Consider the following 57,314-nt stretch of genomic DNA (forward strand, 5'->3'; position numbering starts at 1 on the left):
AACGGCATCTACGACCTCACACTCCTCAACAAGGTCCTCAAAGCAGCCGGCAAGCCCGAGGTCTCCGACGCCGGCCTCGGCGTCAAGTAACCCGCCCAGTCAGCAGACAAGAACCCCCAGGAGGTGACGACCATGGCCACCACACTTGCCAAGGCTGCCGAGGGCACCGCGGCGGAGCACGGGCACGCCGCCCGCATCGAGCACGTTTCGAAGTCCTTCCCCGGCCCGGCCGGATCGCAGCTCGTCCTGGACGACATCAGTCTCGATGTCGCTCCCGGAGAGTTCGTCACCATCCTGGGGGCGTCGGGGTGTGGGAAGTCCACCCTGCTCAACCTCGTCGCCGGTCTCGACAAGCCCAGCGTCGGCACCATCGAGACCTCCGGTCGCCCGGCCCTGATGTTCCAGGAGCACGCCCTCTTCCCGTGGTTGACCGCGGGCAAGAACATCGAACTCGCCCTGCGCCTGCGCGGGGTGGCCAAGGCGGACCGCCGCCCGGAGGCCGAGCGGCTGCTGGAACTGGTGCGGCTCGGCGGCGCGTACGGCAAGCGCGTGCACGAGCTGTCGGGCGGCATGCGCCAGCGCGTGGCGCTCGCCCGGGCCCTGGCGCAGGACAGTGAACTCCTGCTGATGGACGAGCCGTTCGCGGCCCTGGACGCCATCACTCGGGACGTCCTGCACGGCGAGCTCACCCGCATCTGGGAGGAGACCAACGTCTCCGTCCTGTTCGTCACGCACAACGTGCGCGAGGCCGTGCGCCTCGCGCAGCGCGTGGTCCTGCTCTCCTCGCGTCCCGGTCGGATCGCGAAGGAATGGACCGTGGGCATCCCGCAGCCGCGCCGCATCGAGGACGCGGACGTCGCGGAGTTGTCCGTCGAGATCACTGAACACCTGCGTGGGGAGATCCGCCGCCATGGCCAGCACTGACACCAAGCTCAAGGGCACGGCCAAGGGCACGGACGATCTGGCGGGCCTGGAGGCCGGTCTGGACGCGCTCGACGCGGTCCAGACCCACCGCACCCCGATCGGCGAGGTCCTGGTCAAGAAGGTCCTGCCGCCGATCATCGCCGTCGGTCTGGTCCTCGTCGTCTGGCAGGTCCTCGTCGCGACGAAGGTCACCGACGAGACGAAGCTCCCGTCCCTGTCCGCGGTCTGGGACAGCCTGTCCGACATGTGGCTTCAGGGCACGCTGTTGGAGGTCGTCTGGACCAGCGTCTCCCGCGGTCTGCTCGGCTTCCTGCTGGCCCTGGCCATCGGCACCCCGCTCGGCCTGCTCGTCGCCCGGGTGAAGTTCGTCCGCGCCGCGATAGGCCCGATCCTCCAGGGCCTCCAGTCCCTGCCCTCGGTCGCCTGGGTGCCCCCGGCCGTGCTCTGGTTCGGCCTCAACGACGCCATGATGTACACCGTCATCCTGCTCGGCGCGGTCCCCTCCATCGCCAACGGACTCGTCTCCGGCATCGACCAGGTCCCGCCGCTGTACCTGCGGGCCGGTCGCACCCTGGGGGCCACCGGTCTGCGCGGGGCCCGGCACATCGTCATGCCGGCGGCGCTGCCCGGTTACCTGGCCGGTCTCAAGCAGGGCTGGGCCTTCTCCTGGCGCTCCCTGATGGCCGCCGAGATCATCGCCAGCTCGCCCGACCTGGGCCTCGGGCTCGGCCAACTGTTGGAGAACGGCCGCAACAACATCGACCTGCCGGGCGTGTTCCTCGCGATCATCCTGATCCTGGTCGTCGGCATCGCGATCGACCTGCTGATCTTCAGCCCGATCGAGCGCTGGGTGCTGCGCAGCCGCGGCCTGCTGGTCAAGAGCTGAGTCCCGTGCACGCCGCCCCCGCCCTCCTCGTCATCGCCCACGGCAGCCGCGATCCGCGGCACGCGGCGACCGTGCACGCCCTCACCCGGCGTGCGCGGTCGCTGCGGCCCGGACTGCGGGTGGAGACGGCCTACCTGGACTTCAACGCCCCCCGGGTGGACCAGGTGCTGTCCCGCCTGTACGCGTCCGGGGTCCGGGACGTGGTGGCCCTGCCGCTGCTGCTGACCCGCGCCTTCCACGCCAAGACCGACGTCCCGGCCGTGTTGTCGGAGGCCTGCGTGCGCCTGCCGGGCCTCGCGGTCCGGGTCGCGGACGTCCTCGGGCCGTCTCCCCTGCTGACGGCGGCCCTGGAGCGCCGGCTCCTCGAAGCCGGCCTCACCCCGGCGGACCGCGCCGACACCGCCGTGGTGCTCGCGTCCGCCGGTTCCTCTGACCCGGAGGCGATCGCGGTGATCGCTGAAATCGCGCGGGAGTGGCGGCACACCGGTTGGTGCGCCGTGCGGCCCGCGTTCGCCTCCGCGGCACTGCCCCGTACGGAGGACGCCGTACGGGCGCTGCGCGCCGAGGGCGTGCGGCGGGTGGCCGTGGCCCCGTACGTCATCGCCCCCGGCCGGCTCCCGGACCGGATCGCGGCGGGCGCCGAGGCCGCGGGAGCGGATGTGCTGGCCGACGTGCTGGGCGCGGCCGCCGAGGTGGCCCGCCTGCTGCTGCGCCGCTACGACGCGGCCGCCCCGGCCACGGCCCGCCTCTCGGCGCTGTCCGCCTGAGCGGCCGGTCGCGCCCCCTCAGGCGCGGGCCGCCGCCTCGTCGGCGAGGGCCGTCAGGTCCGCGATGGACATGACGCCCGGCGGGAGGCCCTCCCGGGCGAAGATGTTCGCCGCGTGCCGCAGGGTGTCGTTCACCGGGGTGGCCACGCCGTGCGACCGGCCCAGCAGGGAGATCTCCCCGTTGAGGTAGTCCGCCTCGACCGATCCCGTCCCGCGCGCCAGGCTCTGCCAGGACGACCCGCCCCGGACCCCCGGCGGCTGGTCCACCTTGCCCGCGCGCGCCGCCGTCTGTTCGGCGTCGGACGCGTACGCGATCCCGGCGGCCTCGAAGGCGGCCTTCGCCTCGCGGATCGCCCGGAGCTGCAACGCCGCCTTCGCGGGATCCGGTTCGGGGCCCGTCGTCGCCTGGATCGCGTTGCCGAGGTTGCCGAGCAGCTTCGCGTACTTCCACCGCGTCACGTCCTCGACGACGGGCGCCTCGAACCCGGACTCCTCCAGGTCGGCCGCGACGGCCCGGATCCGGGCGTCGCTCCCGCCGGCCGCCCGGCCCATGTGCAGGATCCCGGTCAGCGGGGCGCAGAGCGCGGAGACCACGCCGGGCTCCAGGAAGGTCGCGGGCAGCCAGACGCACACCCCGTACACCCGCGCGAAGCGGCGCAGCGCCAGCCGTTCGCCCTCCACGCCGTTCTGCAGGCACAGCACGGGCAGCCGCTGCGCCGCGGTACCGCCGCCCGCGACTTCCGCGTCGCCCCACGCGTCGAGCGCCGCGATGGCGTCCTGCGTCTTCACGGACAACAGCAGGACGTCGTCCGGGCGCAGCTCGCCGAGTTCCGCCGGGCCGGTGACGACCGGCAGCCGGTGCACCGCTTCGCCGTCGGTGGTCGTGAGTCGCAGTCCGTCGGCCCGCAGCGCCTCGGCGTGCGCGCCGCGGGCGGACAGGACGACCTCCCGGCCCGTCCGCGCGAGCCTGCCGCCGATGGTCGCGCCGATCGCGCCGGCGCCGATGATGATGTAACGCATCCGCAGAGCCTGGCACATCCGCGCCGTCGGGTTACCGTCGGGCCATGACGGACACGATGTTCAGACTCGGTGGGGACCTGCCCGTGCGCCGCCTCGGGCTCGGTACGGGTGGTCTGGTCGGCCCCGGCTACTGGGGTCCGCGCGGGAAGCCGGCCGAGGTGTCGGCCCTGCTGCGCACGGCGGTGGAGCTCGGGGTGACCCTGATCGACACGGCCGACAACTACGGGCCCGACCTGGCGGAGGAGCTGATCGCCGAAGCCCTGTACCCGTACGCCGAGGGGCTCGTGATCGCCACCAAGGGTGGGGTGGTGCGCACCGGCCCGGACCGGTGGCACGTGGCGGGCCGTCCGGAGCGGTTGCGGGAGCAGTGCGAGGCGAGCCTGCGCCGGCTGCGGGTGGAGCGGATCGACCTGTACCAGTTGCACCGCTTCGATCCGGCCCTGCCCGCGGTGGAACAGCTCGGTCTGCTGGCCCAGTTGCAGGCCGAGGGGAAGATCCGGCACGTCGGCCTGGACACGGTGACGGCCGCGCAGTTGGCCTCGGCCTTGGAGCTGATGCCGATCGCGTCGGTGCAGAACCCGTACAACCTGCTGGACCGCTCCTCGGCCGATGTGCTGGCGCTGTGCGAGGCGCAGGGGATCGCCTTCCTGCCCTACTACCCCCTGGGCGGCGGCGCGCTCACCCGCGAGAGCGCGGCCGCGGTCAGCGCGGTCGCCGCCGAGCACGGGGCGGGCCCGGGTCAGATCGCCCTGGCCTGGCTGTTGCACCACTCCCCGGTCCTGTGCCCGACGCCGGGTACGGGCTCGTCCGCGCATCTCGCGGAGAACCTGGCCGCGGCGGCGATCCGGCTCGCGCCGCGGGAACTCGCCCTGTTGGACGCCCTGGTGGTGTAGCTCGCGGCGACGGGCGGCCGTGCGGGGCGTCCGCGCCGGCTCAGTCCTCGGTGAGTTCGACGAGCTTGACGACCGTGTTCCAGTTCCGGGTGGTCACGTCGAGGCCCTTCACGACGGCGGGCCTGGCCAGGACCTCGGCCAGTTTCGAGCGGCCGAGGCCGTCCGGGGTGTGGAGGTAGAGGACCCGGTCGCCGATCCGGAACTCGTCGGGGAGGAAGGCGGGCGCGTCGATGGCGGCGAACCGCTCCTCGCCGGGTTGCCCGGAACAGAAGGTGGCGTGCAGTTGTCTGCCCTCCAACTCGGCGGCCGGGAAGGGGCAGGCGGCGACGACGGCCCGCAGGTGGTCGCCGTCCACCACCAGACAGGCCACCGTGAAGCCGAAGTGGGCCTCGATGGCCGCCTCCAGCGCGCGGGCCAGTTTCGTGGTGTCCTGTTCCGCGCTGCTGAAGACGGCGTTGCCGCTCTGCAGGTACGTGCGCACCTCGCCGTGGCCGAGGTCCTCCAGGATCCGGCGCAGTTCGGCCATCGGGACCTTCTTGGTCCCGCCGACGTTGATGCCGCGCAGCAGTGCGGCGTACTTGCGAGGAGTCATGCCCGAACGATAGGGCGGGGCACCGACAGTTCCGCCTCGATGAGGTCGGCGGCCCGGCGCGTGCCGCCCTCCGCGGCCATCGCGGCCCGGACGGCCTCGGCCCGGGCGGCGACCTCGGGGTCGGCGACGAGTGCGAGGACCGCCCCGCGCAGGGTCGTGGCGTCGGCCTCCTCCATCGGGACGTGTCGGGCGATGCCGAGCGCCTGGAGCACGTCGGCGTTGCCGAACTGGTCGACGGCCTGGGGGACGGCGACCATCGGGGTGGCGGTGGCCATGCCCTCCTGGCTGCCGCCGGCGCCCGCGTGCGTGATGAAGGCGTCGGCCTGGCGCAGGACGTCGAGTTGGGGTACCCAGCGGTGCACCTCGACGTTGGCGGGGATCGCGCCGAGCGCGGCGGTGTCGGTGTTCTTGCCGATCTGGAGGACGACGTGCCAGTCGGGCAGGTCCCCGAAGGCCTCGACGCACGCCCGGTAGAAGGCGGGCCGGTCGGTGAAGGCGGAGCCGAGCGAGACCAGGAGCACCTTCTTGCCGGCCGCTTCGGCGGGGCGGCTCCAGCTGCCCTGGTCGGCGGCCCGGTCGCCCTGGCAGGCGCCGACGAAGGTGTACACGGACTCGTCGACCCGGTCGGCGTGGGGTTGCAGGGCCTTGGGGATCAGGACGATGCTGCGCCGGGGTCGGCCGATCACGCGGTCGCAGTCCTCGGGGATGCCGTTCTCGTCGAGCCAGGCGCGGAAGCGGGCGTAGTACGCCCTGCCGCGTTCGGAGGTCCGCAGCCGCGCGGTCATCGGTGCGGCGACCTCTTCCTCGTAGCCGGTCCAGGCGACCAGGTTCGGGGAGAGGGAGACGTCGGGGACGCCCCAGCGGCGGGCCAGGACGATCGCCGGGTAGGAGGTGATGTCGTGGATGACGAGGTCGGGCTCGTCCCCTTCGAAGGCGGCGGCGAGCCGGGGCAGGGCCTGGATGGCGTCGTCGAGGAAGGGCTCGATGTTGTCGATGAGTTCGGTGCCCCAGGCCTCGGGGTTGTCCTCGGTGGGGAGGATCGAGTCCCAGATGACCGGGGTGGCGCCGGTCGCGGCGACCTTTTCGGCGAAGGAGGCGGGGATGGCGTAGCTGACGCGGTGGCCTCGGGCGACGAGTTCCCGGATCACCTCGATGCTCGGGTTCACGTGCCCGTGGGCGGCGATGGAGAACATGGCGATGTGCGCGGGCTTGACTGAGGTCATGCCCCGACCCTAACGAGACGATACGTCTCGTGCAACGAGTTTCCCGCCGGTGGCCGGCGGGGCGACCGCGGACCATCGCCCCGGCGCGCCCCCGAAGTGGCGGCGGCGCGTGGAGGGCCCGGGCGCCGGGATGACAGACTTGGCGGATTCACCACGATCCGAGAGACGGCGGACAGCAGGCATGGACGAGGCGCAGGCCAGGGACGTACTGACGGCGGCGGGTCTCACCGGTGGGGCCGAACTGCTGACCTTCGGCGAGAACGCCGTCTTCGCGGTGGGCGACCTGGTGGCCAAGGTGGGCCGCGAGGCGGCCCTGTTGGAGCGCGCCGAGCGCGAGTTGGCCGTGGCGGGCTGGCTCGCCGGGGCCGGGGTTCCCGCCGTGCGCGCCGCCGAGCCGTCGGCCCGGCTGGTGGCCGGACACCCGGTGACCCTGTGGCACCGACTGCCGGCGGCGGTCCGGCCGGCGGGAGCCGAGGACCTCGCGGCGCTGTTGCGGCTGATCCACGCCTTGCCCGCCCCGCCGTTCACCCTGCCCGCACGGGACCTGCTGGGCGGGGTGGAGCGCTGGCTGCGGTTCGCCGGCGAGGCCGTCGATCCGGCGGACGCCGCGTACCTGCGGGCCCGGCGCGACGCGTACGCGGGCGAGGTGGCCGCGCTGACCCCGCGCCTCGCGCTCGGCCCGATCCACGGCGACGCGCTGCCGCGCAACGTCCACGTGGGGCCGGACGGCCCGGTGCTGGTGGACCTGGAGACCGTGTCGAGCGACCTGCGCGAACACGACCTGGTGGTGATGGCACTGTCCCGCGACCGCTACGGGCTGCCCGCCGCGTCGTACGAGGCCTTCGTGACGGCGTACGGCTGGGACGTGCGCGAGTGGGAGGGCTGCGCGGTCCTGCGCGGCGCCCGGGAGACGGCGAGTTGCGCCTGGGTCTCCCAGCACGCGCCGAACAACCCGAAGGCGCTGGCGGAGTTCCGCCGCCGGGTGGCCTCACTGCGCGACGGCGACACCGAGACGCGCTGGCACCCCTTCTGACGGCCCCGCGGCCGGCGGGCTCAGGCGCGGGCCGCCAACAGGCCGCGCAGCGGCCACGCCGTGTCGATCACCGCGTCCGGGGCGCCCTGGCCCCGCAGGTACGACTGGAAGTCCCGGGCCCAGCGCGCGTGCCAGGTGCCCTGGCGGTCGTGCAGGGCGGCGGGGGTGAGTTCGGCCACCTGCGGGTGGCGGGCGGCTATCGCCCGGGCCACCTGGACCGCGGCCAGCGCGTCGGCGCCCGCGTCGTGCGCGTCGTCGAGGGTCACCCCGTACACCCCGCAGACCGCCTCCAGGGTGCGCTTGCCCCGCCGGTAGCGGTCCACCGCCCGGTCGATGGTGAGCGGGTCCACCACCGGGCCGGTCGCGGCGCCGCCGAGCCGGTCGGCCAGCGAGGGCAGCCCGTACCTCGTCAGCTCCGCCGACAACAGGGTCAGGTCGAAGGCCGCGTTGTACGCGACGACCACCGCGCCCCGCCGCCAGTGCTCCACCAGGAGGGCGGCCACCTCGTCCGCGACCTCCGGCACCGGGCGGCCCTCCGCGACGGCCCGCTCGGTGCTGATCCCGTGGATGGCCGAGGCCCCCTCCGGGATCGGTATGCCCGGGTCCGCGAGCCAGCCGCGCCGCTCGCGCACCTCGCCGTCGCACACCTCGACCACCGCGGCCGTCACGATCCGGGACTCCCCCGGTTCCGTGCCGGTCGTCTCCAGGTCGAACCCGACCAACGTTCCCCCGTGCCACGCCACCATGACGGCGCCCCTCCCCCGTACAAACTTCCGGTCAACGACTTTCAGCCTGCCACGGGGTACTGACAGCCCGGCCGCCGGGTCGGTTCCCGTCGGGCGGCGCGGGGGTCACGACACCGGCCGGGAGTCCTCCCACACCGACTCGAATTCCTCCCGGTACGTCGTGAACAGCCCGTGGTCGGCGTCCTTGGGCACGCCCCGACCGCCCCCGCGCAGCACGAGCACCGGGGCCTCCATGCCCCGGGCCCGGCGCAGGTACGACTGGACCACGGCGATCCCCGAGGACTCGCCCTCCACCAGGTACGCGGTGAAGCGCGGCGTCTCGTCGAAGACGTGGATGTCGAAGCGCGAGGGGTCCCGCAGGCCGGCCCGGACCCGCCGCACGTGCAGGATGTTCATCTCGACCGACCGGCTGAGCTCTCCCTTGCGCAGCCCCAGTTCCCGTTCGCGCCGTTTGACGGCGCTGCTGGCCGGGTTCAGGAAGAGCAGGCGGACCCGGCAGCCCGCCTCGGTGAGCCGCACGAGTCTTCGCCCGGAGAAGTTCTGGACCAGCAGGTTGAGGCCTATGCCGATGGCGTCGAGCCGGCGCGCCCCGCCGAACAGGTCCTCCGCCGGCAGTTGCCGCTGGAGCCGCACCCGGTCCGGGTGGACCGAGATGACGTCCGCGTACCGGTCCCCGACCAGGTCCTCGACGGCGTCGATCGGCAGCCGGTCGGCCGACGGGGAACCCGAGCCGCCGCCGAGCACCTCCAGCAGTCGCGCCGAGGCCCGCTCGGCCTGCTCCAGCACCGCCCGTGACAGGGCCCGGTTGCGGGAGACCACGTTCCGGGTGACCTCCAGCTCGTCCAGGGCCAGCTCGATCTCCCGCCGGTCGTCGAAGTACGGCTCGAAGCAGGGCCAGTGCTGGACCATCAGCTCCCGCAGCTGCGGCAGCGTCAGGAAGCTGAGGACGTTGTCGTCGGCCGGGTCCAGCAGGTAGCCCTTGCGCCGGCTGACCTCGCGCACGGCCACCGCCCGCTGCACCCACTCCTGCCCGGCGGGCCCGGCGGCGGCGACCACCCAGTCGTCGCCGCCGTGCGCCGGCTCGTAGACCGGCCGCAGCACGGCCCCGACCACCGACCGCAGCCGCTGTTCGATGAGGTTCAGCCAGATGTACGCGCGCCCCGCCCGCTGCGTGCGGACGCGGACCTCGCTCCAGGCCTCCGCGCTCCAGTCCAGTTCGGCTCCGGCCCGAGTGCCCGCGGCCTCCGGCGGGGCCAGTGAGACCGCTCCGGCCGGCGCTCCCGCGGGCCCGCCCCCCGCGGTGTCCGCCGGGCCACCCTCGTGACCGCCGTCACCAGGGGGCAGCTCCAGACCTCCCGAGCTCACCCGTGCACCGCCTTCTGCGTCTGGACGCCCGTCTCCAGTGATCACGGAAGGGTACTCCGCGCGCGCGGCCGGTTGCAGCCCGATGGCCCGTACACCGGCTGCCCGTTGACCCATTATCCGATGCCCACACAGTCCACTGACCCGCATATCAGCTCTCCGGGTCACCCGGTAGGACCATCCCAAGTCCCCGCTTGGCGGCGCCCTTTCGGGGAAGATCTGGCAGTGACGTGGTGTACGCCGGATCACCAGGGGCATCCACCGACATCGAGGGAAGAGTCGTTATCCATGCAGATCTGGCCGGGACAGGCGTATCCGCTGGGTGCCACGTACGACGGCGCCGGCACCAATTTCGCGGTCTACTCCGAGGCCGCCCGACGGATCGAGCTGTGTCTGCTGCACGACGACGGCTCGGAGACCGCCGTCGAACTGCGCGAGACGGACGCCTTCGTCCGGCACGCCTACCTGCCCGGCATCATGCCGGGCCAGCGCTACGGATTCCGGGTCCACGGCCCGTACGAACCCGAGCACGGCCTGCGCTGCAACGCGGCGAAGCTGCTGCTCGACCCGTACGCGCGGGCCATCAGCGGCAGCATCGACTGGGGCGAACAGGTGTACGGCTACCACTTCGGTCGGCCGGACTCCCGCAACGACCTGGACTCCGCCCCGCACACGATGAGTTCGGTCGTGGTGAACCCGTACTTCGACTGGGCCAACGACCGGCCGCCGCGCCACGAGTACCACCACACGGTGCTGTACGAGGCGCACGTCAAGGGTCTGACGATGCGCCATCCGGACCTCCCCGAGGAACTGCGCGGCACCTACGGCGCCCTCGCGCACCCGGCGGTCATCGGGCACCTGACCAAGCTCGGGGTGACCGCGCTGGAGCTGATGCCGGTGCACCAGTACGTCAACGACCACCGGCTGGTGGACGACGGGCTCAGCAACTACTGGGGCTACAACACCATCGGCTTCTTCGCCCCGCACAACGGCTACGCCTCGGGTGACCGCGGCCAGCAGGTGCTGGAGTTCAAGTCCGCGGTGCGGGCCCTGCACGAGGCCGGGATCGAGGTGATCCTGGACGTGGTCTACAACCACACCGCCGAGGGCAACCACCTGGGGCCGACGCTGTCCTTCCGGGGCCTGGACAACGCGTCCTACTACCGGCTGACGGAGGACCCCCGGCACTACATGGACACCACCGGCACCGGGAACTCCCTGCTGATGCGGTCCCCCCACGTACTCCAGTTGATCATGGACTCGTTGCGCTACTGGGTGACGGAGATGCACGTGGACGGCTTCCGCTTCGACCTCGCGGCCACCCTGGCCCGGCAGTTCCACGAGGTGGACCGGCTGTCGTCGTTCTTCGACCTGGTCCAGCAGGATCCGGTGGTCAGCCAGGTGAAGCTGATCGCCGAGCCCTGGGACCTGGGCGAGGGCGGCTACCAGGTGGGCAACTTCCCGCCCCTGTGGACCGAGTGGAACGGCAAGTACCGCGACACCGTGCGGGACATGTGGCGCGGGCAGCCGCGCACGCTGGCGGAGTTCGCGGGACGGCTCACGGGCTCCTCGGACCTCTACCAGGACGACGGGCGGCGCCCGCTGGCGTCCATCAACTTCACCACCTGCCACGACGGTTTCACCCTGAACGACCTGGTCTCCTACAACGAGAAGCACAACGAGGCCAACCGGGAGGGCAACCGGGACGGGGAGACGCACAACCGGTCCTGGAACTGTGGGGTGGAGGGTCCCACGGAGGACCCGGAGGTGCTGGAACTGCGCGAGCGTCAGATGCGCAACTTCACGGCCACGTTGATGCTGTCGCAGGGCGTGCCGATGCTCAGCCACGGCGACGAGTTCGCCCGCACCCAGGGCGGCAACAACAACGCCTACTGCCAGGACAACGCGCTGTCCTGGGTGGATTGGCCGGAGCCGGGCAAACCGGCACCCGGACTGCTGGAGTTCACCCGACAGATGGTGTGGCTGCGCCGCGACCACCCGGTGTTCCGCCGGCGCCGGTTCTTCCACGGCCGGCCGGTGGAGGGCACCCACGACGAGCTCTCGGACATCGCGTGGTTCACCCCGCACGGCGAGGAGATGCGGGCCCGCGACTGGCAGGCACAGCACGCCCGCGCGCTGACGGTGTTCCTCAACGGCGAGGCGATCTCCGAGCCGGGCACCCGGGGCGAGCGGATCACCGACGACTCGTTCCTGCTGATGTTCAACGCGGGCGCGGAGGGCCAGGACTTCACCGTCCCGGCCGGGCACGGCGCCCAGTGGCGCCTGATCGTGGACACGGCCCGGTCGGACGTGCTGCCACCCGGCACCGGGCCGCAGTTCGCGGCCGGTGACCGGGTGGCGTTGGCGGGGCGGTGCATGGTGGTGCTTCAGCGGCCGGCGTAGGAGGTCCGCCCGGTGGCGGCCGCGCCCTCCTCGGCGGCCGCCCCGATCCTCGGCGCCGTCGCCTGCGCGGGGATGGCGACCCCGGGGTGCGGGCGCGCCGCCGGCACCCGGGTGGACAGGGCCAGGACCAGGCACAGCGCGGCCGCGCCCACGGCCAGCGCGAAGGGGCCCGCGGGCCCGTGCCACTCGGCCAGTTGGCCGCTGATCCCCAACGCGAGGGCCTGGCCGGCGACGAGCGAGCTGGCGGCGAAGGCCATCGCCTCGGCGAGCCGGGCGGGCTCCACGTGCCGCTCGGTCAGCGCGAACGCGGTGATCAGGTGCGGGGCGCAGGCGGCGCCGAGCACGGTGACGACCGCGTACAGCGGGAGCAGGCTGTCGGTGAACACCAGCGGTACCGACAGGGCCAGTCCCGCGGCGGTGGCGAGCCTCCAGCGCAGCCGCAGCCCGAAGCGGGCCGGCAGCGCCCCCATGGCCAGGCCCACGACGGCGCTGACCACGCCCATGGAGGCGTAGACGATGCCCGCCTGTCCCGGGACGCCCAGGCGCAGGGTCAGCGCCGCGATCCCGGCCTGGCAGGCGCCGAACACGGCTCCCTGCAGGGCGAGGGAGGCCCGTACGGAGTACACGACGCCCGGCGGCCGGGGCCGGCCGCCCCCGGGGCGGAGCGGGGCGGGTGCGCCCGCGGTGACGGCGGCCGTCGGATGGAGCGCGTAGACACTGCCGAAGACGGCGACGAGTCCGGCGGCGCCGGCGAGGGCCGCGGCCGGGTGCGCGATGAGCGTGGCCGTGCCGACGAGGGCCGGACCGATGACGAACGACACCTCGTCCAGGGTGCCTTCGAGCGAGTGGATGGCCCCCACCACGCTCTCGTCGGCGTCGGCCCGGCGGGCCAGGGCCACCGAGCGGCTGCGGGCGAGGGGCCCGATCAGGGGGATGGAGGCGCCGGCGACCACCGCGATCGCGGCGAGGGGGAACGTGTCGAGGTGCCCGAGGGCGCCGGCGACCAGGGCGCCGGTGGCGACCGCGTTGACGGCGACGGCGCCCAGCACGACGGGGCGCTGCCCGCGGCGGTCGGCGAGCCGGCCCAGGACGGGCCCTAAGGCCACCTGTCCGGCGGAGAGGGCGAAACCGACGATCCCGGCGGTGGCGAGCGAGCCGGTGGTCTCCGCGATCAGCAGCACGCTGCCGAACTGGCACATCGCGACGGGAAGTCGGGCAAGGAAGGAGACGAGCGGCAGAAGGGGCCCGGTCAGGGCGATGACTTTGCGATAGGTGTCGACGGTTCCAAACACTTGAGGAACGTTAACCCGGCGCAGTCACCCGGATGCATTGGGTCATGGCACGGAATCCCGCAGGCTGGGTACGTACGTTCTCATGACCCAGGAGTACTTGAGCAGCCAAGCGGAGACCGATGTTCCGACATCCGTCGCTCCGGCGTCCACCTACCGTCTCCAGCTGTGCCCCGAGTTCCCGTTCGCGGCGGCGCGGGCGGTGGTTCCCTACCTCGCCTCGCTCGGCGTGTCGCACCTGCACCTGTCGCCGGTGCTGGAGGCCGTGCCCGGCTCCACGCACGGGTACGACGTCACCGACCACACCCGGGTGCGGGCCGAGCTCGGCGGGGAGCGGGGGCTGCGGGCGCTCGCCGCGACCGCCCGGGAACACGGGCTGGGCATCGTGCTCGACATCGTGCCGAACCACATGGCGGTGCCGTCGCCGCTGCGGCTGAACCGGCCGCTGTGGGAGGTGCTGCGGGAGGGGCCGACGTCGCCGTACGCGGCCTGGTTCGACATCGACTGGGCGGCGGGCGACGGGCAGGCGCTGCTGCCGGTGCTCGCCGAACCGCTCGACCCGGCCGAGGTGAAGGTCGTCGGCGGGGTGCTGCGCGTCGGAGAGCACGAGTTCCCGCTGCGGGAGGGAACGGCCGCACTGGCGACCACGGAGCTCCTGGCCGCGCAGTGGTACCGACCGGCGTGCTGGCGTGAGGCCCGGACCGCCCTGAACTACCGCCGCTTCTTCACCATCTCGGATCTCATCGGCGTGCGGGTGGAGGACCCGGAGGTCTTCGCGGCCACGCACGCCAAGGTGCTGGAGCTGGTCCGCGACGGGGTGGTGTCGGGGCTGCGGATCGACCACGTGGACGGGCTGGCGGATCCCGGGGAGTACCTGCGGCGGCTGCGCGCGGCCGTGGGCGAGGGCTGCTGGATCGTGGTGGAGAAGATCCTCGCCCCCCAGGAGCGGCTGCCCCCCGGCTGGCCGGTCGCCGGCACCACGGGGTACGACGCGCTGCACCGGGTGGACGGCGTGTTCACCGATCCCGTCGGCGTCGGCGAACTGGCCCGCCTGTACCGGGAGTCCACCGGGGCGCCCTCCTGGGAGGAGACCGCGGCGGCGTCCACCCGGGAGGTGCTGACCGGCGATCTGGCGGCCGAGCTGGCGACGCTCCAGCGGCTGGCCGGCGCCGATCTGGCGGCTGCGGTACGGGAGTTGCTGATCGCCTACCCGGTGTACCGGCCGTACCCGGGCGAGCCGGACATGCCGCCGCGGGCTCTGGAGCAGGCCGCCGCCCGGGCGGGGGCCCACGCGGTGGCCGGGGTGCGGGACCTGGTGGCGCGGGACCCCGCCTTCGCCGCCCGCTTCGCCCAGACCTCGGCCGCGCTGCGCGCGAAGTCGCTGGAGGACCGGGCCTTCTACCGCTGGGCCCCGCTGCTGTCGGCCACGGAGGTCGGCGGGGAGCCGGGCCGACCGGCGGTGTCCGTGGCCGGGTTCCACGCGTACTGCGCCGAACTGGAACGGGACTGGCCCGCCTCGGGAACGGTGCTGTCCACCCACGACACCAAGCGGAGCGCGGACGTCCGGGCGCGGATCTCGACCCTCTCGCAGGCCCCGGAGTACATGGCCGGACCGGGCGACGGCGGCCCGGACCCCCGGGCCGCGTGGGTGGCACGGCAGAGCGCCCTGGGCCTCGGGGAGGTCCCCGAGCGCGGGCCCCGACTGTCGGCGGCCCTGCTGAAGGCGGCCCGCGAGGCCGGGCTGCACACCAGTTGGACGGAACCGGACGAGCGGTACGAGGCGGGGATCACCGAGTCCGCGGCCCGCCCGGGCGCGCTCCCCGCGGACCTCCCGCCGCACCTGCGGGAGGCCGCCCGGGCCAACCTCCTCGGGATGACCCTGCTGCACCTGGCCATGCCCGGGGTCCCGGAGGTGTACCAGGGCGAGGAGAGCGAGTACCGGGCCCTGGTCGACCCCGACAACCGGCGTCCGGCCGTCCATCCGCGCGAGGCCGCGGCCCTGCTGGACGCGGGCGGCACCCCGCGGGGCGCGGCTCAGGAGAAGCTGGCCCTGACCACCGCGCTGCTGCGGCTGCGGCGCTCGCGGCCCGAGCTGTTCACCGGGTACGCGCCGCTGGTCGCGAGGGGCCCGGCCGCGGACCACTGCGTGGCCTTCGTCCGCTCGGCCGGCCTGATCGCGGTCGCCACCCGGCTCTCGCACCGGCTCGCGGGCGCGGGCGGGTGGCGCGACACCGTGCTGCCCCTGCCGGCGGGGCGCTGGACGTCCCTGCCGTACGGGGACGCGTACGAGGGCGAGGTCGCCTTGTCGGAGCTGCTGGCGGCGCGTCCGGCGGTGGTGCTGCTCCGCGCGGACCCGGCGGAGTAGCACCGACCCTCCCCCGCCCCGACCGGGCCCGCCCCGGTCCCGGGGCGGGGGCAGGCGCGGCCACGACCCGATGGGGTCAACGGACGTACGTTCGGGCGCACTTCACGCGGAATACCTGCGTCACCGCACGCGGGGCGGGCAGAATTTCCCGGGTTCGTCAGACAGCGTCCGCACCACCACCACTCTGGGAGCAGCCGGTGTCGCCTCAGGAGATCCCCCTCACGATCACCCCGCAGCAGGCCGCCCACGGCGTGATCCTCACCGTGGCCCTGGCATCGGGGCCCGCCCGCCTGCGGATTCCCTCCTGCACGGACGGCCAACTCATCCGGGCCAGGGTCGGGGACACCGATGTACTGCTGCGCATCCGGGTTGGCCCGGTCGCCGGCACGGTCCCGGGGCAGCCCGCGGCTTCGGGCACGTCGGGCACGTCCGGCACGTCCGGCACGTCCGGTTCGAAGAAGGGGTGTCTGGTGGCGGTCGGGCTGCTCGCCGCCGCGGTCGCCGGCGTGGTCCTGCTGAACAGCGGGGACGACGACAAGGGCGTGGCCTCCTCGACGCCCACCGCCACGCCCACGGTCAGCTCCTGGTCCCCCGCGCCGGCCCCGCCCCCCGTGGCCCTCCCCACGGAGACCACGTCGACCACGTCGACCGACGCTTCCCCGCCCGATCCCACGCCGTCCCCCTCCGAGGCCGCCCCGAGCCCGTTCGACCGGGGCACCTGCCTCAACGGGACGCTGCCGGACTCCACGACCGCCCAACGGGTCACCGGGGTGCGGGAGGTGCCCTGCTCGGCGTCCGACGCGCACTACCGCGTGATCGAGAGCATCCCGATGACCTCGGACCTGGACCGCTGCAACGACAATCCGAAGACGGAGTACGCCTTCTCGTACAGCTACACCCGCAACGGGATCCCCCTCAACGAGTACGTCTACTGCCTGGTCGGCATGGACTGACCGGCGCGGGGTGTCGAGGGGCGAGGCGTTGGCCAGGGGTTTTCCTCGGGTTTCGGTGAAGTGCGGGGCGCGCGGAGCAGTAGGGGGCGTGCGCGGCGGGCATGGCATGACGTGTGACCCTCCTACGAGACATGTGCTACCCCACTCCGCACGAACTCGCCCTGTCCGCCCGCGCCCTGGCGGAGGAACACCCCGCTCTGGTGCGGCTCCGTCAGGTCGGCACCTCGCGGGCCGGCCGGCCGCTGTGGCTGCTCTCCGTCGGCGGGGCGCGCGACGGGGCGGGCACGCCGGGCCGCAACGTGCTCGTCGTGGCCGGCGCGCACGCCAACGAACCCGTCGGCGGCCCCACGGCCCTCTCCCTGGCCCGGCGCGTCATCCGCGACCAGGGCGCCCGGGCCGAGTGCGGCTGGCACTTCCTGCTCTGCGCCGACCCCGACGGGGCGGCCCTGCACCTGACGCCCCGCCCGCACTCCCTCCTGGACTACCACCGGAACTTCTTCCGGCCCCCCGGACCCGAACAGCCCGAATGGGCACCGTCCTTACTGCCCCCGGACCGGCTGCCGCCCGAGACCCGGGCCCTGACCGCCCTCATCGACGAACTGCGCCCCGTACTCCAGATCTCCCTGCACGGCACCGACCTGGGCGGCTCCTGGGTCCAGCTCACCCAAGACATACCGGGGCTCTCCGAGCCCTTCACCAAATCGGCGGCCGAGCTGCGGATCCCGGTGGAGACGGGAGCCTCCGACGCCACCGGGTGGCCCTCCCCCGGGCCCGGGATCTTCGTGATGCCCGAGCCGGGCACCGAGGCCGCGGGGGCCTTCCACCCGGAGGACACCCGGCTGAGCACCTGGTACCACGCCCACCGGTACGCGGGCACCACCGCGATCGTGGAAGTGCCCATGTGGGCCTCCGACCTGGTGGACGACCCGGCCCCGCACCCGGATCCGCGGCGCGCGCTGCGCATGCTGGCCGGGCGACTCACCGGGGACGCCGACCGGGTGGCGGCCGTGCGCGAGGGGGTGCACGTGGTGGACCCGGACGCCGCGCCGCTGCTGCGGGCGGTGGACTGGACGCTCGCCCTGATCCCCCGGATCACCGTCGAGTGGACCGGCCCCGGCGCCCCCACCGAGGCCACCACGGCGCACATCGGCAGCATCGACGCGTTCGGGCGGCGGCTCTCGCTGCGCGCCGCCGCGATGCTGCTGCGCGTACTGCGGGCGCAGGGGCATCCGGCGGCGCCCGGGCTGGACCGCCTGGTCACTGGGTGGTGCGAGGAGTTCGCGGCCCGATTCCAGGCGCGCTGGATCCCGGTGGCCACCCAGGTGGAGCACCAGGCCCGCACGGTGTTGGCCACCTACGAACGGCTCACGGCGGTCAACCGGTAGCGGGCCCCACCGGCGGCCTCACCGGCGGGGGCACCGGCGGGGCGACCGGGAGGGCGTACCGGCGCTTGGGCATCCCGGTCGCGCCGATCCGGTCGTAGAAGCGGATCGCGCCCTCGTTCCAGTCCGGGGTCTGCCACTCGACGTGGTCCAGGCCCAGGCTCCGGGCGAGGGCGGCCACGGCCTCCATCAGCGCGGCGCCGAGGCCGTGACCGCGCGCGTCCTCGGCGAGGTAGAGGCAGTCCATGTGGAGGTGGTGCCGGGCGTCCCAGAACGCGTACTCCGTCGAGCAGGCGGCGTACCCCGCGACCTCGCCCGCCGGGGTCTCGGCCAGCAGGACCCACAGCCGTGCGTCCTCGGCGAACAACTGCGGGCCGAGGCGGTCGGCCAGACCGGGCGGGCGGGGCGCGGACTTCTCGTAGGCGATGTGCTCGTGTACCAGTTCGACGAGCCGCGGCAGATCCTCGGGGCGCGCGGGGCGCACCACAGACGTGTGTTCCATGCCCACATCCTCCGCCCCGTTCCGGGCGCGGGCGAAGACCCGCCGGGCGGCGCCCCTCGGCCCGGTGGAGACCGAGTCGGGGGAGTGGCCGAACGTCAGGTCGTGGAGCGCGGGAAGGACGGCCCGCAACCGCTCCAGCTCGGGATCGGTGACCTCCCAGATGTGGCCGCCCGGGTGGCCGAGGAACTGGCAGCACCCGTCGCCGGTCGCACCGGGGGTGTCATCACCGGCGGGGCAGTCCGGCAACCACATCAGTTCGTCGAGCGGACCCTGGCCCGTCCAGCGCGCCCAGAGGGCCGATCCCTCCGCGTTCTCGCAGAGCATGTCGGCATGGGGGCCTTCATGCGTCTCCAATGTGCAGCGCAGCCCGCCGTTGTTCGACGACGCCACGTCTCGGACGGTGCCGTCATCGGCGCCGAGCCGGAGCAGGAGCATCAGGAGTGCCGGAACGCTCACGTGGATGCGCGCGTCGCACACGTACCGCTCGGGCGTCACGCGCCCCACCCCTGAGCGACGATGGACGCCACCGCGGCGATCCACGCGACCGCCCCGAGGGTGACGGCGAGCGCGCTCCTCTTGTTCCTTCTCGCCCGGTCCTGGTGCTCGTCGTCCTCGGTCACCGGACGTGCTCCCCCCGCGCGCTCCTTCATCGACGCGGTGGCCAGTGCGAGCGCTGCCGGGCAGCGATGCATCAGGGGCAGGTCACCCCAGTCCGGCCGGGCCTCATCGCGTGCCATTGCGGCGGCCGGCTCCGCCAACGCGTCCTGCGGGGACTCTGCGCTCTCGGGCACCGCGACTCCTCTCCGTAGCCGTTCCACTACCAAGCGGCTTCAGCGTGGCCTAGCGTCGGGATGTCCTCAACTTGCGTTGGTTGCACGGATAGTTGGGTGATGGCAGTTGAACCGGAAGAGGTTGGACCCCGAAGAATCGCCGGGTGCGGCGTTCGGTGAGTGTTTGCGCAGGCTGCGGGATGAGCGTGGCTGGACCCAAGATGAGCTGGCAGTCCAAATGGGATACACAGGGACGCACATCTCGGCTATCGAAACCGGCCGTCGCTCCCCAACTCCGCGCTTCACGGCAAGTGCTGACAAGGTCTTCGGCACCGGGGACCAGTTCGAACGGCATGGCCGGGCCGTTCGGCATACGGCACTACTCGAAGGCTTCCCCGAATACGTTCAGATCGAGTCGGACGCGACCGAGATCCGCCTCTTTGAGCTGGGCATCATCCCCGGCCTCCTACAGACTCCGGAGTACGCGGTCGCGATCACATCGGGGGCGGTACGTCGGGGAGCCATCACGGAGCAGCAGGCAGAGGAGCGCCTTACGCTCCTCGCGCGGCGGCAGGCATCGATAGAACGCACTCCTCGCCCTCTCGTCCACGCAATCCTGGACGAGAGCTGCATCCGGCGACCGGTCGGAGGCCCCGAGGTCATGAACGCCCAGTTGACGCGCCTGGTGGAGCTTGCCGAGCTGCCGAACACGATCGTCCAGGTCGCCCCCTACGACCTCGGCGAACGGCGGTCCTTCGACCTGCCTGTGACACTGCTGACCCGCACCGACAGGTCCCAGATCGCGTATGCCGAATCCGCACAGCAGGGCCGGCTGGAGCGCGATATGAGGTTCGTTCAGCCGATGCTTACGGCCTACCATCAGCTACAAGCCGAATCGATGCCGCAGTCGGCATCCGTGGGCCTGATCCATGAGGTACGAAAGGGCGCCCCGTGACGACCGAACCCCACTGGTACAAGTCCTCTTACAGCAGCAACGGCGGCCAGTGCATCGAGGTCGCCACCAACGCTGTCGGCGCTCTCGGCGTGGTCCCCGTGCGGGACTCCAAGGCCCCGGACGGCCCCGTCCTGCGCTTCGCCGCCAACGCGTTCGCCTCGCTCGTCGAAGGGATCAAGACCGAAGAGTTCGGTGCGGTCTGATCCCAGACTCTGAACCGTCTACAGCGACCCGACCCCGCCGCTCCGCCCCGTCCGAACCGCTCAGTCGAGCGGCAGGCGGAAGGTCACCCGGCCGAAGAGGGGATCACTGCTTGAAGGCGTCCCCGAGCACGTGCTGTCCGAGGGACGCGCGGCAGAAGTCCGCTGCTTCGAGACCGGCATCATTTCGGGCCTGCTTCAGACCGAGGCGTACGCGGAAGCCCTGGCACAGAGCACGGCCAGGCGCGGCACCATCGCGAGGGAGCAAGCACGCGAGCGGGTCGCCGTCATCGCCGAACGTCATGAGGCGCTGCGACGTACGCCGGGCGCCGAGTGGGACGCGCAACTTTCACGGCTGATGGACATCCGTGGCGCCCGTACCGGGTACCTACTACCAGTTGCAGGCCAACGCGTTGTCGCAACCAGACTCCGTGGCCGTGATCAGGCAGATACGAGAGGGCACGTCGTGACCGAGACCGAGACCCCCCGTTGGTTCACGTCCAGCTACAGCGACAACGGCGGCGCTTGCGTGGAAGTCGCCGACGCGCTCGGCACCGCTCCCGGTGCCGTACTCGTCCGCGACAGCAAAAACCCTGGCGGCCCGCACCTGTCCTTGACCCGCGAGGGGTTCGCCGGATTGCTGGCGCTCGCCAGGCACCGGCGCTGACCCCGCGTGCCCCGGCCCCGCCGCTCCGCCCCGTCCGGGCCGCTCAGTCGAGGGACAGGCGGAAGGTCATCCGGCCGAAGCCGATCTCGTCGCCCTCCCGGACCACGGCCGAGCCGGTCACCCGGCGCCCGTTGACGGTGGTGCCGTTGGCGGAGCCGAGGTCCCTGAGCACCCACAGGCCGTCGCGCAGGCTCAGCTCGGCGTGCGCCCGGGACACCGTCTCGTGGGTGAGCCGCAGACCGTTGCCGGGGTCGCGCCCGATCGCGAGCGGCAGGGCGCTCGGGTGCGGCAGCAGCAGCTTGGGCAGCCGCTCGGCGTGCCAGGCCTTGCGGACGCCGACGCTCACGGCAGAGGCCCGGCCCACCCAGCCGAACAGCCGACGCGTCCAGGGGCTTTCGGTGCCCCGCCGGCTCTGGAGGTCGGCGGTGAGCACCGCGAGGTCCTCCGCCCGGCGGGCCACCAGGGCCAGTTCCATGCGCCGCAGGAAGGTGTCGTGGGACAGCTTTCCCAGGGCCGCGCCCTCCCTGAGCCTGCCCAGCGCCAGGTCGCGCTCGGCATCGGAGACGCGGGGCGCGGGGAAGCCGGGGTACTCGAAACTCGACGTCACAGGGTGATTGTCGGCCCGTCGGGGACGAAGTGTCCAGAACTCCCCCGCCGCGGCCGGGATGATGGGCGCCAGACGCAGGCTGGGCATCGCCGGAGACGAGGGGACCGTCCGTGCAGTTCGAGGTGTGGGCACCGCTGACAGGTCGGGTCGCCATGCGACTGAACGACACCGCCTACGAGATGACACCCGACCCGGGACCGGGCCGGGACGGCTGGTGGGTGGTCGACGCGCCGGCCGCCGACGGGGACGAGTACGGGTTCCAGTTGGGTGACGACCCGGTGGTGCGCCCGGACCCGCGTGGGCGCCGGCTGCCCCACGGGCCGGACGGCCACAGCGCGGTGGTCGACGTCGCCGCGCTGCACCCGACCGCGCCGGCGCCCCGCGTCACGCTCCAGGACGCGGTCCTGTACGAGCTGCACGTCGGGACGTTCACCCCGGAGGGCACCTTCGACGCCGCCGCGGCCCGCCTGCCGTACCTGGCGGGGCTCGGCGTCACGCACGTCGAGCTGATGCCGGTGTGCCCGTTCCCGGGCCGGCACGGCTGGGGGTACGACGGGGTGGCCCCCTGGGCGGTGCACGAACCGTACGGCGGCCCGGCGGGCCTGGCCCGGTTCGTGGACGCGGCGCACACCGCCGGCCTGGGCGTGGTGTTGGACGTGGTCCACAACCACCTCGGGCCTTCCGGGAACCACCTGCCCGTCTTCGGGCCGTACTTCACGGAGACCCACCACACGCCCTGGGGCGCGGCGGTGAACCTGGACGCGCCCGGATCCGACGAGGTCCGCGCGTACTTCATCGGCAGCGCCCTGGCCTGGCTGCGGGACTACCGGATCGACGGTCTGCGCCTCGACGCCGTGCACGCGCTGGCCGACGGCCGGGCCCTCACCTTCCTGGAGGAGTTGGCGGCGGCCGTGGACGACCTGGCGGCCGAGACCGCCCGGCCGCTGTTCCTGATCGCCGAGACCGACCAGTGCGACCCGCGCGTCACGACCGCGCGGTCCGCCGGCGGCCTGGGGCTGCACGCACAGTGGAACGACGACTTCCACCACGCCCTGCACTGCACGCTGACCGGCGAGTCCCAGGGGTACTACGCCGACTTCGCCGAGGCCCCGATCGGCGCCCTGGCCAAGACCCTGACCCGGGCCTTCTTCCACGACGGCACCTGGTCCTCCTTCCGGGGCCGCACGCACGGCCGGCCGGTGGACCGCCGCCGCACCCCGGCGCACCGGTTCCTGGGCTACACCCAGACCCACGACCAGATCGGCAACCGCGCCCTGGGCGACCGGCTGTCGGCCTCCCTGTCCCCGGGCCTGCTCGCGTGCGCCGCGACGGTGGCGCTGACCGGGCCCTTCGTCCCGATGGTGTTCATGGGCGAGGAGTGGGGAGCGGACACGCCGTGGCAGTACTTCACCGACCACCCCGACCCGGAGCTCGCGGAGGCCGTGCGGACGGGCCGCCGCAGGGAGTTCGCGGCGCACGGCTGGAAGGCGGAGGAGATCCCGGACCCGCAGGACCCGGCGACCCGCGACCGGTCCTGCCTGGACTGGGCGGAGGCCGAACAGCCCGCGCACGCCCGGCTGCTGGACTGGTACCGGACCCTGATCACGCTGCGGCGCACCCATCCGGACCTGCGCGACCCCGACCTCGCGGCGGTGCGGGTCGCGCACGACGAGGAGCGCCGCTGGATGACGTTCCGGCGCGGTGAGGTCCGGGTGGCGGTGAACTTCTCGCCGGGGCCGGTGACCATCGCGCTGGGCCGCAACGGGGTACGGGTGCTGGCCGCCTGGGAGCCCGTCGAACACCCGGGCCCCGACGGCCGCGTCCACGTGCCGGGCGAGTCGGCGGTGGTCCTGGGCCCGTAGGACCCGGCGCGCGACGGCGCCCGGCTACTCGACGATCGCCAGCTCGCGCGGGGCGTTGTTGAGGCGGCGGACGCCGTCCTCGGTCACCGTCACGATGTCCTCGATGCGGACGCCGAAGCGGCCGGGCAGGTAGACGCCCGGTTCGACGGAGAAGCACATGCCGGGCAGCAGCGGCTGTTCCTCGCCCTCGACCATGTACGGCGGCTCGTGGGTGGTGACGCCGATGCCGTGGCCGGTGCGGTGGATGAAACGCTCCCCGTAGCCGAACTCGGTGATCACCGCGCGGGCCGCCCGGTCCACCTCCTGGCAGGCGACGCCGGGCCGGACCGCCGCCACGCCCGCCCGCTGCGCCTCGCGGACGACGTCGTGGACCCGCCGCTCCTCGGCGGTGGGCTCGCCGACGTGGACGGTGCGGGAGATGTCGGAGCCGTACCCGTGCAGGAGGCCGCCGAAATCGAGGACCACCATGTCCCCGTGCCGGATGACGCGGTCGCCGGCCTCGTGGTGCGGGTTGGCGCCGTTCGGGCCGGAGCCGACGACGGTGAAGTCCACCTGCGAGTGACCGTGCACGCGCAGCAGCGCGGCCAGGTCGGCGGCCACGTCGCTCTCCCTGCGGTCGGCGAAGGGGACGTGCAGGATCTGGGCGTAGGCGGCGTCGGCCGCGGCCCCGGCGGCAGCCAGCCGGGCCAGTTCCCGCCGGTCCTTCACGGCGCGGAGCATCGGCAGGGCGTCGGTGAGCGGGGCGTACGCGGTCCCGGGCAACTCGCGCTGGAGACCGAGCAGGTGCAGGGCCCAGGTGTTGTCGCTCACCCCGAAGCGGCCCGACGCGTCCAGCAGGGGCGCGGTGGCGTCGTACGGGTTCTTCCCGTCGGCCCAGTCGCGCAGGGTCAGGGCTCCCGCGCCGGGGGCCTTGGCGGCGTCGGGGGCTTCCAGGGCGGGCACGACGAGCACCGGTTCCCGGTCGGCGGCGAGCACGAGCAGGGTCAGCCGCTCGGTGTCGACGGGCCGGTACCCGGTGAGGTGGGTGAGGTCGGGCCCGGGGGCGATCAACAGACCGGCCAGCCCCGCCTCGGCGGCGGCCCGCGCGGCGGTGGCCATCCGGGCGGCGTAGTCGGCGGTGGTGAAGGGCTCGGTGTCGGCGAGGAGCGGGTCGAGGTCCATACGGGGATCCTGCCGTGTGCCGGGCCGCGGCGGCAGGGGCCGCGCCGCGCACGGCCGCCGGGTCGGGGCGGGCACGAGGCGGGGCGGGGGTGGGGCAGGGCGGCCGCGGCGGGGCGGACAGGGCGCCCGGGGGTGGGCGGCCGGGCGGGAATATGGCGTCGCGGGAGCACCCCGCTGATCGGCTATGCTGTGCTTGCACATCGAACGGGTGGTCCGCCGCCCTTCGTGGTGGGTGTAGCTCAGTTGGTAGAGCACCTGGTTGTGGTCCAGGTGGCCGCGGGTTCAAGTCCCGTCACTCACCCTGTTGGATCCCGTGAGGGGTACGAGGTTTCCTCGTACCCCTCACGGGCGTTTCCGGCGGCGGAGACGACCCCGCTAGGCGCGCAGGAAGGCCTCGACCTCGGAGGCGAAGGCGACCGGCGTCTCGTGCGGCGGGTAGTGGCCGGCTCCGGGGAGCGGCTGGATCCGACAGTGCGGGTACCAGACCTGCCAGGTGGCGCGCATCACCTCGACGCTCAGCGCCGGGTCGTACTCCCCGACGAGGACCAGCACCGGGACGGTGTTGCCCTTGACGGCCGCGGACAGGTCGAGGGACTGCCAGCTCACGAGGTACGCGGCGAAGGCCTCCGGCAGGGAGACGGCCATCGAGTGGGCGGCCATCTTGTCGATCCAGTGGCGGCTCGCGCGGTTGCCGGTCACGAGGTCGAGAATGGTGCGCCGGTTGTCCTCGTTCGCGGCGGCGCCGTGGAAGAGCGCGTGGGTGGCGTCGTCCATCGGGTAGGGACCGGCCGGGACCGGATTGACGCCGATCAGCTTCTCGATCCGCTCGGGCGCGCGGACCAGCACCTGCTGGGCGGCCTTGCCCCCCATGGAGTGACCGAGGAGGGAGAAGGTGTCCCAGCCGAGCTGGTCGGCCAGTTCGAGGGCGTCGTCGGCGATCTCGGCGAGGTTGTACCGGCCGGCGACGTCCCGGCGGTCGCCGTAGCCGCGGTAGTCGAGGAAGGCGTAGCTGAACTCGCCCGGGTCCAAGTGGTCCAGTACCGAACCCCAGTTGGCGGACGTGCCGAACCAGTCGTGCAACACGATCACGCGGACGGGTCCGGTGCCGATCCTGCGGTGGGCGATGGCCATGCGTTCTCCCTCGATGACGGAACGTGAGGATGCCGACGCCCTACGTTCTGCCCACCGGACCTACCATCACACCGTGAAATCGACATCCCGCAGGGTGGGCGGCCACCGGCCCCGGGGCCTGCCGGCCCCGGAGCGGCGACTGCCGCACGCGGCGGGCGACCGCGTCACACGGTCTTGATCGCCGGGTCGGAGACGCCCGGGGCGCCCGTCTCGACGTGGCCCGCGAAGCGGCGCAGGAAGCCGGCGTCGGCGTCCGAGACGACCTTCACGTCGTACCAGCGGCCCGTGGCGCGCAGGTCGACCGAGTGGGTCACCGTCGCGCCGGGGTTGACCTTGAAGGTCTGCGGCGCGCCGCCGTAGGCGTTGGTCACGGCGAGGTTCACGGCGGCCGTGCCCGCGTTGGAGAGGGTCAGCGCGAGGTTGCCGGCGCTCGCGCCGTGGCGGGCCGTGACCTCGGGGCCGGCCTTCTTGGCCGGGCCCTTCCAGGTGCGCAGGAAGCCGTTCGGGCCCCAGACCGTGAGGTTGATCTGGTTCCCGGTGGAGGCGCTGGTGCTCCAGGTGTCCGAGAGGGTCTTGCCGGCCTCGACCGTGTAGGGCCACGGCCCGTCCGTGCGGTTGCCGGACGTGCTGTGGAAGTGGGCCCCCAGGGTCGGCCCGGAGGCGAAGGTCAGGGTGAACTTGCCGGTGGAGACGGTGGCCTTGCCGTCCACGTACGGCTGGTAGCCCAGGGCGCGCGTCGGCTTGGAGCCCGCCTCCTGCTTCGGCAGGGTGCCGGTGGCCGGCGGCACCGGGTGGTAGGACGGGTGGGCGTCGTGGTCCGGCGGGAGGTAGCCGGCCGTGGGCGGCAGGGCCGCCGGGGAGGCGTCCGCCTTGGTGAAGTCGAAGGCCGAGGTCAGGTCCCCGCAGACGGCGCGGCGCCACGGCGAGATGTTGGGCTCCCGCACCCCGAAGCGCTTCTCCATGAAGCGGATCACCGAGGTGTGGTCGAAGGTCTCGGAGCAGACGTAACCGCCCTTGCTCCACGGGGAGACGACGATCATGGGGACGCGGGGGCCCAGCCCGTAGGGGCCGGCGGCGTATCCCCCGCCGCCCGCGTAGAGGTCCTTCGTGACGTCCGCCGTGGACAGGCCCCAGGCGGCCGAGGTGGGCGGGTACGGGGGCACCACGTGGTCGAAGAAGCCGTCGTTCTCGTCGTAGGTGATGAAGAAGGCCGTCTTCGCCCACACCGCCGGGTCAGCGGTCAGCGCGTCGAGCACCTGGGAGATGTACCAGGCACCGAAGTTGACCGGCCAGTTCGGGTGCTCGCTGAAGGCCTCGGGCGCGGCGATCCAGGAGACCTGGGGCAGGGTGCCGTTCACCACGTCGGCGCGCAGCCGGTCGAAGTAGCCTTCGCCGGCCTTGGCGTCGGTGCCGGTGCGCGCCTTCTCGAACAGGGCGCTGCCGGGCTGGGCGTTGCGGTAGGAGTTGAAGTACAACAGCGAGTTGTCGCCGTAGTTGCCGCGGAAGGCGTCGCCGATCCAGCCCCAGTGGCCCGCGGCGTTCAGGCCGTCGCCGACGTCCTGGTAGACCTTCCAGGAGACCCCGGCCGCCTCCAGCCGCTCCGGGTAGGTCTTCCAGCCGTAGCCGGCTTCCTGGTTTCCGAGGACCGGTCCGCCGCCGGTGCCGTCGTTGCCCGTGTGGCCCGACCACAGGTAGTAGCGGTTCGGGTCGGTGGCTCCGATGAAGGAGCAGTGGTAGGCGTCGCAGACGGTGAACGCGTCGGCGAGGGCGTAGTGGAACGGGATGTCGTTCCGCGTCATGTACGACATGGTGGTGGCCGTCTTGGCCGGAACCCACTTGTCGTACTTGCCGTTGTTGTACGCCGCGTGGCCGCCGGCCCAGTCGTGGTTGAGGCCCTCGACGAACTGCATGCCCAGGTCGTCCACCTGCGGGTTGAAGGGGAGGACGTCCTTCGTCCCGTTCGACTGGTGGAAGACCGACTTCCCGTTGTCCTGGAGGACGGGGCGCGGGTCGCCGAAGCCGCGGACGCCCTTCATCGACCCGAAGTACTGGTCGAAGGAACGGTTCTCCTGCATGAGGACGACGATGTGCTCGATGTCCCGGATCGTTCCGGTGCCGCCCTGCGCCGGGATGGCGGCGGCCCGGGCGATGCTCTCGTTCAGCATCGTGGCGGCGGCCGTACCGCCCGCGATCTGCAAGAACCTGCGACGGTTGAGTTCAGCCATGGGGTGGGGTCCTCTGGGGGTGAGGGGAAGTCGAGGGGCGCCCCAAGGACAGCGGTCCCGGGGTACCGGACGGAGATCCCTGTCTGACCTTGTGCCGTACAGCGGGCGAACGGAAAGCCCTGTGGAAAGCCCTCCCGAAGCAGCCGTACATCTGCTGAAATGACCTCCCACACACTGCACGGGGGGCGCAGACGGATGGCGGGGACGGAGTTCGGGCATGCCCTCGGGCCCTCCCATGCCCTTCTCGGCCTGCCACTGGCTCCCTTGGTGGCACGGTACGGGGAACTCCTCGCCGTGCAACAGGGCCTCGGCTTACGACACTTGGGTGAGTTGCTGGTACCGCCCGACGGCCGGTTACGGGTGCTCGACGGGATCTTCACCGTCGAGGGACACGGACGGCGCCGCCACGTGGGCGCGGACGTGCTGGAGGCGCTGGCGGCCCGGCGGGCGGCCGGCACCGAGCCCGAGGCCGCCGCGCTGCTGCGCCGGCTCGCGCGGATCCAGCGGGCGGATCCCGCCGCCCTGCGCCGGATCCTGCTGTACCAGCTGACCCGGCTGCTGCACGAACACCCGCGGGGCGAGCATCCCGACACCGCGTGCGCGTACGGGGTGGACCCCGACGAGGCGCCGGCCCTGGTGCGAGCGGCCGCCGCCCGGGCCCGGCTGGGCGAGGGTCAACGTGCGGCCGCGGAGGCGCTGGAGGACCATTGGCGGGCGTCGCGGGTGCGGGCCGCCGCCCGACTCGCCGCCGCACTGCCCCCGGCCGGCCCGGACCGTGAACTGGCCCTGCGGATCGACGGGGTGACCCGCCGGGCCCGGGACGCCGACGCCCTCATCGACTCCGCTCGGCGCTGCGAGGAGCGGGGCGACCGGGAGCGGGCCGCGGCCCGGTACCTGGAGGCGGCCCGACTGACCGGCGACTGCCCGCGCGCCATCCGCGGCCTGGTGCGCGCCCACCGGTCGGACGGGGCCGCGTCGGCGCGGGACGGTACGGGAACGACGCCGGCGGCCGGGACCGCGCTGGAGGTCGGGCTCGTCGCGGGCGGCGTCGAGCTGCGGCGGACGGCGGCGCACGCGCCGGTGGCGACGGCGGATGACGGCGCCGGGCCCGCCGGGGACTGGGGGCGGGTGCTCCGGCTGACGCGCGGAGCGCCGGCGGGGGAACCCCTCACGCAACTGCCCGGATCCCCGCGCGGGGGCCGGCTGACGGATCCGTCGGCGCCGCTCGGCCGGGAGGTCCGCTACGTGGCGCTGCCGGCGGCGGGACCGCCCCTGATCTCCCCGGCGCTGCTGTACGCGCCCGAGGTCACGGGGCTTCGCTGCGAGGACGGGCCGGGCCGGATCGCGGCGTCCTGGTCGGTTCCGGCGGGAGCGGCGGGCGCCCGCGCCGAGCTGACCGGGCCCGACGGGAACACCCGCGAGCTGCGGGACGGCCGCGCCGAGGGGCTGGCCGTCGGCGACCACCTGGTGCGGGTACGGGCCCGCTACCGGCCGCCGGGGCTGCCCGAGGTCCTCTCCCCCGGCGTCGAGACCCGGGTCACCGTGCACCCGTGGCCCGCGCCGGTGCGCACCCTGACCGCCGACGCCCGCGAGCCGGGCGGGCTGTCCTTCGCCTGGACGGGGGGCGAGGGCGCCGACGTACGGCTCGTGGAGTGGCCCGGCGACGCCCCTGAGCCGGGGACGGCACTCGTCGCGGCGGCGCTGCCCGCGCCGCGTGACGGGAGCAGGCCGCCGGGCGGGGCTCCGGTGCGCGTCACGGCCGTCGCCGTGCTCGGGGAGCGGGCCCTGGCCGGGCCGAGCGTGCTCGTCGAGACGCCCGAGCCGGTGGCCGGCCTCGCCGTCCGGCGCACGCCCGGGGGCCGGGCCCGGGTCACCTTCGACTGGCCGGCCGACACGGGACAGGTGGTGGTCGTCGCCGAACAGGACGGCGGGCGTGCGGAGTTCCCCGTGGCGCGCAGCGTGTTCCTGCGCGAGGGCCTGCACCTCCCGGTCGGGCCGGGCGCCCTGCGGATCACCGCGTACGCCGCGCCGCGCCACGCCCGCTCGGTGGTCGCCGCACCGGACCCGGGCGAGCGGATCGAGCTGCCGGCCGACGTGTCGATCGCCTACCGGGTGCGGCCCGGCGCACGGCGCGGGCTGCGGCGCGGACCGGCCCGCCTGCTCCTGACCCTCTCGGCGCCGGGCGGGCGACCCGTCGGCGCGGAACTGCCCGAGTTCGTGCTGATCGCCCGGGGCGCCGGGGAACGCGACCCCGCCCGGCCGCGCGATCCGTCCGACGGCACGCCCGTGTGCCGGGTCGGCGGGGCCGAACTCGCCGCCTCCGGGACGGTGGAGCAGGACATCCACCTCGGGGCGCGGGGCCCCACGTACGCGTTGCGCGGTTTTCTCCTGGGCGGCGGCGCCGCCACCGTCCGGCTCGAAGAGCCTCCCCTCACCTCCCTGGTGGTCCGCTGACATGACGTCCGTCGTCTGCCCCTACTGCTTCGACCGGTCACCGGCGTCCCGGCTGGCCTTCCGCTGCCAGATGTCGGCCACCGGCGTACGCGGGGGGAGACCGTGCACCGCCGAACAGGACACGGTGTGGGCCGAGTTCGTCGGACCCGGCGTGGCGCCGGGCCGCGCGGCCCGCGGCCCGGTCTTCGAGGCGCCGCGCGACCTCGTCTCCCGGCTCGCCGGCGGCGGCGCCGGTTCCCGCGCGTTCCGCGGCCGACGCGGTTCGCGCGCGGACTGCCCGCACTGCGGGGTGTCCAGCTCGGTCCGGGTGTGCCTGCGCTGCCACAGCGACTTCCCCGGCGACTACTGCGACCAGGACACCCGGATCATCGCCCTGCTCGGCCCGAAGGCGTCCGGCAAGAGCACGTACGTGTCGGTGCTCGTGAACGAACTGCGCGGTCGCGTGGGTCGGGCGTACGGGGCCTCGCTCACCCCGATGGGCGGCGAGACGCAGCGCCGCGACCGGGACATGGCCGAGGACCTGTACGACCGGCTGCGGCTGCCCCAGGCCACCAGGCCGGTGGCGCTCGGCTTCAACGATCCGCTGCTCTACCGGCTGAGCCTGCCGCGGCCGCGCCGGATGCGCGCGGACGGCAGCCGGCACACGGCGCTGGTGTTCTTCGACGCGGCGGGCGAGGACCTCGCCGACGCCGAGGCGATGAACCGCTACACCAGCTACCTCGCGGCCGCCGACGGGATCATCGTGCTGGTCGACCCCCTGCAGAGTCGGGCCGTGCGCGACCGGCTGCCGATGGACGCGGGCACGGCGCTGCCCGCCCTGCACACGCCGCCACAGCAGATCGCCGCCGACCTCGCGGCGCAGTTGCGGGCGCACGGGCGGGGCAGCACGGGCGGCCGGGTCACCACGCCGGTGGCCGTCGCCGTCACCAAGACGGACTCCCTGCTCCCGCTGCTGGATCCGCGTTCGCCGTTGCTGCGCAATGGCGAGCACGCGGGCGGCGCGGTGGACGAGGACGACCGGCTGGCGGTGCACGAGGAGGTGCGGGACCTGTTGGAGGGCTGGGACTCGGGGGCGTTGACCCGGCAGTTGGACCGGGACTTCGCGCGGTTCTCGTTGTTCGGTCTGTCGGCGCTCGGCTCGCCGCCGCCCGCGCACGCGCCGGCGGACGCGCCGCGGTCGGGGCCGCAACCGTGGCGCGTGGAGGATCCGCTGCTGTGGCTGCTGGGACTGGGCGGCCTGCTGCCCCGGCGCGAGGGCGGGGCGCGGGGCCCGGACGGGGCGCGGGTCGGCGGGGCCTCGGGGCCGGGCGGGGCGCCGGGTGACAGGGCCTCGGGGCCGGGCGGGGCGTTCGGTGACGGGGCGTCCGGCGGGCCGGGCGGGGCGAGCGCCTCCGGCGGCGCGGCGCCGGCGGGCTCGTCGGGCCCGGCCGGCCCGGCCGGCTCGGAGGCGGGCGCGTGAACCTCGCACAGCTCCACTACACCTCCGCCCCGCCCGGACCCGACGGCTCCGGCTTCCGCTTCACCGCGGTCAGCCCGGGAGCGCCCGTGTCGCTGTTGCGGGAGGCGGAGCAGCTGATCGGGTACGAGCCGCCCCGGGACGCGCCCGACCGTCCGACCGACGAGCAACTGGCCTCGTTCCCAGAGGCCTTGAGCCTGAGCGTGCTGTCGGACGGCAGCCGGCTGCTGGCCCGCTCGGTGTACACGGGCGCGGACTACAGCGGCCGCTGGGGCAACTTCCACACCCACGCCGTGCACCTGCCGCAACCCGCCGATTCCGGGCCGGCCAGGGGCGCCCTGCCGATCACCTCCTGGGGTTCGCCGCAGTGGGCCTCGGACACCCCGCCCGGCGGGCCGCCCGCGCCGCTGGAGAAGGTCCCCGCGCCGGGCCGGTACGACGCGGCCGGGCTGGCGGAGTTCGTCGCCGCGCGAAGGCCCTGGCTGGCCGGCTTCTTCGCCGACGTGCGGCGGCTCGCGGAGGACCCCGCGGCCCCGCAGGTGGTGCTGGTGGAGCGGGACAGTACGGCCGTGGCCCGTTGGATCATGCTGGCCTGCAGCGTGCTGCCGCACCAGCGGGGACAGTGGCTGACCTTCACCACGTACACCCGGCGGCCCCTGCTCGCCCGGCACCGGATCATCGGCGTGCTGCCGGAGGACGGGGCCGGCCTGGGCGGGCAGGACCACCGGTACCGGCTGTACGACAGCACGCGCGCACCCGACGCGGACCCGCGACCGGGCGCGGACCCGGGCGCGGGCACCGGTTCCGACGCGGGCACCGGTTCGGGCGACGTGTGGGCCGACACCGCGGCCCGGGTGTGGCCGGCGGGACGCCACGAACTGTTCGCGGAGGTCCGCCGGTTGCCGCCCGGCCGGCCCTACGACGCGGGTCCACTGGCCGCGCTGGCCCTGGCCGCCGGGATCACCCTGGACTCGGCGGGCAGGACGGCGGCGGCCGAGTGGGCGGCGGACCACCGGACGGCGCTGGACGAGGGACGCCTGCACGCGCTGGCCGAGGCCCTGGCGCGGCCGGTCGGGGACCGCTCGCCCGCCGAGACCGCCGCCTGCGGGCGGCTGCTGGCGGCGCTGGACGGCCGGGGCCGGCCCGCCGCGTACGAGTCGCTGGTGGCGTTGGCCCTGACCGAGGCGGTCCGCGGCGCCGGCGCCCCGCCGCCGGTGGGCGCGCTGGGCGCGGCCACGCGCGGCCGGCTCGCGGCGGAACTGGGACCGCAGCTGCGGGCCGCCCTGGCCGACCCGGAGCGCGAGCCGGGCGAGCGGGCCGGACTGTTGCGGGTGGCCGCCGCGATCGGGGTGGACGCCACCGACCTGATGCCCGAGGTGGCACGGAAGCTGGCGTTGGCCCTGCTCGCGGAGCCGGAGCGGGCGTACGGGGAGGGCGCGCGGGCCGCGTTGACGGAGCTCCCCGCGCTGCGGCACCTGCTCCTCAACCGGCTGAACGCCTTCGCGGTGGGTGATCCGGCGGCGGGGGTGCGGGTGTTCGCCCGGACCGGGCTGCGCCTGCGGGCCGCGGATCCGGTGCAGTACCTGCACATGTGCGCGGCGGCCCCCGAGGTGCTGGGTGCGGCGACGGACCGGGTCGCGGCCCTGCACGCCTTGGTGGAGCGCAGCGGATCCACCGTCTACGCCGACCCGTTGGTACTGCGGACGGGGATGCGGCTGGTGTGGGAGGGGGAGCCGCCGAGCGCGGCCGAGGCCGCGCTGCTGCTGTCGACGACCGGGGCCGCGCCGCACGTGGAGGCCGGCACCTGCGGGACGCTCGCGCGGGCCGCGGTGCGGGCGCCGGCCGACGACGCGGCGGCGGCGGAACTCGCGCCGAAGCTGCTGGAGCAGTTCCGCACCGAGCTGCCCGAACCGCTGCGGCCCTCGCTGCTGCTGCTGGAGCTGGCCCGGAACCTGCGCGCGGGCACGGCCGGTCCCGGCTGGGTCCGGATGGCGCTGGACCTGCGCAGCCTGGACCCGGAACCGGGGCCGAGGGACCACGCGTACGCGGCGGTCGCGGCGCGGCTGCTCGGCGAGGACCGGACCGAGGGCGAGCTGCGGGCGCTGATCGAGAGCAACGACGTCGAGCTGCTGGCCGCGTACCGGCGGCTGGCGCGCGATCCGGCGGTGCTGAACCGGCTGCGGCGCTCCCCGCGCTACCTCGCGGACTGTTTCACCGCCTGGTCCTCCCAGCCGCAGGCGGGCCCGGTCTGGCAGGAGGCCCGTACGGACCTGCTCGACCGGGTGCTGCGGCCCGTCGTGCGGGGGTTGGGGCCCGCGGAGTCGGCCGCGGTCGAGGAGGAGCTGAACCGGCTGGGCGGCCGCTGGGCCGAGGAGTTCCGCGCCTGGCAGCGCCCCGGCGCGTTCGGCCGGCTGCGCGACCGGCTGAAGCCGTCCTCCCGGCGCCGGCCGCCGCCGCCCGATCCGGCCGGCCCGGCCCCGTCGTCCCCGCCCGACGCCCCCGCCCGCCCGGACGGCCCGGCGGGGGGCGACTGGGCGGGCGTCACCCCCCGGGCCGCGGGGTCGGCGGTACCGGCCCGGCCGAGCCGGCCGCCCGCGACGGGCGGGCCGGTGCGCCCCGGGGGGTCCGACGGCGACCCCGTGGACGGCGCCGCGGGGGGTGGTCCGGGGTGACGGATTCGATCCTGCGGGTCTTCCTCGTCGCGACCGGGGTGATCGGCGGCGCGGTGTGCCTCGGGTACGCGCTGTGGCAGTTCCTCGCCCTGGCGCTGCGCGACGCCGCGGCCGCCGCCTTCGGGCCGCGCACGCCCGGTGTCGCCGATGCCCGCCTCTTCACGGCCCCGGGTGACGAGCCCGCCAGGCCGGCCTACTGGGCCCGCCAGATGTGGCGGGACTCCCGGGCCGCCGGGAACGAGGCCGCGCTCACCGTCTGGTACCTCCTCGTCCGACACTGGCTCGGCATCGTGATCCGCGACCGGCTGCTCCAGGGCCGGCACGGCGGCACCGACGAGCTCGCCGACAGTGCCTTCGGCCGGCTCTTCTTCCGGCTGCTCGCGCCGGGCTACACCGTGGCCGCCGTTCTGTCGGCCGTGGTGTCCGGGGTGTTCCTGCTGGGCGTCGCCCTGGTCTTCGCCGTGCAGCTCGCCCTGGTCGCGCTCGTCGCCCTGTGCGGCGTACTGGCCGGGCGGGCCGCCGACACGGTGTGGCGGCTGACCCGGGGCATCCGGATGACCTGCCCCTACCCCGACTGCTACCGCCCGTTCCCGCTGGCCGTGCACGTGTGCCCGGACTGCCGGGCGGCCCACCGCGAACTGCGCCCGGGCCGGTTCGGCGCGCTGCGGCACGTCTGCCGGTGCGGCCGGGGGCTGCCCACGACCGCCCTGACCGGGCGCCGGAAGCTGGCCACCCGCTGCCCGTACTGCGACCAGTCGCTCCCGGCCGCGATCGGCACCACCCGCGTGGTCCACCTGCCGCTGGTGGGCGGTACCTCGGCGGGCAAGACGATGCTGATGGCGGCGATGCTCGACGGACTGCGGTCCTGGTCGTACGAGTCCGCCCTGACGGTGGAGTACGCCACGCCCGCCGACCGGCACGAGTCCCACACGCGCCTGGACGCGTCCGGCTGGGCCCTGAAGACCCAGGGCGGGCAGCCGCGCGCGCTGATGCTGCTGATCGGCCTCGGCCGCCGTCGCCGACTGCTGTACCTGTACGACCCGATGGGCGAGTCCCTGCGCGACGCCGACGTCGTCCGCCGCCAGGGGTACCTCGCCCACGCGGACGGCGTGGTCCTGGTCGCGGACGTGCTGGCCTCGCCGGTCGTGCGCCGCTCGCTGCGGGCGGGCGACGAGGAGCTGGCGGCGGCCGCCCGGCCCGCCGACCTGGGCCCGGTGGAGACGTACTCGGGGGTCACCGGGGAACTCCAGGGGCTCGGTGGCCGGCGCGCGAGGCTCGCGGTCGCGACGGTGGTGACCAAGCGGGACGTACTGGACTCGCTCACCTCGCTGCCGCCGCCGACGCCCCCAGTCGGGGCCTGGCTCCGGGCGATAGGCCTGGACGACCTGGTCAGCTCGCTCGGGCACGACTTCGCGGCCGCCCGGTACTGGGCGGTGAGTGCCCGCGCGGCAACGGGCGCGGGGGCGCTTGCGTCCGAGCAACGCCGGGCGGCGGAGCCGGTGTTGTGGCTGCTGTCCCGCACCGGGCTGCGCGTGGGCGCGCTCGCCGCGCGCGAGGGGGGAGGTGGAGCCGGGTGACGGTGACACCGCAGATCGTTCGGGGTCGGCGCCTGATGCTGGCCCTGCTCGGGGTGGCGGTCGCGGTGGCCGCGGCCGCCGCGATCGTGGTCCTTGTCGTTTGTCTCGATTGAGGTTCGAGGGAGGTATGTGGTGAGTGACATCCCCGGCGGGGCCATGGCGCACCGGCCCGTCCATTTCATCTGGCTGCTCGACTGCTCGTACTCGATGCAGGGTGAGAAGATCGGCCAGCTCAACTACGCCATCAGAGAGGCCGTTCCGGAGATGCGCGCGGTCGCGCAGGACAATCCGGCGGCCCAACTGATGCTGCGCACGATGACGTTCGCGACGACCGCCCGGTGGCACCACCAGGACCCGGTGCCCGTGGAGCAGTTCACCTGGCAGGACGTCCAGGTCGACGGGATGACCAACCTGGGTGAGGCGCTGCACCTGGCGGCGCGCGAGCTGGAGACGCCGCCGATGCCGCAGCGGGCCCTGAAGCCGGTGCTGGCGCTGGTGTCCGACGGGGTTCCCACGGACGACTGGAAGTCGGGGCTGCGGGCCGTCGACGCGACCCCGTGGGGGCGCAAGGCGGTCCGGGTGGCCATCGCGATCGGCGCGGACGCCGACCGTACGGTCCTCCAGGAGTTCCTGGGCAACCCCGAGCTCCAGCCGCTGGACGCGAACAGTCCCAAGCAGTTGGCCGCGGCGATCCGTTGGGCCTCCACGGCCGCGGTGAAGGCCGCCTCCCAGCCCATGGCGGGCCCGGGGGACGTGACGTTGGCCAAGCAGCCGCCGTTCGCCCCGCTGGTGCTGGACGACGACGAGGGCGACGTATGGTGAGCGACCCCGGGCCGCCGCCGGGGCCGCCGGCGGCCCCCGCACCGTACTGGGAGACGTTCCGCGAGAGCGTCCAGGGCGTGCACAAGGCGCGCAACCAGGACTACTGCGAGGTCGAGGGGACCGGCAGCGCGCACGAGCCGCTGATCATGGCGGTGGCCGACGGCCACGGCTCGGCGGTGCACGCGCGCAGCCACCAGGGTTCCCACTACGCGGTGGACCTCTTCGTCGCGGAGGCCCGGCGGTTCGGCCGGCTCGCCCACCCGCCGGGCGACGACCGTCCGCCGAGCCTGGCCTGGCTGATGCACTACGCGCAGCACACCTTCCCGCGCCAACTGGTGCACGCCTGGCGGGAGAAGGTACTGGGGCACTGGGAGCGGCACAGCACCCACGAGGAGCCCGGGGTGTCCGAGCAGGACAAGGTGCTGCTGTACGGGAGCACGTTCGTCGGCGCGGTCCTCACCCCCCGGGTGTTCGCCGCCTGGCAGCTCGGGGACGGCGAGCTGACGGTGATGTCCGACGCCGGATCGGTGAGCGTGCCCCTCGCGCCCGCCGAGGCCGATCTGGGGGACGAGACGGAGTCGCTGTGCACGCCGCGCGCCTGGCTGCGGGTCCGCACGCACTGGGATCCGGTGACCGAGCCGGCGCGGCTGCCCCTGCTGATCGCCTGCTCCACCGACGGGCTGTCCAAGAGCTTCACCGACGACCGGGGGTTCCGCCAGTTCATCGCGGGGCTGGAGGACCGGTTGGCGCAGGACGGGGCGTCCCGCGTGCGGGCCGTCCTGCCGGAGTGGCTCGGCAAGGCATCGCGGCATTCCGGGGACGACACCACGCTGGTGGCCGCCTGGTCTCCGGCCGCCCGTCCGGTGCCGCACCCGGCGCCGCACGACGTACCGACGCAAGCGCACGGGAGTGATCGATGAGCGGCATGCTCGACAGTGGAACGCTGCTGACCACGGACAGCGGCATCGGGTTGGAGGTCTTCGACCTGCTCGGCTCGGGCGGCCAGGGGGAGGTGTACCGGGTCCGGACGCCGGCCGGGGATCAGGCGTTGAAGTGGTACTACCCGTCCTGCGCGACCCCGGAACAGCAGGCCATCGTCCGTCAGTTGGTGGAACGGGACTTCGACGACGACCGGTTCCTGTGGCCCCGGGAGTTCGTGGCCGACCACCGGGGCGGCTTCGGCTACCTGATGGACATCCGGCCCGAACGGTTCAAGGGGCTGCCGCTGCTGTTCCGCCGGGCGCTGCGCACGACCCCCCGGGCCCTGCTCGTCGCCTGCCTGTACACCGTCGAGGCGTACCAGGCGCTGCACTCGCGCGGGATCGCGTACCGGGACATCTCCTGGGGGAACATCTTCTTCGACCCGCTGACGGGGGACGTGCTGGTCTGCGACAACGACAACGCGGTGGTGGAGGGGGACAGCACCGGCATCTCGGGAACCATGGAGTTCATGGCGCCCGAACTGGTCCGCGGCGACCCGGGGGCCCGACCGGGGACGCAGAGCGATCTGCACTCCCTGTCGGTGTTGCTGTTCATGCTGTTGATGAACCATCACCCGCTCAAGGGCAAGCTGGAGTTGGAGATCCGCTGCCTCGACGAGGCGGCCGAGCGCAGGCTGTACGGGAAGCGGCCGCTGTTCGTCTTCGATCCGCGGGACGGCGCCAACGCCCCGGACCCCGGGGAGCACGCGACGGTGCTCGCCACCTGGGCGGCGGCGCCTGCCTCCCTGCACGCCCTGTTCACCCGGAACTTCACGGTCGGTCTGATCGATCCGGCGGCCCGGGTCCGGGAGTCGGAGTGGCGTGACACGCTGCGGGCGGTGCTCGACTCGGTGGTGGTGTGCGCGCACTGCGGGCGCCAGAACATGACCGAGCCGCGGAGCGCCGTCGCGGGCGACTGCTGGAGCTGCGGGAGCGCGCTGCTGTCGCCGCCCCGGCTGGTGCTGACCACTCCCCCGCCGCGCACCGAGCACCACATCCTGCTGCACCGGGACTCGCGGGTGCAGGCGCACCACCTGGCGGCGGAGCCGTCCCGGCACGACTACGGGGACGGGACGCTGGTGGCGCTGCTGACCGAACACCCGCAGAAGCCGGGCCGGTTCGGGTTGGCGAACCGGTCGTCGGGGACCTGGACGGGAACCCGGGCCGACGGCGGGACGCAACAGATCGCCCCGGGGCAGACCGTTCCGCTGCGTTCCGGACTGGAGTTGGACTTCGGCGGGGCGCGGGCCGTCGTACGGGCGAGGTGAGCGGGGCCCGGGAGGTCAGCCGGCGAACAGCCGGGTGATCTCCTGGGCGAGGACCAGGCCGGTGCTGCCGGCGCCGAGTCCGAGGGTCACGGTCTCCAGGCAGCGGCGGACCAACCCGGGTTCGACGGTGCGCCGTTCGCGTGCGGCGCGGTCCAGTTCGGCGCGGAGGGTCTCGGCGGCGTCGATCCGGTCCTGGGGGGCGCCCTCGGACTTCAGCCAGAGGGCGAGTTCGCCGGCCAGTCGCAGGGTGCGGGCGGCGGTCTCGGGGTCCCCGATGTTGAGGGTGGCGTGGTCGCCGTAGACGGCGGGGCCGTTGATGTCCCCGTGGAAGCTGTACGTGCTCATGCGCCGGTCTCCTTCGGGTGCGGGCGGGACTTCGCCGGTCGGGACTTCGCCGGTCAGGGCTGGGCGGGTGCGGCGGGCGGCTGCCCGGGGCCGGCGCCGCCGGCGGGGACGTTGACGGTGCCGTGGGCGCCGAAGATGCTGGGTCCCTTGATCGGGCCCGCGAAGTTGTAGCTGTGGTGGTTGATGACCTGCTGCGCCTGGTCGAAGGAGCTGGTGTCGACGTTGTGGGCCTTCAGGAAGTGTTCAGTGGCCGTCAGGACACCCTGTTGGAGGCGTTGCGCGAAGTCCTGGGCGTCGGTGCGGTCCGAGTAGCGCCACTGCTCCCAGTCGGCGGCCCGCTGCCGGACGCTCGTGGACGCGCCGTAGTCGAACTCGACGTGGCGGCGGCCGATGTCCCGGCGCAGGTGTCCCATCCGCCACCGGTGGGCCGCCCACGCGTACGCGTGCCGCGCGAGCCGGGAGGGCGCGCCGAACAGCGCGGGGAGGAAGGTGCGGGTGCTGAAGGTGCCCAGCGTCCACCAGTGCCCGAAGGCGTCGAGCCGCAGCGTGCGCACCTCTTCGAAGCGCGGGTGGAGCGGTGGGATCAGGTAGACGCCCACCTCCCAGGTGAGGCTGGGGTGTTGGAGCCGGGCGCGCAGGTGCATGGACACGATGACCCGGCCGCCCTCGCCGACCCGTTCCAGGCACAGGTAGGTGCGCATGCCGCCGCCGGAGCGGACCAGGCCCGCCTGCACCATCTGTTTCGGGAGCACGGCGCGCGGCGGGTTGAGCCGGTCGGGGAGCAGTTCCTCGCCCGCGTGGCGCACCCGGGTGCCCAGCACGTAGAGCCGGTTGCGGGCGCGCAGGCCCTGGAGCCCGGCGATCTTGCCCATTTCGCGGGCCACGTAGGTGTGCAGGTCCACGACGTCGAAGGGGATGACGCTCAGCGTGCCGCCGGTGGGCGACGCGGCGGGGGTGCCGATGTCGATGGGTTGCCAGACCCTCTCCTGGAACGCGTCGCCGCTGCCGACGAACGGGTGCCTGAACTCGGCCTCCTCCTCGTACGGGACGACGTTGGTGCGCTCCTGCGCCCGCAGCCCCGCCTCCAGGTCCTTGTCGAGCGGCGGGGCGAGGGTGTCCGGCGGGTCGTCCGCCTCGACCACCCGCAGGGCCAGCGTCCGGGCCCGGTGTTCGAACAGGAGTACCAGGATCCAGGCCCCGCCCAGGGCCGCCACCAGGGCGTACAGGGCGAGGTCGGTCAGGGTCGCCATGTTCCGGACGAGGCCGTACACGAGCGAGACGGCCGCGCCCGCCCAGGCCGCGAGGAGCACGCTCAGCAGCGCGTCGCGGTGGTCGGACCTCCGGACGGCCAGCCGTACGTGTCGGGCGACCGCCACGAGGTCCACGCCGAGCGACGGGCCGAGCGCGGTGAGCCGGTCCTTGGTGAGCTCGTGGTCCGTGTCCCGGGCGTATGCCGCGTCGAGGTGGGCGGCGGCGCTCAGCCACCGGTTCGTCGCGTCGTCCCCGTACTGTGCGAGGGCGGGCAAGCCCTGACCCGTCACCATGTGACCTCCCCCGTGGCCGTCGCCCCACTGTACGTAAACGGGCTTGCCGTGTCGCGGAGTTGGCGGCGCTCGCTCGCACACGCCGGTGCCCGCGCCGTCACCGGGGTGTCGACACGGGCACGGGGTGTGGTGCGTCAGGACCCTTCGGGGGCCAGCCGCAGGGAGATGCTGTTGATGCAGTACCGCTGGTCGGTCGGGGTGGGGTACCCCTCGCCCTCGAAGACGTGGCCCAGGTGCGAGCCGCACTTCGCGCAGCGGACCTCGGTGCGGACCATGCCGTGCGTGGTGTCGGCGATCAGCTCGACCGCTTCGGTGTCCTTCGGGTCGAAGAAGGACGGCCAGCCGCAGTGCGACTCGAACTTCTCCGACGAGCGGAACAGCTCGGAGCCACAGCCCCGGCAGGAGTAGACGCCTTCCGTCTTGGTGTCGGTGTACTCACCGCGGAAGGCGGGCTCGGTGCCGGCGAGGCGCAGCACCTGGTACTCGGACGGGGTCAGCTCCGCCTGCCACTGCTCGTCCGTCTTCTCGACCTCGTACGCCATGACGTTCCCGCTCCCTCAGTTCGACAGCCGGGCGAGGATCTGGGGCCCCAGGTCCGTGACGTCGCCCGCGCCCATGGTGAGAACGAGATCACCGGGCTTCGCCATTCCCGCGATGACGTCGGCGACGGCTGCCTTGTCGTGCTCGGCGCTGACGTCGGCGCCCGCGGTGCGGGCCGCGGCGATGATCAGCTCGCTGGTGATGCCGGGGATCGGGTCCTCGCGGGCCGGGTAGATGTCCAGGACCACGGAGGCGTCGGCGAGGGCGAGGGCGCGGCCCATCTCCTTGCCGAGTTCCTGGGTGCGGGAGAAGAGGTGGGGCTGGAAGACCACCAGGATGCGGGAGTCCCCGGCGGCGCCGCGGATGGCCTCCAGGTCGGCGGTCATCTCCGTCGGGTGGTGCGCGTAGGAGTCGATGACCTGGACGCCGGCCTCCTCGCCCTTGAGCTGGAGCCGGCGCTTGACCCCGGTGTACTTGCCGAGGGCGGAGGCCAGGTTGTGCGCGGGGACGCCGAGCGCGACACCGGCGGCGAGGGCCGCGACGGCGTTGTGCGCGTAGTGGCGGCCGGGCACGGAGACGGTGAAGGTCAGCATCCGGCCGTCGATGACGACCGTGACCTCGCTGGTCAGGCCGCGCGGGGTGATCTTCGTGATCCGGACGTCGGCCTCGGGCTCCTCGCCGTAGGTGACGACGGTGAGACCGTCCCGGTCGGCGACCCGGCGGGCGATCTCGGCGGCGCCCTCCTGACCGTGGGCGATGACGAGGGTGCCACCGGGGACGATCTTGCCGACGAAGGTCTCGAAGGACTCGTGGATCTCCTCCATCGACGCGTAGTTCGCGTGGTGGTCGAGTTCCGCGTTCAGGATGATCGCGACCTGCGGGGTGTACTTGTGGAAGCTGCGGTCGCTCTCGTCCGCCTCGGCGACGAAGATGTCGCCCGCGCCGTGGTGGGCGTTGGAGCCGGGGGCGTCCAGGTCGCCGCCGATGGCGTACGAGGGGTCCAGGCCCAGGGCGGAGAGGGACACCGCGAGCATCGAGGTGGTGGTGGTCTTGCCGTGGGTGCCCGCGACGGCGATCGCGCGCGGGCCGTCCATCAGGCCGGCGAGGGCGTCGGAGCGGTGCACGACGGGGATGCCCAGTTCGGCGGCGCGGACCAGCTCCGGGTTGTCGGCCCGGATGGCGCTGGAGACGACCACGCAGGTGGAGTCGTCGGCGAGGTGCTCGGCGGCGTGCCCGATGTGGACCGTGGCGCCGTGGGCGCGCAGCGCCCGGGCGGTCTCGGAGTCACGGGAGTCGCTTCCGGCCACCTCGGCGCCGCGCTGGGCGAGGATCTTCGCGATGCCGGACATGCCGGCGCCGCCGATGCCGATGAAGTGGGGCCGTTCCATGGCGGTCGGCAGGCCGGGCTTCATTCAGGTCGCTCCAGGAATCGAGTACGAGAGGTGAACCGGGCCCAGCCTATTCGTTGTGGGCGAAGAGCTTGAGCACCGGAACGCCGACCTTGTGCCGTGCGCGGGAGGCCCAGTCCCGGTGGAAGAACTCCTCGACGAAGTGCGGCGCGGTCAAGACGATCACCTCGTCGGCGTTCGTCTCCTCCACGACGGCCTTCAGCTTGTCCAGGGGGTGGGCCCCGATGATCTGTCCGGTGGCGTTGGCGCCCTTCTGGCGCAGGGCGTTCAGGGAGTGCGCCAGGGCCTGCGCGGCGGGACCGCGGGCGGCCTCCCCCTCGGGTTCCTCGCCCTCGTGGACGGCCTCGGGCAGTTCACCGAGCGCGACGTCGTCGATGGCGCGGAGCAGTCGGTCCTGGTCGCCCCGGGGTTGCATGAGGACGACGAAGGAGACCTGGTCGTCTCCGTGCAGGGTGGTGACGAAGTCCACGTCCACCGTGGTCAGCGGCTGCTCGATCATCAATACGCTCGTGAACACGGACGCCCTCTCCTTCATGGGCCGAGGCCGGTCGAGCCGGCCCCTGCGGAAACCATCCTGCCCCGCTGTCACACGGGGCCGCGCAGGTAGTGTGCCCAGCGGAAGCTAAGCGGAACGATAAATTCCGCCCCTTGTCAGATCCGACGGTAACTGGTGAAGAGGAACCCGGCCTCTTCCAGTACGCACGCGGGCGCGAGCCGGTGCGGAACCGTGACGGAAGGCCCTCCGGAGATCCGCTGGGCGTCCCCCGCGGTCAGCGTCGGGGAGATCGTCAGGCACAGCTCGTCCAGCACGTCGGCGGCCACGAACTGGCCCAGCAGCCTCGGCCCGCCCTCGGTCAGCTGGCGGCGCAGCCCCCGGTCCGCGAGTTCCCGTACCGCCCGGGCGGGGTCCACGGCCGACCCGTCACCCGCCACCACCACCTCGGCCCCGGAGCGGGTGGCCTCCGCGACCCGCTCCGCGGGCGCCCCGGCGCCGGTCAGCACCAGCGTGGGCACCAGGGGGGAGGTGAAGAGCGGCAGCGAGAAGTCCAGGTCCATGGACGCGGTGATCACGGCGATCGCGGCGGCCGGGCCCTGGCCGGCGGCGCTGCGGCGGGCCGCGAACGCCTCGCGGGCGCGCGCGGGCCGGTACCCCTCCTGCCGAACCGTTTCCGCGCCCACGACCACCACATCGGCCAGGGCCCGCAGGGTGCCGAAGATCCGCATGTCGGTCTCGCCCGAGATGGGCTGCGAGCGGCCGTCGTGCTGGGCGGCCCCGTCCAGGGTGGAGACCATGTTGGCCCGCAGCCAGTGGGCGCCGGCGTCGAGCGCGGGGTACGCGTACGCCTCCGCGAGCTCGTCGAACGACCATTCGCGGTCGCTCCGGGCTGCCGGTGTCTGATCGGTCACAGGGAACAGGCGTCGCATCGGTGCAGTGTGGCACGCCCCGTAGAGTTAAGGGCTGTGTCCACCTCTGTCTCGACCTCTGGTTCCGCCGCCGGGCAGCCGCCGATAGCCGATGGGGGCCCCCAGGCGCTGTGCGCCCGCGCCCCGCACGTGCCCGCCGAGCGGCTCGTCGCCGAGATGGTGCCGCCGCCGCGCTTCGACTCGGTGCGTTTCGAGACGTACGACCCGGACCCCACGCAGCCGAGCCAGTCCGAGGCCGTCACCGTCCTCGCCGGTTTCGCGGCCGGGCTGGGCGGTGCCCACGCGAGCGGCTCCGGCAAGCGTCGCTGGTTCGCGAAGAAGCCCGCCGCGCCCGCCGCCCCGCGCGGGGTGTACCTCGACGGCGGCTACGGGGTCGGCAAGACCCACCTGCTCGCCTCCCTGTGGCACGCGACCCCCGCGGAACCCGCGCTGAAGGCCTTCGGCACCTTCGTGGAGCTGACCAACCTGGTCGGCGCCCTCGGCTTCCAGCAGACCGTGCGGACGCTGGGCGGTCACCGGCTCCTGTGCATCGACGAGTTCGAGCTCGACGACCCGGGCGACACCGTGCTGGTGTCCTCGCTGCTGAGCCGGCTGGTGGAACAGGGCGTGGCACTGGCCGCCACCTCCAACACGCTGCCCGGCAAGCTCGGCGAGGGCCGGTTCGCCGCCGCCGACTTCCTGCGGGAGATCCAGGGCCTGTCCTCGCACTTCCGGCCGCTGCGCATCGACGGTCAGGACTACCGGCACCGGGGCCTGCCCGAGGCGCCCGCGCCGTTCTCGGACGAGCAGGTGACCAAGGCCGCGTACGCGACCCCGGGCGCGAGCCTGGACGACTTCCCCGGACTCCTGGAGCACCTGGCGAAGGTGCACCCGAGCCGCTACGGGGCGCTCACGGACGGGGTGTCGGCGGTCTGCCTGACCGATGTCGGCCCGATCCCCGACCAGTCGACGGCCCTGCGCCTGGTCGTCCTGGCCGACCGGCTGTACGACCGGGAGATCCCGGTACTGGCCTCGGGACTGCCCTTCGACCGGCTGTTCAGTGAAGAAATGCTCAACGGCGGCTATCGGAAGAAGTACTTCCGGGCCATATCCCGGCTCACCGCCCTGGCGCGCGACGCGAAGCCACTGGTGGCCCAGTAGGTTGGGGAACGCCGGGCCCCGCCCCGTGGGGATCCGTCCGCGGATCCCCGTGCGGGTCGGCCCGGTCGTTGTCACCTCTGCGAAGGGATCCACCATGGCCACCACGCGTACCGCCCACACCGACTGGCAGGGCAGCCTCCTCAAGGGCGCCGGCGTCGTCACCCTCGACTCCTCCGGTCAGGGCTCGTTCGACGTCTCCTGGCCCTCGCGCGCCGAGGCCGCGAACGGCAAGACCAGCCCGGAGGAGCTGATCGCCGCCGCGCACTCCAGCTGCTACTCCATGGCGCTCTCGCACGGCCTGGACGGCGCGGGCACTCCCCCCACCCGGGTGGAGACCAAGGCCGATGTGACGTTCCAGCCTGGTGAGGGCATCACCGGCATCCACCTGACGGTGCGCGCCGAGGTCCCGGGTCTGGACGCCGAGGCCTTCGCCGCCGCTGCCGAGGACGCCAAGAAGAACTGCCCGGTGAGCCAGGCCCTGACGGGTACGACGATCACCCTCTCCGCCGAGCTGATCTGATCTGATCTGATCTGATCTGATCTGATCTGATCTGATCTGATTCCCGGCGCCCCGGGGCGCGGCCCGACCGGGCCGCCCCCGGCTCCCTCCGGCCCGGCGCACCACCACCGATGCCGGTGGCCGGGGTGCGGCGTGGACATCGGCGGACGGCGGCGGGCGCCCGGTGGGGTGACGCCCCGCCGGCCGGAGCCGCGTCGGGCGGGTGCGGGGCGGGGCCCGTGGTAACACGGCCCGGTCACGTCTTCGCCGCCACCGCCGGGAGTTGCCGATGTCCGTCACCCGCCGCAGCCTGCTCACCGCCGGCGGCATCGGCATCGCCTTCAGCGGATCCCTCGGCGCGCTGTTCGCCGGAGCCGCCGGGGCGGACCCGGTGACCCGGGGGTACGGGCCGCTGGTGCCCGACCCCCACGGGCTGCTCGACCTGCCCGCCGGATTCTCCTACCGGGTCCTCTCGCGCGCCGGCGAACCCCTCCGCTCCGGCGAGGGCCCCGTCCCCGCGAACTGCGACGGCATGGCCGCGTTCGCCGCGGGCCCCGGCGGAGCCGTCCGCCTCGTGCGCAACCACGAGAACCGGACCACCGCCGCGCTCCGGGTCCCCGCCGTCGAAGGGCTGACCTACGATCCCCGGGCGCTCGGCGGTTGCACCGTCCTGGAACTCGACCGCGCCGGCCGGGTGAGCGCCGAACGCGTCGCCCTCGCCGGCACCGCCGTCAACTGCGCGGGGGGCCGCACCCCCTGGAACACCTGGCTCAGCTGTGAGGAGACCGAGGACCGGGCCGGCACCTCCGGGTACACCGAGGACCACGGGTTCGTCTTCGAGGTGGACCCCGCCGACCCGCTCCGCTCGGGCGCGGTCCCCCTGACCGCCCTGGGCCGCTTCGCGCACGAGGCCGTCGCCGTGGACCCGTACACCGGGGTGGTCTACGAGACCGAGGACGCCTTCGTCCGGCCCTTCGGACTCTTCTACCGCTTCCGCCCCGCCCGCCCCCTCGGCGGCCTCGGGTCCCTGCGGGCCGGCGGGACGCTGGAGGCGCTGCGGGTCCGCGGGCTCCCGGACCTGGCCGTGGTGGACGAGCCCGGGGCCGAGTTCCCGGTCGAGTGGGTGCCCGTACCGGATCCCTCGGCGGCCGACACCCCGATCCGCCTCCAGGACTTCGGCCGGGGCGGGATCACCCACGCCCAGAAGCTGGAGGGCTGCTACTGGGGCGGCAGCGGCGTCCACTTCGTCTCCAGCTACGCCCGCGCCGGGGAGGGCGCCGGCGCCGATCACCACGGGCAGGTCTGGTTCTACGACCCGCTGCGGGCCCGGCTCCGGCTCGACGTGCTCTTCGGGCCGGCCTCCGACGTGGAACTGCCCGGGGACTCCCCCGACAACATCTGCCTGGCGCCGGACGGCGGCCTGATGGTGTGCGAGGACGGTGGCGGCGCCCAGTACGTCTTCGGCGTGACCTTCGCCGGGGAGGTCTACCCGATGGCCCGCAACGCCGACGACATCGGGGGGCCCGGGGCCCCCGCGTGGGGGGAGTTCGCCGGGGTCACCTTCTCGCCCGACCGGCGGACGATGTACGTCAACGCCTATGCCCCGGGGACCACGTTCGCGGTGACCGGCCCCTGGCACTGAGCCCGCGACCTCGCATCGCGAGCGCGTTCGATGTGTTGCACCATCGGACGGAGCCGACGCGATTGGGGTAGAGGTGGCCAGGAAGCGCAGCACGCCCGAAGCCGAGGACGAGAACGGGACCGGGGCCGGCGCCAAGGAGAAGGGGAAGGGGAAGGGGAATAAGGAGAAGCGCGGGCACGGGCGCGGGGACGACGCGAGGGCGCGGAGCGTCCCGCCGCTGCGGGAGGTGCTGCGGGTCCCCGCGGGCGAGCGGCTCGACCTGCGCCGCTTCGACCCCTCCGGTACCCCGGGCGGTCCCGCCGGCAAGGCGGCCGGACGGGAGGCGATCGCCCGGATGGGCGAGCCGCTGGCCTCCCTTCAGGAACGGCTGTACGCGGCGTCCACCGCCGGGGACCGTCGGCGGGTGCTGCTCGTGCTCCAGGGCATGGACACCAGCGGCAAGGGCGGCACGGTCAAACACGTGATCGGTCAGTTCAACCCGTCGGGCTGCCGGATCAGGTCGTTCAAGGCGCCGACTCCCGAGGAGCAGAACCACCCGTTCCTGTGGCGGATCATGAAGGCTCTCCCGCAACCGGGCGAGATCGGCATCTTCGACCGCTCGCACTACGAGGACGTCCTGATCGCCCGGGTCCACGAACTCGTGCCGCGCAGTCGGCTGGGCCGCCGATACGCCCAGATCAACCGGTTCGAGCAGTCCCTGGTGGAGGACGGGGTGACCGTGGTGAAGGTGTTCCTCCACCTCGGCTACGAGGAACAGCGCGAGCGGCTCCTGGCGCGTCTCGACGATCCGGACAAGCACTGGAAGTTCAGCCGGGACGACATCGAGGAGCGCCTCCTGTGGCGCGAGTACCGGCACGCCTACGAGCTGGCCCTGGAGCGTTGCTCCACCGACGCCGCGCCGTGGTTCGTCGTCCCCGCCGACCGCAAGTGGTACCGCGACTGGGCGATCAGCACCCTGCTGCTGGAGCACCTGGAGGGCCTGGCGCCCCGGTACCCGAAGGGTGACTTCGACGTGGACGAGTGCCGCAAACGACTACTTGCCACATAGTCATATATTTTGCTCATGTGACCATTTCAGTCTCAGTGCGCAACGTCGCGGCCGTGACCGCCCTGGGTGCCGCCCTCGCAGGATGCGGGGGCGGCACCGGCACGTCGAAGTCCGGCGGCGAGGCCCGTATGGGCACCCACGCGGCGACGACCCCCGCCTCCCCCTCCGCCTCCCCCGGCCTCCCGGGCTCCTCGTCGGCCCCGCGGCCCGGCGCGCCCGGCAAGGCCCCGACCATCGCCCCCGGCCCGAACGGCCTGACCCCGGTCTTCGAACGGGCGAAGCGGCAGGCCGACAAGACGGTGGCGTTGACGTTCGACGCCGACATGACCTCCGACCAGGGGCCGCGCGCCGCTTCGGGGGAACGGTTCGACAACCCCGAGCTGATCTCCACCCTGCGCACCCTCAAGGTGCCCTCGACGATCTTCATGACGGGACGCTGGGCCGAGGAGTACCCGGACCAGGCGAAGTCGATCGGCACCGACCCGAACTTCGAGATCGCGAACCACTCGTACAGCCACCACGCCTTCAAGTCCCCCTGCTACGGACTGCCCACGCTCGACGGCGCCGCCGCCCGGGCCGACGTGGACCGGGCCTTCGCCGCCTTCCGCACGGCGGGCGCCGTCAACACCGTCCCGTACTTCCGCTTCCCCGGCGGCTGTTACGACGACCAGGCGCTGCGGGCCATCGCCACGGCCAAGGTGACCGCCGTCCAGTGGGACGTGGTCAGCGGGGACGCCTTCGCCAAGGACCCCGACGCGGTGGCCGAGCAGGTGCTCGCCGGGGTCAAGCCCGGCTCGGTGGTGGTCATGCACTGCACGCGCAGCGCGGCACCGGTCACCGAGGAGGCCATCCACACGATCGTCCCGGAGCTGCGCAAACGCGGCTACCGGTTCGTGAAGGTGTCCGAGCTCATCGGGAAGTGAGCGGAACACGAGCCGGCTGCGGACGCGGGACCCGGCGCGCGGCCCGGGTCCGGGATCCCGGTTCGGGGTCCCGGTCCGGGGTCCCGCTCTCGGGTCCCGGTCCGGGGTCAGCCCGAGCAGGCGCTGCGCTGCGCCTCCTGCCACTCGCACACCGGGCACAGCACCACGCCCGGGGTCGCGACCCCGTACTCGGTGGGCTCGCCGCACTCCAGGCAGTCCGCGTAGGGCGGCCCGGCCACCACGACGGACTCGGCGGGCGCGGCCGGGGCGGGGCAGTACGAGGTCTCCTGCTGGGGCTGGTCCATGCCTTCGAGCGTACTCAGGCGCGCCGCGCGGCGACACGGCAGGCCACCGGCGGGCCGCCACTCGGGCACGCCGACGTCACGACTTCGGTTCCAGCAACTCCGCCATGCTCTTCTGCACGGTCCCGCTGGGAGCGTGGGCCAGCCCGTATCTGTCCGTCATCCGACGCAGCTCCGCAGGGGTCGGCCGACTCTTCTGGGCGTCCTCGGGCCCGATCATGGCCACCAGGTCCGATCCGAAGGGGGATTCGGATCCGGGTTCGTTCAGCACCCACCAGAGTGTGACGTAGTGCGGAGCCCTGGTGTTCTCCAGGACGGCGTTGCTGTGCGTGATGTGGGACCGGAAGCGGAAGGTGTTGACCCCCTTTTCGGCGACCCACGGCGGCGCCACCGCATCGGATCCGTACTCGTACGTCCTGGTCCAGGAACTCCGACCCGATCTCGCGTAGTTGTCGACGATCTTGGCCCGGTCCTTTCTCAGGTACGTCACGTTCGCGGTGGCGCTCATCAACTCGTAACTCGCTCCGGCCGGGAACTGGACGATCTTCTCCGTCACCGATTCCGAGCCCGGCTCCAGTACGTGCACCGGCCCCGCCCGGCCGATGAACTGGCCCTGCGCCAAGAGTTCGTACCCCTTGTTCCTGACATTCGTGTACCGCATGAGGTCCCGCTGCAGACTTCCGATGTCCTGGAGCCACTCCCGCGCTTTCCTCGGGGTCGACACGAAGGACGTCTTGCGCCCGCTCACCTGGTACAGGGAGCCGAGCACGTACACACCCACCTGACCCGTGTTCCGGGTCCGCAGGCGCACCGGCAGGCTGACGCCGGCGCCGGTCACTGTCGCCGTACCGAACTCCACGGAGTTCGTGAGCATGGCCGTCGAGGTGTAGGGCTGGTAGATCTGCGTGTACGTGAAGTTGGCGACGGCGAGGACGCCGGTGACGGCCACGCCCGCCGCGATGCCCCGGGCGTGGGGAACGTGGCTCCAGATCTCGATGCGGTGCAGCCGCCACAGGGCCCAGAGGGACCAGGGCAGGAGCAGGGCCCAGAGCCACAGGTAGTGCGTGTAGCTCCAGCCGTCGATCTGGAGGATGAGCAGGACCAGGTTCGCCAGCAGGGACACCAGGACACCCACGAGGACGAGCGCGGCGCAATACTTCGCCGTGCCGTGTCGCCGGAGGTTGATCAGGGCGACGAGGGCCGTCACCTCCAGGATCGCCGCCGCCAGGAAGACGACACCGTTGATCCTTCCCACGTACGTCAGCGCGTTCGAGACGTCCGCCGACCCGAACACGCCCAGTTCGATCGCGGTCGCGCACAGGCCGGCAGCGAGCAGGACCCATCGCACGGTACTTCTGAACGTTCCCATCCCCGCAGACTGGCCGATGCGGCCGGAGCGCCCTGTGCGCCGGTCCGTTCCGTCCGGGTGATTCGCGCGGAGGTGCTCCGGGCGGCGCCGGATCCGCCGCGAGGTGTCGCCGTCGGACCCGCGCGCCGCCCCGCCGACTCAATGTCCCGCGGCCGCCTCGGTGACCTCGCTCGGGCGGACGATGACGAAGCCCTCGCCGCTGAGCTTGAGTTGGACGGCCTCGCCGGAACCGCCGCGGATCATCGAACCGACGGACTGGGAACGGTGCAGCCCGGAGTCGAGGGAGGCGCTCCAACCGACGACCGCGTCCGTGTCGACGAACACCGGTGCATGGGCGGTGACCGGGATGACGATCGGGTTGCCGTCGCAGACGACGGCGAGCTTGCCGGTGCCGGTGAAGAGGCTGTTGAAGAGGCCCCCGCCGGTCATCCCGGCGCCCTTCATCATCTTGATCTCGTAGGACAGACCCGGGTCGAAGCACAGGACGTTGCGTCCGTTGATGGTGAGCGCGTCACCCGGCTCGAAGTCGACGATGAAGCAGTTGTTGGCCTGGTGGGCGAACCAAGCCTCGCCCTGGCCGCGTACGGACATCAGCGCGAGGCCCTCGCCGGTGACGGCGCGCTTGAGCATGCCGCCTATGCCCTGGCCCTTGCGCTCGAACTGGAGGTTGCCGCGGAACGCGACCATCGAGCCCTGGCGGGCCAGCATCTCGCCGTTGACGACGTATTTGACGGATTTGGCGTTCTGCAGGGTCATGCCGGGGACGGCTGCGGGCTGGGCCAGGTTCTCGGACGCAAAAAGATCGCTCTTCATGCGTCCGATCCTCACCCGACCGGGACCCCTGCGGCATCCTCCTGGAGGCGGAGGCCGGCAAACTTGACCGGATGAGCACCGACGACACCCAGGCCGCGCGGGGACCCGCGCGGGACGCCCTCCGGGACCCCGCCCCCACCCCCGTGCCCGCGGTCGGGGCCGACAGCCCCTTCCGGCGGGAGCACGCCACCCGCGACGAGGCCCCGCAGTTCGTGCTGCCGCTCGTCGTGCGGATCGAGAAGGCGGCGCCGCCGACGCGGACCGCCGCGCTGGAGACGGCGGCCCGCGCGGTGCTGGTGCTGCTGACGGACGAACGGGCGCACGGCGACGGCGAATGGGCCGCGGCCGTGCGGGACTGGCAGGACGCCCGGATCCGCAAGGTGGTCCGGCGGGCGCGCGGGGCGGAGTGGCGCAAGGCGGGGACCCTGCCGGGCGTGACGGTACGCGGGGAGGCGCCCCCGCGGACCTCCGCCCAGACACCGACCGCTCAGACACCGACCGCTCAGACACCGCCCGCCCAGGCGCCGCCCGCCCAGGCACCGCCGCAGGCCTCCCCCGAGGTGTCGCCCGAGGTTCTCGCGCGGGATCCCGCGCAGACGTCTCCCCCGGCGTCCCCGCTGGCGTCCCCGCAGGCTTCGTCGGAGGCCGAGGTGCGGGTCTTCCCGCCGGTGCCGCTCGACGGCTGGCCCAAGGAACTGGCCAAGCTCCAGGTGTCGGGCACCGACCTGGACGACCCGGAGCCGGTTCCCCCGGCCGCGCCCGGCGTACCGGTGCTGTGGCTCAACCCGGACCTGGACATGTCGGCCGGCAAGGCGATGGCCCAGGCCGGGCACGCCGCCCAGCTGGCGTGGTGGGAGTTGGCGCCCGCCGACCGCGCCGCGTGGCGCGACTCCGGCTTCCGGCTGGCCGTACGGACGGCCCCGCGCGAGCGGTGGGCCGAGCTGAGCGGGAGCGGGCTGCCGGTGGTCCGGGACGCCGGTTTCACCGAGATCGCGCCGGGGTCCTGCACGGTGGTGTCGGACCATCCGGCCCTGCGGGCGCGGCTGTAGGGGCGCACCGCCCGGGCCCCCCGTCCCGGCATCCGGACGCCCGCCGTCCGCGGGGAACCTCAAATGTTGCTCTGAACGTCCCCTCCTGCGGATTGGCGCGACTCCGTCGGGGCCATGACACCGGCAGAGGGACCGAGGAGAGGGGGCGGGGGACATGAAGCCCATGGCACACCTGGGGGTGGGCATCGGCTGGCGGCCGGAGATCGCGGACGCGGTGGAACGGCTGCCGGGCCTGGACTGGGTCGAGGTGGTGGCCGAGAACATCTGCCCGGGCCATCTGCCCGCCTCGCTCCACCGACTGCTGGACCGGGGCGTCCGCGTGGTCCCGCACGGGGTCTCGTTGGGCCTCGGCGGGGCCGATCGCCCCGACGCCGGGAAGCTCGCCGCGCTCGGGGAACGGGCGGTGGCCCTGGGGGCGCCGCTGGTGACCGAGCACATCGCCTTCGTACGGACCTCCTCGCCGGCGCTGGAGGCCGGACACCTGCTGCCGGTGCCGCGCACCCGCGACGCGCTGGACGTGTTGTGCGAGAACGTCCGGATCGCCCAGGACGCGCTGCCCGTGCCGCTCGCGCTGGAGAACATCGCCGCGCTGTTCTCGTGGCCCGGGGAGGAGCTGACGGAGGCCCGGTTCCTGACGGAGCTGGTGGAGCGGACGGGGGTACGGCTGCTCATCGACGTGGCGAACCTGCACACGAACCGGGTGAACCGCGGCGAGGACCCGGCGGCGGTGCTGGACGCGATCCCGCTGGACGCGCTCGCGTACGTGCACGTCGCCGGCGGCGTGGAGCGGGGCGGGGTGTGGCACGACACGCACGCGCACCCCGTGCCGCCGGTGGTGTTGGACGTGCTGGCGGAGCTCCGCCGGCGGGTCGAGCCGGCCGGCGTGCTGCTGGAACGGGACGACGACTTCCCGCCCGAGGGTGAGCTGGAGGGCGAACTGTCCGCCATCCGGGCCGTGCTGGACGGCGGCCCCGCAGACCTCGGCGCCCGCACCACCCGCACCACCCGCTCGAACAGCACCACCCAGACCCCGCCGGAGCAGACCCCGCCGGAGCAGGCGCGGACGCGGGTCGGGTTGCAGCAGGCCGCCCTGTTGTCGGCGCTGGTCGCCGGCACGCCGCTGCCCGAGGGCTTCGACCGGCAGCGGATCCGGGTGCAGGGGCGGGCGCTGGCCGCCAAGCGGGCGTCGGTCGTGGCGAAGGTGGCGCCCGAACTGCCCGCGATCCTGGGCGGGGAGGACGCGTACCGCACCGCCTTCCTCGGTTACGCGCGCCACCGCCCCATGACGGACGGGTACCGCCGGGACGCCCTGGACTTCGCCGAACACCTGTTGATCCAGGACCTGCCGGCCGACCCGGCCGCCCGCCGGCGGCTGACCCTGTGGTGGCGGGACCGGGCCGGGACGCGACCGCCGCGCCGCATCGTGCGCTGGGCCCGGACCCTGCTGGGGAGGGCCGCGTGAACGTCCTCGCCGTCGCCGTCTGGATCGGCGTCATCGTCTCCACCGTGCTGCTCCTGCGGGGGCTGCGGGCCTCGCGGCCCCGGGCCGCGGCTCCGTCCGAGCGCCTGCACGACCTGTCGGAGGCCGCGTTCATGGCGGGCGGCCCCGGCGTGGTCGTGGACAGCGCCCTCGTCGCGCTGCTCGGCGACGGCCGTCTGGTGGTCGGCGGGCCGGGCATCGTCCAGGCCCGGCCCGGCGCCCGCGCCAACGACGCCGCCGAGCGCGCGGTCCTGCTGGCGCTCCGGTCGGCCCCCTCAGGGTGGCTGTACCAGGTGCGGTACGCCGCCATGTCGGATCCGTCCGTGCAGGAGATCGGGGACGCGCTGGCCCACCGGGGGCTGCTCTCCCCGCCGGGTACGGGACGCACCTGGCGGCGGTGGGGCATCGTCCAGGCCGCCGTGTGCGGGGGGCTGCTGGTGCTGTCGCTGCCCCTCACCATCGTCTCCTGGGGCCTGGTGGCGGGCCCCCAGGTGCCGTTCGTCGTGAAGGTGTTCCCCGTCCTGGCGGCCGGGATCGTGCTCGGCGCCGTCCTGGCCAGGCGGGCCGGACGGCGGATCACCGCCCCGGGACAGGCCGCGCTCGGCGAGTTCCGGGCCCACTACCTCAACGACCACACCCCGCACGTCCAGACCGCGCTGTTCGGGCTGCGGGGCCTGCGCGACCCGTTCCTGCGCCAACAGCTGGTGCCGGCGGCCCGCAGCACCCGGCTGGCCGCGGCCCAGTCCCGGGCCAGGACCGGGCCGTACCGGTCGCACGCCTCGTCGGGGTCGGGGGACGACGTGCTGCCCGTCCTCGTGTGGTGCGCGAGCAGCGCCACCGGCACCTCGGGCTGCGGGTCCTCCGGGTCCGGCTCCGGCTGTGGTGGCGGTGGCGGTGGCGGTGGCGGTGGTGCGAGCTGCTCCGGCGGCGGCTCGGGCTGTGGGTCCTCCGGGTCCGGCTGCGGCGGGGGCGGCGGCGGTTCGAGCTGCTCGTCCTCGTCGGGTTCGAGCTGCTCGTCGTCGTCGAGTTCCAGTTGCAGCAGTTCGTCCGGGTCCAGTTGCTCCAGCAGCTCCTGACGACCCGATCGACGGCGCACCCCGTACGGCAAGCGGGGGGCGCCGGGCGCGGCAACGGGGGCACGGGACCCGACACCGGCGGGTGATCCTTTACAGGGGGCGCGCGACGGCATCTGATCGGACCAGCCGATGAGATGAAGGGGCCGCCATGCGGACGACGCTCGCACGCCACGGGGCCGCCGCCGCGGTGGCACTCTCCCTCGTCCTGGCCGCACCCGCGCCGGCCCCGGCCGCCGGGTCGGCCCCGCCCCTCGGTGGGGATCCGGCCGCGGCGGCCGGCGCCGCGCTCGTCGCCGGGCGCGCCTCCCGCAGCCCCCTCGTCTTCCGCACCTGTCCCGCCGTCGAGGAGCTGTCCGACCCGGTCCGCTGCGCCTCCCTTCGGGTGCCGCTCGACTACGCCCGCCCCGACGGCCCGCAGATCTCCCTCACCGTCGGCCGGGCCGCCGCCACCGGCCGGGCGAAGGCCCCCCGACAGGGTTCGCTGGTCTTCAACCCCGGCGGCCCGGGCGGCTCCGGGATGTCCTTCCCCCTCGTCGCCGGGCTGCCCGCCTGGAGGCGACTCGCCGCCGCCTACGACCTGGTCGGCTACGCCCCGCGCGGTGTCGGCCGGTCCGCCCCGCTGTCCTGTCGGGGACCCGGCGGGCGGCCGGAGGGCCCCACCCGGGTGCCGGTCGAGCCCTCGGCGGCCTACAAGGCGGAACGCCTCGCCGCCGCCCGGTCCTACGCCCGGGGATGCGCGCTCCGCTCCGGCGAGGCCCTGCGGCACTACACGACGCTGAACAACGTCCGGGACCTGCACGTGCTCCGCGCCGCGCTCGGCGACCGGAAGCTGACCTTCCTGGGCGCCTCGTACGGCACCTACCTGGGGGCGGTCTACGCCACCCTGTACCCGGAGCACGTCCGGCGGATGGTCTTCGACTCGGCGGTCGACCCGGACCCGCGCCGCGTCTGGTACCGCAACAACCTCGACCAGGCCCTCGGCTTCGAGCGGCGCTGGTACGACTTCCGCGCCTGGGTGGCCCGGCACCACGCCACCTACCGGTTGGGCGCCACCCCCGAGGCCGTGCGGGCGAGTTGGGAGCGGGTGCGCGGCGCGGTGGCCCGGGTGCCCGCCGGCGGGGTGGTCGGGACCGGCGAGTTGCAGTCCGCGTTCCTGCGGGCCGCGTACTACGACGACGTCTGGCCGGACCGGGCGGCCGCCCTGGCGGCCTTCCTGCGGGGCGACCCCGGCCCGCTCGTGGAGCAGGCCGGACCGGACCCCGACCAGGCCTCGGCCGCCGGGGCGCGGAACGCGACGGCCGTGTACACGGCGGTGTTGTGCAACGACGCCTCCTGGCCCGCCGATTGGGCGACCTGGGACCGTGACCACACGGAGCTGGCGCGCCGGGCGCCCTTCGAGACCTGGGCGAACGCGTTCCTGAACCTGCCGTGCGCGAACTGGCCGGTACGGGAGCGGCAACAGCCGGTGGAGGTGGGCGAGCGCCCGGGCTCCCGGCTCCCGCGGACCCTGATCGTCGCGGCGGAGCGGGACGGGGCCACTCCCCATGCGGGGGCTCTGGAGCT

General features: G+C 73.7%; 49 protein-coding genes, 1 tRNA gene and 1 pseudogene (1 of these 51 running past the window's edge). 30 read left to right on the top strand and 21 right to left on the bottom strand.

The window, feature by feature from the left end:
- Positions 1-132 precede the first annotated feature (132 nt).
- From ACIRO3_RS27110 to ACIRO3_RS27120, 3 genes are read left to right on the top strand one after another with little or no spacing between them, the layout of a single operon-like run.
- Positions 133-924 (top strand): ABC transporter ATP-binding protein, encoded by a 792-nt coding sequence (locus tag ACIRO3_RS27110; RefSeq protein WP_366149032.1) that lies wholly within the window; start codon positions 133-135, stop codon positions 922-924.
- Positions 911-1,810, top strand: a complete 900-nt coding sequence (locus ACIRO3_RS27115; protein ID WP_361774456.1) for an ABC transporter permease — start codon at positions 911-913, stop codon at positions 1,808-1,810. Before ACIRO3_RS27110 ends, ACIRO3_RS27115 begins: the two co-directional genes overlap by 14 nt.
- Positions 1,811-1,815: 5 nt before the next feature.
- Positions 1,816-2,577: a sirohydrochlorin chelatase gene (locus ACIRO3_RS27120; RefSeq protein WP_404141205.1), complete on the top strand. Its 762-nt coding sequence runs from the start codon at positions 1,816-1,818 to the stop codon at positions 2,575-2,577.
- Positions 2,578-2,595: 18 nt separating this feature from the next.
- Here ACIRO3_RS27120 and ACIRO3_RS27125 read toward each other — a convergent pair whose 3' ends face one another.
- Positions 2,596-3,597, bottom strand: a complete 1,002-nt coding sequence (locus ACIRO3_RS27125) for a ketopantoate reductase family protein (RefSeq protein WP_404141207.1) — start codon at positions 3,595-3,597, stop codon at positions 2,596-2,598.
- Between the two features lie 44 nt (positions 3,598-3,641).
- Between ACIRO3_RS27125 and ACIRO3_RS27130 the strand changes: the two genes are divergently transcribed.
- Positions 3,642-4,490, top strand: coding sequence for an aldo/keto reductase (locus ACIRO3_RS27130; RefSeq protein ID WP_404141209.1), 849 nt, complete (start codon positions 3,642-3,644; stop codon positions 4,488-4,490).
- A gap of 40 nt (positions 4,491-4,530) precedes the next feature.
- Here the strand turns inward: ACIRO3_RS27130 and ACIRO3_RS27135 are convergent, their stop codons facing one another.
- Positions 4,531-5,082 (bottom strand): DUF1697 domain-containing protein, encoded by a 552-nt coding sequence (locus ACIRO3_RS27135; protein WP_404141210.1) that lies wholly within the window; start codon positions 5,080-5,082, stop codon positions 4,531-4,533.
- A pseudogene (gene mgt / locus ACIRO3_RS27140) lies at positions 5,079-6,340 on the bottom strand (macrolide-inactivating glycosyltransferase). Before mgt ends, ACIRO3_RS27135 begins: the two are co-directional and overlap by 4 nt.
- A 146-nt stretch (positions 6,341-6,486) precedes the next feature.
- Here mgt and ACIRO3_RS27145 point away from each other — a divergent pair.
- Positions 6,487-7,338: an aminoglycoside phosphotransferase family protein gene (locus tag ACIRO3_RS27145; RefSeq protein WP_361774473.1), complete on the top strand. Its 852-nt coding sequence runs from the start codon at positions 6,487-6,489 to the stop codon at positions 7,336-7,338.
- Between the two features lie 20 nt (positions 7,339-7,358).
- On the opposite strand, the gene ACIRO3_RS27150 is transcribed toward ACIRO3_RS27145, so the two are convergent.
- Positions 7,359-8,084: a 3'-5' exonuclease gene (locus ACIRO3_RS27150; protein ID WP_404141212.1), complete on the bottom strand. Its 726-nt coding sequence runs from the start codon at positions 8,082-8,084 to the stop codon at positions 7,359-7,361.
- Between the two features lie 105 nt (positions 8,085-8,189).
- Complete coding sequence (locus tag ACIRO3_RS27155) at positions 8,190-9,449, bottom strand: SAV2148 family HEPN domain-containing protein (RefSeq protein ID WP_404141214.1); 1,260 nt, start codon at positions 9,447-9,449, stop codon at positions 8,190-8,192.
- 285 nt (positions 9,450-9,734) lie between these two features.
- On the opposite strand from ACIRO3_RS27155, the gene glgX reads away from it, so the two are divergent.
- Positions 9,735-11,849 (top strand): glycogen debranching protein GlgX, encoded by a 2,115-nt coding sequence (gene glgX / locus ACIRO3_RS27160; protein ID WP_361774479.1) that lies wholly within the window; start codon positions 9,735-9,737, stop codon positions 11,847-11,849.
- On the opposite strand, the gene ACIRO3_RS27165 is transcribed toward glgX, so the two are convergent.
- Complete coding sequence (locus ACIRO3_RS27165; RefSeq protein ID WP_404141216.1) at positions 11,834-13,141, bottom strand: MFS transporter; 1,308 nt, start codon at positions 13,139-13,141, stop codon at positions 11,834-11,836. The two genes, glgX and ACIRO3_RS27165, sit on opposite strands and share 16 nt — an antisense overlap.
- A gap of 82 nt (positions 13,142-13,223) precedes the next feature.
- On the opposite strand from ACIRO3_RS27165, the gene treY reads away from it, so the two are divergent.
- The 3 genes from treY (at position 13,224) to ACIRO3_RS27180 (ending at position 17,841) form a co-directional block, all read left to right on the top strand.
- Entirely contained in the window at positions 13,224-15,503 is a 2,280-nt protein-coding gene (gene treY / locus ACIRO3_RS27170) for a malto-oligosyltrehalose synthase (RefSeq protein ID WP_404141218.1), read from the top strand.
- Positions 15,504-15,700: 197 nt separating this feature from the next.
- A complete protein-coding gene (locus tag ACIRO3_RS27175; protein WP_404141220.1) occupies positions 15,701-16,456 on the top strand; it encodes a hypothetical protein in 756 nt (251 codons plus the stop codon).
- Positions 16,457-16,569: 113 nt separating this feature from the next.
- Positions 16,570-17,841, top strand: a complete 1,272-nt coding sequence (locus tag ACIRO3_RS27180) for a M14 family zinc carboxypeptidase (protein WP_404141222.1) — start codon at positions 16,570-16,572, stop codon at positions 17,839-17,841.
- Here the strand turns inward: ACIRO3_RS27180 and ACIRO3_RS27185 are convergent.
- Together ACIRO3_RS27185 and ACIRO3_RS27190 are read right to left on the bottom strand one after the other, a co-directional pair.
- Positions 17,831-18,835: a GNAT family N-acetyltransferase gene (locus tag ACIRO3_RS27185; protein WP_404141224.1), complete on the bottom strand. Its 1,005-nt coding sequence runs from the start codon at positions 18,833-18,835 to the stop codon at positions 17,831-17,833. The two genes, ACIRO3_RS27180 and ACIRO3_RS27185, sit on opposite strands and share 11 nt — an antisense overlap.
- Positions 18,832-19,131, bottom strand: a complete 300-nt coding sequence (locus ACIRO3_RS27190) for a hypothetical protein (RefSeq protein ID WP_404141226.1) — start codon at positions 19,129-19,131, stop codon at positions 18,832-18,834. Before ACIRO3_RS27190 ends, ACIRO3_RS27185 begins: the two co-directional genes overlap by 4 nt.
- Before the next feature lie 106 nt (positions 19,132-19,237).
- Here ACIRO3_RS27190 and ACIRO3_RS27195 point away from each other — a divergent pair, with 106 nt between their 5' ends.
- From ACIRO3_RS27195 to ACIRO3_RS27205, 3 genes are all read left to right on the top strand, one after another.
- Positions 19,238-20,065 carry a helix-turn-helix domain-containing protein gene (locus tag ACIRO3_RS27195; protein WP_404141227.1) on the top strand — a complete coding sequence of 276 codons (828 nt, stop codon included), beginning with the start codon at positions 19,238-19,240 and terminating at the stop codon, positions 20,063-20,065.
- Positions 20,062-20,268, top strand: coding sequence for a DUF397 domain-containing protein (locus ACIRO3_RS27200; protein ID WP_404141229.1), 207 nt, complete (start codon positions 20,062-20,064; stop codon positions 20,266-20,268). The genes ACIRO3_RS27195 and ACIRO3_RS27200 overlap by 4 nt, the downstream gene beginning before the upstream one ends.
- A gap of 130 nt (positions 20,269-20,398) precedes the next feature.
- Positions 20,399-20,932, top strand: a complete 534-nt coding sequence (locus ACIRO3_RS27205; protein WP_404141231.1) for a Scr1 family TA system antitoxin-like transcriptional regulator — start codon at positions 20,399-20,401, stop codon at positions 20,930-20,932.
- A 43-nt stretch (positions 20,933-20,975) separates the two neighbouring features.
- Here the strand turns inward: ACIRO3_RS27205 and ACIRO3_RS27210 are convergent, their stop codons facing one another.
- Positions 20,976-21,539: an FHA domain-containing protein gene (locus ACIRO3_RS27210; RefSeq protein WP_404141233.1), complete on the bottom strand. Its 564-nt coding sequence runs from the start codon at positions 21,537-21,539 to the stop codon at positions 20,976-20,978.
- 110 nt (positions 21,540-21,649) lie between these two features.
- On the opposite strand from ACIRO3_RS27210, the gene treZ reads away from it, so the two are divergent.
- Complete coding sequence (gene treZ, locus ACIRO3_RS27215) at positions 21,650-23,401, top strand: malto-oligosyltrehalose trehalohydrolase (RefSeq protein WP_404141235.1); 1,752 nt, start codon at positions 21,650-21,652, stop codon at positions 23,399-23,401.
- A 24-nt stretch (positions 23,402-23,425) separates the two neighbouring features.
- Here treZ and ACIRO3_RS27220 read toward each other — a convergent pair whose 3' ends face one another.
- Positions 23,426-24,562, bottom strand: coding sequence for a M24 family metallopeptidase (locus tag ACIRO3_RS27220; protein ID WP_404141237.1), 1,137 nt, complete (start codon positions 24,560-24,562; stop codon positions 23,426-23,428).
- 228 nt (positions 24,563-24,790) lie between these two features.
- Here ACIRO3_RS27220 and ACIRO3_RS27225 point away from each other — a divergent pair.
- Positions 24,791-24,863: transfer RNA gene (locus ACIRO3_RS27225), tRNA-His, on the top strand.
- Between the two features lie 74 nt (positions 24,864-24,937).
- On the opposite strand, the gene ACIRO3_RS27230 is transcribed toward ACIRO3_RS27225, so the two are convergent.
- Both ACIRO3_RS27230 and ACIRO3_RS27235 read right to left on the bottom strand, forming a co-directional pair.
- Positions 24,938-25,693: an alpha/beta fold hydrolase gene (locus ACIRO3_RS27230; RefSeq protein WP_404141238.1), complete on the bottom strand. Its 756-nt coding sequence runs from the start codon at positions 25,691-25,693 to the stop codon at positions 24,938-24,940.
- A gap of 164 nt (positions 25,694-25,857) precedes the next feature.
- Positions 25,858-27,918 (bottom strand): phosphocholine-specific phospholipase C, encoded by a 2,061-nt coding sequence (locus tag ACIRO3_RS27235; RefSeq protein ID WP_404141240.1) that lies wholly within the window; start codon positions 27,916-27,918, stop codon positions 25,858-25,860.
- Positions 27,919-28,077: 159 nt separating this feature from the next.
- Between ACIRO3_RS27235 and ACIRO3_RS27240 the strand changes: the two genes are divergently transcribed.
- From ACIRO3_RS27240 to ACIRO3_RS27270, 7 genes are all read left to right on the top strand, one after another.
- Positions 28,078-30,372: a hypothetical protein gene (locus ACIRO3_RS27240; protein WP_404141242.1), complete on the top strand. Its 2,295-nt coding sequence runs from the start codon at positions 28,078-28,080 to the stop codon at positions 30,370-30,372.
- A gap of 1 nt (position 30,373) precedes the next feature.
- Entirely contained in the window at positions 30,374-31,831 is a 1,458-nt protein-coding gene (locus ACIRO3_RS27245) for a hypothetical protein (protein ID WP_404141243.1), read from the top strand.
- The gene (locus tag ACIRO3_RS27250; protein ID WP_404141245.1) at positions 31,828-34,500 is read left to right on the top strand and encodes a GTPase-associated protein 1-related protein; all 2,673 of its coding nucleotides are present in this window, start codon (positions 31,828-31,830) and stop codon (positions 34,498-34,500) included. The genes ACIRO3_RS27245 and ACIRO3_RS27250 overlap by 4 nt, the downstream gene beginning before the upstream one ends.
- Positions 34,497-36,077: a hypothetical protein gene (locus ACIRO3_RS27255; protein WP_404141247.1), complete on the top strand. Its 1,581-nt coding sequence runs from the start codon at positions 34,497-34,499 to the stop codon at positions 36,075-36,077. The genes ACIRO3_RS27250 and ACIRO3_RS27255 overlap by 4 nt, the downstream gene beginning before the upstream one ends.
- A 156-nt stretch (positions 36,078-36,233) precedes the next feature.
- Positions 36,234-36,899 (top strand): tellurium resistance protein, encoded by a 666-nt coding sequence (locus tag ACIRO3_RS27260; protein WP_361774821.1) that lies wholly within the window; start codon positions 36,234-36,236, stop codon positions 36,897-36,899.
- A complete protein-coding gene (locus ACIRO3_RS27265; protein ID WP_361774534.1) occupies positions 36,893-37,819 on the top strand; it encodes a protein phosphatase 2C domain-containing protein in 927 nt (308 codons plus the stop codon). Before ACIRO3_RS27260 ends, ACIRO3_RS27265 begins: the two co-directional genes overlap by 7 nt.
- Positions 37,816-39,147, top strand: a complete 1,332-nt coding sequence (locus ACIRO3_RS27270) for a protein kinase (RefSeq protein WP_404141249.1) — start codon at positions 37,816-37,818, stop codon at positions 39,145-39,147. Before ACIRO3_RS27265 ends, ACIRO3_RS27270 begins: the two co-directional genes overlap by 4 nt.
- 15 nt (positions 39,148-39,162) lie before the next feature.
- Here the strand turns inward: ACIRO3_RS27270 and ACIRO3_RS27275 are convergent, their stop codons facing one another.
- The 6 genes from ACIRO3_RS27275 to ACIRO3_RS27300 form a co-directional block, all read right to left on the bottom strand.
- Positions 39,163-39,492, bottom strand: coding sequence for a hypothetical protein (locus ACIRO3_RS27275; protein WP_404141251.1), 330 nt, complete (start codon positions 39,490-39,492; stop codon positions 39,163-39,165).
- A gap of 53 nt (positions 39,493-39,545) precedes the next feature.
- The gene (locus tag ACIRO3_RS27280; protein ID WP_404141253.1) at positions 39,546-41,036 is read right to left on the bottom strand and encodes a hypothetical protein; all 1,491 of its coding nucleotides are present in this window, start codon (positions 41,034-41,036) and stop codon (positions 39,546-39,548) included.
- A 134-nt stretch (positions 41,037-41,170) separates the two neighbouring features.
- Positions 41,171-41,578 (bottom strand): peptide-methionine (R)-S-oxide reductase MsrB, encoded by a 408-nt coding sequence (msrB, locus tag ACIRO3_RS27285; protein ID WP_365999687.1) that lies wholly within the window; start codon positions 41,576-41,578, stop codon positions 41,171-41,173.
- Positions 41,579-41,593: 15 nt separating this feature from the next.
- A complete protein-coding gene (gene murC, locus ACIRO3_RS27290) occupies positions 41,594-42,988 on the bottom strand; it encodes a UDP-N-acetylmuramate--L-alanine ligase (RefSeq protein WP_365999688.1) in 1,395 nt (464 codons plus the stop codon).
- Between the two features lie 46 nt (positions 42,989-43,034).
- Positions 43,035-43,502 (bottom strand): indole-3-glycerol phosphate synthase, encoded by a 468-nt coding sequence (locus ACIRO3_RS27295; protein WP_361774552.1) that lies wholly within the window; start codon positions 43,500-43,502, stop codon positions 43,035-43,037.
- A gap of 134 nt (positions 43,503-43,636) precedes the next feature.
- Positions 43,637-44,410, bottom strand: a complete 774-nt coding sequence (locus ACIRO3_RS27300; RefSeq protein ID WP_404141256.1) for a pyrimidine reductase family protein — start codon at positions 44,408-44,410, stop codon at positions 43,637-43,639.
- Positions 44,411-44,494: 84 nt separating this feature from the next.
- Between ACIRO3_RS27300 and zapE the strand changes: the two genes are divergently transcribed.
- The 5 genes from zapE (at position 44,495) to ACIRO3_RS27325 (ending at position 49,662) form a co-directional block, all read left to right on the top strand.
- Complete coding sequence (gene zapE / locus ACIRO3_RS27305; RefSeq protein ID WP_404141431.1) at positions 44,495-45,550, top strand: cell division protein ZapE; 1,056 nt, start codon at positions 44,495-44,497, stop codon at positions 45,548-45,550.
- 94 nt (positions 45,551-45,644) lie between these two features.
- Complete coding sequence (locus tag ACIRO3_RS27310; RefSeq protein ID WP_365999691.1) at positions 45,645-46,070, top strand: OsmC family peroxiredoxin; 426 nt, start codon at positions 45,645-45,647, stop codon at positions 46,068-46,070.
- Between the two features lie 268 nt (positions 46,071-46,338).
- Positions 46,339-47,691 carry an alkaline phosphatase PhoX gene (locus ACIRO3_RS27315; protein ID WP_404141258.1) on the top strand — a complete coding sequence of 451 codons (1,353 nt, stop codon included), beginning with the start codon at positions 46,339-46,341 and terminating at the stop codon, positions 47,689-47,691.
- Positions 47,692-47,764: 73 nt separating this feature from the next.
- Positions 47,765-48,739 (top strand): PPK2 family polyphosphate kinase, encoded by a 975-nt coding sequence (locus ACIRO3_RS27320; RefSeq protein ID WP_404141260.1) that lies wholly within the window; start codon positions 47,765-47,767, stop codon positions 48,737-48,739.
- 23 nt (positions 48,740-48,762) lie between these two features.
- On the top strand, positions 48,763-49,662 hold the full coding sequence (locus tag ACIRO3_RS27325; protein ID WP_404141433.1) for a polysaccharide deacetylase family protein: 900 nt from the start codon (positions 48,763-48,765) through the stop codon (positions 49,660-49,662).
- 107 nt (positions 49,663-49,769) lie between these two features.
- Here the strand turns inward: ACIRO3_RS27325 and ACIRO3_RS27330 are convergent, their stop codons facing one another.
- The 3 genes from ACIRO3_RS27330 to ACIRO3_RS27340 form a co-directional block, all read right to left on the bottom strand.
- Entirely contained in the window at positions 49,770-49,967 is a 198-nt protein-coding gene (locus ACIRO3_RS27330; protein ID WP_404141262.1) for a hypothetical protein, read from the bottom strand.
- A gap of 76 nt (positions 49,968-50,043) precedes the next feature.
- Positions 50,044-51,333, bottom strand: a complete 1,290-nt coding sequence (locus tag ACIRO3_RS27335; protein ID WP_404141264.1) for a hypothetical protein — start codon at positions 51,331-51,333, stop codon at positions 50,044-50,046.
- A gap of 138 nt (positions 51,334-51,471) precedes the next feature.
- A complete protein-coding gene (locus ACIRO3_RS27340; RefSeq protein ID WP_404141266.1) occupies positions 51,472-52,146 on the bottom strand; it encodes an AIM24 family protein in 675 nt (224 codons plus the stop codon).
- A 71-nt stretch (positions 52,147-52,217) separates the two neighbouring features.
- Here ACIRO3_RS27340 and ACIRO3_RS27345 point away from each other — a divergent pair, with 71 nt between their 5' ends.
- The 4 genes from ACIRO3_RS27345 to ACIRO3_RS27360 form a co-directional block, all read left to right on the top strand.
- Complete coding sequence (locus ACIRO3_RS27345; protein WP_404141268.1) at positions 52,218-53,195, top strand: aminoacyl-tRNA hydrolase; 978 nt, start codon at positions 52,218-52,220, stop codon at positions 53,193-53,195.
- Between the two features lie 163 nt (positions 53,196-53,358).
- On the top strand, positions 53,359-54,657 hold the full coding sequence (locus ACIRO3_RS27350) for a DUF692 domain-containing protein (RefSeq protein WP_404141435.1): 1,299 nt from the start codon (positions 53,359-53,361) through the stop codon (positions 54,655-54,657).
- Positions 54,654-55,751, top strand: a complete 1,098-nt coding sequence (locus ACIRO3_RS27355) for a TIGR04222 domain-containing membrane protein (protein WP_404141270.1) — start codon at positions 54,654-54,656, stop codon at positions 55,749-55,751. The genes ACIRO3_RS27350 and ACIRO3_RS27355 overlap by 4 nt, the downstream gene beginning before the upstream one ends.
- 148 nt (positions 55,752-55,899) lie before the next feature.
- A protein-coding gene (locus ACIRO3_RS27360) for an alpha/beta fold hydrolase (protein WP_404141272.1) crosses the window boundary here: on the top strand, positions 55,900-57,314 show its 5' portion. Its footprint extends 244 nt past the window's final position; only the first 1,415 of its 1,659 coding nucleotides appear in the window; it begins with the start codon at positions 55,900-55,902; its stop codon lies beyond the right edge, outside the window.

This window comes from Streptomyces sp. NPDC102278 (genome assembly GCF_044766345.1).
In the GTDB taxonomy this organism is placed as follows: Bacteria; Actinomycetota; Actinomycetes; order Streptomycetales; family Streptomycetaceae; genus Streptomyces.

Coding starts and splice junctions, on each gene's coding strand:
- ACIRO3_RS27110 (WP_366149032.1), top strand. CDS start 133: ATGGCCACCACACTTGCCAAGGCTGCCGAGGGCACCGCGGCGGAGCAC.
- ACIRO3_RS27115 (WP_361774456.1), top strand. CDS start 911: ATGGCCAGCACTGACACCAAGCTCAAGGGCACGGCCAAGGGCACGGAC.
- ACIRO3_RS27125 (WP_404141207.1), bottom strand. CDS start 3,597: ATGCGTTACATCATCATCGGCGCCGGCGCGATCGGCGCGACCATCGGC.
- ACIRO3_RS27130 (WP_404141209.1), top strand. CDS start 3,642: ATGACGGACACGATGTTCAGACTCGGTGGGGACCTGCCCGTGCGCCGC.
- ACIRO3_RS27135 (WP_404141210.1), bottom strand. CDS start 5,082: ATGACTCCTCGCAAGTACGCCGCACTGCTGCGCGGCATCAACGTCGGC.
- ACIRO3_RS27145 (WP_361774473.1), top strand. CDS start 6,487: ATGGACGAGGCGCAGGCCAGGGACGTACTGACGGCGGCGGGTCTCACC.
- ACIRO3_RS27150 (WP_404141212.1), bottom strand. CDS start 8,084: ATGGTGGCGTGGCACGGGGGAACGTTGGTCGGGTTCGACCTGGAGACG.
- glgX (WP_361774479.1), top strand. CDS start 9,735: ATGCAGATCTGGCCGGGACAGGCGTATCCGCTGGGTGCCACGTACGAC.
- treY (WP_404141218.1), top strand. CDS start 13,224: ATGACCCAGGAGTACTTGAGCAGCCAAGCGGAGACCGATGTTCCGACA.
- ACIRO3_RS27220 (WP_404141237.1), bottom strand. CDS start 24,562: ATGGACCTCGACCCGCTCCTCGCCGACACCGAGCCCTTCACCACCGCC.
- ACIRO3_RS27230 (WP_404141238.1), bottom strand. CDS start 25,693: ATGGCCATCGCCCACCGCAGGATCGGCACCGGACCCGTCCGCGTGATC.
- ACIRO3_RS27235 (WP_404141240.1), bottom strand. CDS start 27,918: ATGGCTGAACTCAACCGTCGCAGGTTCTTGCAGATCGCGGGCGGTACG.
- ACIRO3_RS27240 (WP_404141242.1), top strand. CDS start 28,078: ATGACCTCCCACACACTGCACGGGGGGCGCAGACGGATGGCGGGGACG.
- ACIRO3_RS27245 (WP_404141243.1), top strand. CDS start 30,374: ATGACGTCCGTCGTCTGCCCCTACTGCTTCGACCGGTCACCGGCGTCC.
- ACIRO3_RS27260 (WP_361774821.1), top strand. CDS start 36,234: ATGGCGCACCGGCCCGTCCATTTCATCTGGCTGCTCGACTGCTCGTAC.
- ACIRO3_RS27265 (WP_361774534.1), top strand. CDS start 36,893: ATGGTGAGCGACCCCGGGCCGCCGCCGGGGCCGCCGGCGGCCCCCGCA.
- ACIRO3_RS27270 (WP_404141249.1), top strand. CDS start 37,816: ATGAGCGGCATGCTCGACAGTGGAACGCTGCTGACCACGGACAGCGGC.
- ACIRO3_RS27275 (WP_404141251.1), bottom strand. CDS start 39,492: ATGAGCACGTACAGCTTCCACGGGGACATCAACGGCCCCGCCGTCTAC.
- ACIRO3_RS27280 (WP_404141253.1), bottom strand. CDS start 41,036: ATGGTGACGGGTCAGGGCTTGCCCGCCCTCGCACAGTACGGGGACGAC.
- msrB (WP_365999687.1), bottom strand. CDS start 41,578: ATGGCGTACGAGGTCGAGAAGACGGACGAGCAGTGGCAGGCGGAGCTG.
- murC (WP_365999688.1), bottom strand. CDS start 42,988: ATGAAGCCCGGCCTGCCGACCGCCATGGAACGGCCCCACTTCATCGGC.
- ACIRO3_RS27300 (WP_404141256.1), bottom strand. CDS start 44,410: ATGCGACGCCTGTTCCCTGTGACCGATCAGACACCGGCAGCCCGGAGC.
- ACIRO3_RS27310 (WP_365999691.1), top strand. CDS start 45,645: ATGGCCACCACGCGTACCGCCCACACCGACTGGCAGGGCAGCCTCCTC.
- ACIRO3_RS27315 (WP_404141258.1), top strand. CDS start 46,339: ATGTCCGTCACCCGCCGCAGCCTGCTCACCGCCGGCGGCATCGGCATC.
- ACIRO3_RS27330 (WP_404141262.1), bottom strand. CDS start 49,967: ATGGACCAGCCCCAGCAGGAGACCTCGTACTGCCCCGCCCCGGCCGCG.
- ACIRO3_RS27335 (WP_404141264.1), bottom strand. CDS start 51,333: ATGGGAACGTTCAGAAGTACCGTGCGATGGGTCCTGCTCGCTGCCGGC.
- ACIRO3_RS27340 (WP_404141266.1), bottom strand. CDS start 52,146: ATGAAGAGCGATCTTTTTGCGTCCGAGAACCTGGCCCAGCCCGCAGCC.
- ACIRO3_RS27345 (WP_404141268.1), top strand. CDS start 52,218: ATGAGCACCGACGACACCCAGGCCGCGCGGGGACCCGCGCGGGACGCC.
- ACIRO3_RS27350 (WP_404141435.1), top strand. CDS start 53,359: ATGGCACACCTGGGGGTGGGCATCGGCTGGCGGCCGGAGATCGCGGAC.